This is a genomic window from Listeria rocourtiae subsp. hofi, from assembly GCF_963575615.1.
In the GTDB taxonomy this organism is placed as follows: Bacteria; Bacillota; Bacilli; order Lactobacillales; family Listeriaceae; genus Listeria_A; species Listeria_A hofi.
Map to the genome: position 1 here is coordinate 1 of NZ_CAUYTL010000005.1, position 57671 is coordinate 57671.

At 39.9% G+C, this 57671-nt stretch carries 53 protein-coding genes (1 of these 53 running past the window's edge); 8 read left to right on the forward strand and 45 right to left on the reverse strand.

Annotation, left to right across the window (positions count from 1 at the left end; all coding sequences use genetic code 11):
* Positions 1-52: 52 nt before the first annotated feature.
* The gene (locus R8925_RS03945; RefSeq protein WP_430534622.1) at positions 53-286 is read right to left on the reverse strand and encodes a helix-turn-helix domain-containing protein; all 234 of its coding nucleotides are present in this window, start codon (positions 284-286) and stop codon (positions 53-55) included.
* A gap of 12 nt (positions 287-298) precedes the next feature.
* Positions 299-775, reverse strand: a complete 477-nt coding sequence (locus R8925_RS03950; protein WP_036069096.1) for a DUF2975 domain-containing protein — start codon at positions 773-775, stop codon at positions 299-301.
* Between the two features lie 116 nt (positions 776-891).
* On the opposite strand from R8925_RS03950, the gene R8925_RS03955 reads away from it, so the two are divergent.
* Both R8925_RS03955 and R8925_RS03960 read left to right on the forward strand, forming a co-directional pair.
* Entirely contained in the window at positions 892-1755 is an 864-nt protein-coding gene (locus R8925_RS03955; protein ID WP_430534623.1) for a tyrosine-type recombinase/integrase, read from the forward strand.
* A 24-nt stretch (positions 1756-1779) separates the two neighbouring features.
* Positions 1780-2022, forward strand: a complete 243-nt coding sequence (locus R8925_RS03960; protein WP_430534624.1) for a DNA-binding protein — start codon at positions 1780-1782, stop codon at positions 2020-2022.
* 206 nt (positions 2023-2228) lie between these two features.
* Here R8925_RS03960 and R8925_RS03965 read toward each other — a convergent pair whose 3' ends face one another.
* The 22 genes from R8925_RS03965 to R8925_RS04070 form a co-directional block, all read right to left on the reverse strand.
* On the reverse strand, positions 2229-3116 hold the full coding sequence (locus R8925_RS03965; protein ID WP_430534625.1) for a polysaccharide deacetylase family protein: 888 nt from the start codon (positions 3114-3116) through the stop codon (positions 2229-2231).
* A gap of 160 nt (positions 3117-3276) precedes the next feature.
* Positions 3277-4023 carry a pyruvate formate-lyase-activating protein gene (gene pflA / locus R8925_RS03970; protein ID WP_430534626.1) on the reverse strand — a complete coding sequence of 249 codons (747 nt, stop codon included), beginning with the start codon at positions 4021-4023 and terminating at the stop codon, positions 3277-3279.
* Positions 4024-4123: 100 nt separating this feature from the next.
* Complete coding sequence (gene pflB, locus R8925_RS03975; protein ID WP_430534627.1) at positions 4124-6355, reverse strand: formate C-acetyltransferase; 2232 nt, start codon at positions 6353-6355, stop codon at positions 4124-4126.
* A 387-nt stretch (positions 6356-6742) separates the two neighbouring features.
* A complete protein-coding gene (locus R8925_RS03980; protein ID WP_430534628.1) occupies positions 6743-7603 on the reverse strand; it encodes a ribokinase in 861 nt (286 codons plus the stop codon).
* Between the two features lie 12 nt (positions 7604-7615).
* The gene (locus R8925_RS03985; RefSeq protein ID WP_430534629.1) at positions 7616-8161 is read right to left on the reverse strand and encodes a glycerol-3-phosphate responsive antiterminator; all 546 of its coding nucleotides are present in this window, start codon (positions 8159-8161) and stop codon (positions 7616-7618) included.
* 21 nt (positions 8162-8182) lie between these two features.
* On the reverse strand, positions 8183-10021 hold the full coding sequence (gene mutL, locus R8925_RS03990; protein WP_430534630.1) for a DNA mismatch repair endonuclease MutL: 1839 nt from the start codon (positions 10019-10021) through the stop codon (positions 8183-8185).
* A 20-nt stretch (positions 10022-10041) separates the two neighbouring features.
* Entirely contained in the window at positions 10042-12642 is a 2601-nt protein-coding gene (mutS, locus tag R8925_RS03995; RefSeq protein WP_430534631.1) for a DNA mismatch repair protein MutS, read from the reverse strand.
* 137 nt (positions 12643-12779) lie between these two features.
* Positions 12780-13136 (reverse strand): YlbF/YmcA family competence regulator, encoded by a 357-nt coding sequence (locus tag R8925_RS04000; protein WP_430534632.1) that lies wholly within the window; start codon positions 13134-13136, stop codon positions 12780-12782.
* 18 nt (positions 13137-13154) lie between these two features.
* Positions 13155-13955, reverse strand: coding sequence for a TIGR00282 family metallophosphoesterase (locus tag R8925_RS04005; protein ID WP_430534633.1), 801 nt, complete (start codon positions 13953-13955; stop codon positions 13155-13157).
* Between the two features lie 63 nt (positions 13956-14018).
* Complete coding sequence (locus R8925_RS04010; protein WP_430534634.1) at positions 14019-14516, reverse strand: GNAT family N-acetyltransferase; 498 nt, start codon at positions 14514-14516, stop codon at positions 14019-14021.
* Between the two features lie 126 nt (positions 14517-14642).
* Positions 14643-16205, reverse strand: coding sequence for a ribonuclease Y (gene rny, locus R8925_RS04015; RefSeq protein WP_430534635.1), 1563 nt, complete (start codon positions 16203-16205; stop codon positions 14643-14645).
* A gap of 242 nt (positions 16206-16447) precedes the next feature.
* Positions 16448-17494, reverse strand: a complete 1047-nt coding sequence (recA, locus tag R8925_RS04020; RefSeq protein WP_430534636.1) for a recombinase RecA — start codon at positions 17492-17494, stop codon at positions 16448-16450.
* Between the two features lie 277 nt (positions 17495-17771).
* Positions 17772-19034, reverse strand: coding sequence for a competence/damage-inducible protein A (locus R8925_RS04025; protein ID WP_430534637.1), 1263 nt, complete (start codon positions 19032-19034; stop codon positions 17772-17774).
* Positions 19035-19131: 97 nt separating this feature from the next.
* Positions 19132-19710 carry a CDP-diacylglycerol--glycerol-3-phosphate 3-phosphatidyltransferase gene (pgsA, locus tag R8925_RS04030; protein ID WP_036069080.1) on the reverse strand — a complete coding sequence of 193 codons (579 nt, stop codon included), beginning with the start codon at positions 19708-19710 and terminating at the stop codon, positions 19132-19134.
* Between the two features lie 103 nt (positions 19711-19813).
* Positions 19814-20770 (reverse strand): helix-turn-helix domain-containing protein, encoded by a 957-nt coding sequence (locus tag R8925_RS04035; RefSeq protein WP_430534638.1) that lies wholly within the window; start codon positions 20768-20770, stop codon positions 19814-19816.
* Between the two features lie 34 nt (positions 20771-20804).
* The gene (gene ymfI, locus R8925_RS04040) at positions 20805-21539 is read right to left on the reverse strand and encodes an elongation factor P 5-aminopentanone reductase (RefSeq protein ID WP_430534639.1); all 735 of its coding nucleotides are present in this window, start codon (positions 21537-21539) and stop codon (positions 20805-20807) included.
* Between the two features lie 146 nt (positions 21540-21685).
* Positions 21686-22969, reverse strand: a complete 1284-nt coding sequence (gene yfmH / locus R8925_RS04045) for an EF-P 5-aminopentanol modification-associated protein YfmH (protein ID WP_430534640.1) — start codon at positions 22967-22969, stop codon at positions 21686-21688.
* Positions 22962-24245 (reverse strand): EF-P 5-aminopentanol modification-associated protein YfmF, encoded by a 1284-nt coding sequence (yfmF, locus tag R8925_RS04050; RefSeq protein ID WP_430534641.1) that lies wholly within the window; start codon positions 24243-24245, stop codon positions 22962-22964. The genes yfmH and yfmF overlap by 8 nt, the downstream gene beginning before the upstream one ends.
* A gap of 122 nt (positions 24246-24367) precedes the next feature.
* A complete protein-coding gene (locus R8925_RS04055) occupies positions 24368-25318 on the reverse strand; it encodes an ABC transporter permease (protein ID WP_036069074.1) in 951 nt (316 codons plus the stop codon).
* A complete protein-coding gene (locus R8925_RS04060) occupies positions 25315-26367 on the reverse strand; it encodes an ABC transporter permease (RefSeq protein WP_430534642.1) in 1053 nt (350 codons plus the stop codon). The genes R8925_RS04055 and R8925_RS04060 overlap by 4 nt, the downstream gene beginning before the upstream one ends.
* Positions 26360-27895 carry an ABC transporter ATP-binding protein gene (locus R8925_RS04065; RefSeq protein WP_430534643.1) on the reverse strand — a complete coding sequence of 512 codons (1536 nt, stop codon included), beginning with the start codon at positions 27893-27895 and terminating at the stop codon, positions 26360-26362. Before R8925_RS04065 ends, R8925_RS04060 begins: the two co-directional genes overlap by 8 nt.
* 383 nt (positions 27896-28278) lie before the next feature.
* A complete protein-coding gene (locus R8925_RS04070) occupies positions 28279-29346 on the reverse strand; it encodes a BMP family lipoprotein (RefSeq protein ID WP_430534644.1) in 1068 nt (355 codons plus the stop codon).
* Positions 29347-29662: 316 nt separating this feature from the next.
* Here R8925_RS04070 and proG point away from each other — a divergent pair, with 316 nt between their 5' ends.
* Positions 29663-30496 (forward strand): pyrroline-5-carboxylate reductase ProG, encoded by an 834-nt coding sequence (gene proG / locus R8925_RS04075; protein WP_430534645.1) that lies wholly within the window; start codon positions 29663-29665, stop codon positions 30494-30496.
* 52 nt (positions 30497-30548) lie between these two features.
* Here proG and R8925_RS04080 read toward each other — a convergent pair whose 3' ends face one another.
* Both R8925_RS04080 and R8925_RS04085 read right to left on the reverse strand, forming a co-directional pair.
* Positions 30549-32825 carry a DNA translocase FtsK gene (locus R8925_RS04080; protein WP_430534646.1) on the reverse strand — a complete coding sequence of 759 codons (2277 nt, stop codon included), beginning with the start codon at positions 32823-32825 and terminating at the stop codon, positions 30549-30551.
* A 151-nt stretch (positions 32826-32976) separates the two neighbouring features.
* The gene (locus R8925_RS04085; RefSeq protein WP_430539403.1) at positions 32977-33861 is read right to left on the reverse strand and encodes a YitT family protein; all 885 of its coding nucleotides are present in this window, start codon (positions 33859-33861) and stop codon (positions 32977-32979) included.
* 253 nt (positions 33862-34114) lie between these two features.
* Between R8925_RS04085 and trhO the strand changes: the two genes are divergently transcribed.
* Positions 34115-35074: an oxygen-dependent tRNA uridine(34) hydroxylase TrhO gene (gene trhO / locus R8925_RS04090; protein WP_430534648.1), complete on the forward strand. Its 960-nt coding sequence runs from the start codon at positions 34115-34117 to the stop codon at positions 35072-35074.
* A gap of 39 nt (positions 35075-35113) precedes the next feature.
* Here trhO and fni read toward each other — a convergent pair whose 3' ends face one another.
* Both fni and R8925_RS04100 read right to left on the reverse strand, forming a co-directional pair.
* Positions 35114-36169, reverse strand: a complete 1056-nt coding sequence (gene fni, locus R8925_RS04095; RefSeq protein ID WP_430534649.1) for a type 2 isopentenyl-diphosphate Delta-isomerase — start codon at positions 36167-36169, stop codon at positions 35114-35116.
* Between the two features lie 37 nt (positions 36170-36206).
* Positions 36207-36569, reverse strand: coding sequence for a DUF1033 family protein (locus R8925_RS04100; RefSeq protein WP_430534650.1), 363 nt, complete (start codon positions 36567-36569; stop codon positions 36207-36209).
* Between the two features lie 163 nt (positions 36570-36732).
* Here R8925_RS04100 and R8925_RS04105 point away from each other — a divergent pair, with 163 nt between their 5' ends.
* From R8925_RS04105 to yidC, 3 genes are all read left to right on the forward strand, one after another.
* The gene (locus tag R8925_RS04105; protein ID WP_187131417.1) at positions 36733-37014 is read left to right on the forward strand and encodes an acylphosphatase; all 282 of its coding nucleotides are present in this window, start codon (positions 36733-36735) and stop codon (positions 37012-37014) included.
* A gap of 65 nt (positions 37015-37079) precedes the next feature.
* Positions 37080-37361: a hypothetical protein gene (locus R8925_RS04110; protein WP_430534651.1), complete on the forward strand. Its 282-nt coding sequence runs from the start codon at positions 37080-37082 to the stop codon at positions 37359-37361.
* Between the two features lie 39 nt (positions 37362-37400).
* The gene (gene yidC / locus R8925_RS04115; protein WP_430534652.1) at positions 37401-38225 is read left to right on the forward strand and encodes a membrane protein insertase YidC; all 825 of its coding nucleotides are present in this window, start codon (positions 37401-37403) and stop codon (positions 38223-38225) included.
* Positions 38226-38277: 52 nt separating this feature from the next.
* Here the strand turns inward: yidC and R8925_RS04120 are convergent, their stop codons facing one another.
* From R8925_RS04120 to R8925_RS04135, 4 genes are all read right to left on the reverse strand, one after another.
* Entirely contained in the window at positions 38278-39771 is a 1494-nt protein-coding gene (locus tag R8925_RS04120) for a HAMP domain-containing sensor histidine kinase (RefSeq protein WP_430534653.1), read from the reverse strand.
* The gene (locus R8925_RS04125; protein WP_036069623.1) at positions 39768-40451 is read right to left on the reverse strand and encodes a response regulator transcription factor; all 684 of its coding nucleotides are present in this window, start codon (positions 40449-40451) and stop codon (positions 39768-39770) included. The genes R8925_RS04120 and R8925_RS04125 overlap by 4 nt, the downstream gene beginning before the upstream one ends.
* A 233-nt stretch (positions 40452-40684) precedes the next feature.
* Complete coding sequence (gndA, locus tag R8925_RS04130; RefSeq protein ID WP_133620247.1) at positions 40685-42103, reverse strand: NADP-dependent phosphogluconate dehydrogenase; 1419 nt, start codon at positions 42101-42103, stop codon at positions 40685-40687.
* Between the two features lie 130 nt (positions 42104-42233).
* Positions 42234-43319: a M20/M25/M40 family metallo-hydrolase gene (locus R8925_RS04135; protein ID WP_430534654.1), complete on the reverse strand. Its 1086-nt coding sequence runs from the start codon at positions 43317-43319 to the stop codon at positions 42234-42236.
* A gap of 127 nt (positions 43320-43446) precedes the next feature.
* On the opposite strand from R8925_RS04135, the gene prli42 reads away from it, so the two are divergent.
* Positions 43447-43542, forward strand: coding sequence for a stressosome-associated protein Prli42 (gene prli42 / locus R8925_RS04140; RefSeq protein WP_430534655.1), 96 nt, complete (start codon positions 43447-43449; stop codon positions 43540-43542).
* A 316-nt stretch (positions 43543-43858) separates the two neighbouring features.
* Here prli42 and R8925_RS04145 read toward each other — a convergent pair whose 3' ends face one another.
* The 13 genes from R8925_RS04145 to xseA all read right to left on the reverse strand — a co-directional run.
* On the reverse strand, positions 43859-45124 hold the full coding sequence (locus R8925_RS04145; protein WP_430534656.1) for a dihydrolipoamide acetyltransferase family protein: 1266 nt from the start codon (positions 45122-45124) through the stop codon (positions 43859-43861).
* Between the two features lie 14 nt (positions 45125-45138).
* Entirely contained in the window at positions 45139-46122 is a 984-nt protein-coding gene (locus R8925_RS04150) for an alpha-ketoacid dehydrogenase subunit beta (protein ID WP_430534657.1), read from the reverse strand.
* A 55-nt stretch (positions 46123-46177) separates the two neighbouring features.
* Entirely contained in the window at positions 46178-47164 is a 987-nt protein-coding gene (locus R8925_RS04155) for a thiamine pyrophosphate-dependent dehydrogenase E1 component subunit alpha (RefSeq protein ID WP_430534658.1), read from the reverse strand.
* Between the two features lie 22 nt (positions 47165-47186).
* On the reverse strand, positions 47187-48611 hold the full coding sequence (lpdA, locus tag R8925_RS04160; protein ID WP_430534659.1) for a dihydrolipoyl dehydrogenase: 1425 nt from the start codon (positions 48609-48611) through the stop codon (positions 47187-47189).
* 2 nt (positions 48612-48613) lie between these two features.
* A complete protein-coding gene (gene buk / locus R8925_RS04165; protein WP_430534660.1) occupies positions 48614-49687 on the reverse strand; it encodes a butyrate kinase in 1074 nt (357 codons plus the stop codon).
* A gap of 118 nt (positions 49688-49805) precedes the next feature.
* Positions 49806-50681: a phosphate acyltransferase gene (locus tag R8925_RS04170; protein ID WP_430534661.1), complete on the reverse strand. Its 876-nt coding sequence runs from the start codon at positions 50679-50681 to the stop codon at positions 49806-49808.
* 148 nt (positions 50682-50829) lie between these two features.
* Entirely contained in the window at positions 50830-52527 is a 1698-nt protein-coding gene (gene recN / locus R8925_RS04175) for a DNA repair protein RecN (protein ID WP_430534662.1), read from the reverse strand.
* A 16-nt stretch (positions 52528-52543) separates the two neighbouring features.
* Positions 52544-52993, reverse strand: coding sequence for a transcriptional regulator AhrC/ArgR (gene ahrC / locus R8925_RS04180; protein ID WP_036069612.1), 450 nt, complete (start codon positions 52991-52993; stop codon positions 52544-52546).
* 196 nt (positions 52994-53189) lie between these two features.
* The gene (locus R8925_RS04185; protein ID WP_430534663.1) at positions 53190-54005 is read right to left on the reverse strand and encodes a TlyA family RNA methyltransferase; all 816 of its coding nucleotides are present in this window, start codon (positions 54003-54005) and stop codon (positions 53190-53192) included.
* Between the two features lie 2 nt (positions 54006-54007).
* A complete protein-coding gene (gene dxs, locus R8925_RS04190; RefSeq protein WP_430534664.1) occupies positions 54008-55954 on the reverse strand; it encodes a 1-deoxy-D-xylulose-5-phosphate synthase in 1947 nt (648 codons plus the stop codon).
* 129 nt (positions 55955-56083) lie between these two features.
* Entirely contained in the window at positions 56084-56962 is an 879-nt protein-coding gene (locus tag R8925_RS04195; protein WP_430534665.1) for a polyprenyl synthetase family protein, read from the reverse strand.
* On the reverse strand, positions 56962-57195 hold the full coding sequence (gene xseB / locus R8925_RS04200; protein ID WP_430534666.1) for an exodeoxyribonuclease VII small subunit: 234 nt from the start codon (positions 57193-57195) through the stop codon (positions 56962-56964). The genes R8925_RS04195 and xseB overlap by 1 nt, the downstream gene beginning before the upstream one ends.
* A 2-nt stretch (positions 57196-57197) precedes the next feature.
* A protein-coding gene (gene xseA, locus R8925_RS04205) for an exodeoxyribonuclease VII large subunit (RefSeq protein ID WP_430534667.1) crosses the window boundary here: on the reverse strand, positions 57198-57671 show its 3' portion. 867 nt of this gene lie beyond the right edge of the window; only the last 474 of its 1341 coding nucleotides appear in the window; its start codon lies off the right edge, out of view; its stop codon occupies positions 57198-57200.

The window sequence follows — 57671 nt, forward strand, 5'->3', positions numbered from 1 at the left end:
ATTGAACCGCCGTATACCGAACGGTACGTACGGTGGTGTGAGAGGTCGGAGCCTAACGGCTCCTCCTACTCGATTGCGGTTCATCATGCTGATAAGCTAGAATATCGCCAGGCTGACAATCTAACGCCAAGCAAATTGCTTCTAGAGTAGAGAATCGAATTGCCTTTGCTTTTCCATTTTTTAGTATTGAAATATTAGCCATCGTGATCCCGACTTTTTCCGACAGCTCAGTGACGCTCATTTTCTTTTTGGCAAGTTGCACATCAATATTAATTATAATCGCCATATATCAATCACCTCAGACCGTCAAGTCATTTTCAGATTTAATAGCTACTGCTTCTTGCAAAAGTTTCTGTAGAACCGCTGCAAAAGTAGCAACAACAATGGAGCCAAACGTAAGAACAAGTCCTATAACCACAAGCCCAGGTGCATCGTCATGTTGTGCTAGAAGATAGAAAAAAGGTAAACTAAAGAAATAAAGCGTACTAATAATAAGCGCACAGTATTTTACATGCTTCAAAGCCCTTACAGAAAGCTCGGAAAATGCCGTCTTTTTATCAATATATGCTAAGACTTTCAACCCTTGATACAAGCCGATGAAAAATGGCACAGCTGCAATCCACATCGTAATTAAAATCGGATAAAGTCGTCGAGTAAATTCCGGATTACTTTTATCCATAGCAAGCGAAGGTAATCCTAAGACACATAAAACCAGTATGACAAGTCCGATAAATAGAATAATAAGCCTTAGTAAAAAGGTCGATCCATGTTTCATAAAAAACACCTCATTTAATATTATTATATTGATTATAACTAAAAAAATTATCGTTTTGCAATAAAAATGTATTGTTAATTCGATTATGGTATGATGTTAATAAGGAGGTGAGAAATATGAAAGAATTAGAAAACTATTTACTATTTTTAAAGTTACAATCGCGATCCAAAACGACTATACAACAATCAAAAAATATTATTCAGAAGTATATAGATTATTTTGGAAAGCTCGAAATCTCTAAGAAAGAGATTTATCTATACTATAGAGAATTGGAAACAAGACTAGCAGCATCAACAGTGTACAGTTATATTAAAGTACTGCGTCATTTCTATCAGTTTGTTTGTATTGAAGATTCGAAAGTTAATAATCCTTTTTCGCAATTTAAAGCACATATTCCTAAGCGTAAAGCAATTCCTGTGTTATATGAAAAAGAAATCAATCAGTTGTATGCTAAGTTATTACAAAGCAACCGAATATCTAACTATCAACGTTTCTTATTTGAGTTTATCTATAATACTGGTGTTAAGCCATCTGAAATGAGCAGACTAACGTTGACTGACATTGATTTTGTGACTAGGAGTATTGTAGTGACAGCAAATAACGGGAAACAGCGTTATGTTTTTTATAGCAAAAGTATGGGATTTTTGCTACTGAATCATTTAGAATTGCGTCAAAAAACGTTGGAAAATAAAAGCTTATATCATTCTTATTTTTTTATTGAATGGAAAACGGGTTTTATGGTTAATAAAAATACTATTTATCGGGAAATTGTAACCATTGGCAATGAACTTGATTATAGATTAACTCCAGCTATCCTCCGACATTCTTTTGCGATTGTACTGCTAGAAAACGGCTGTGATATAAGGCATATTCAAGTACTCTTAGGGCATGCATCTGTATTGACAACTCAAATGTACGAAAAAGTAGCTATTAGGTCAAAGCAACAGGCTATTCAGAAATATCATCCACGTGGTGGATAAAAACTTTAGAAAGGCGTGAAAATAATGTTTTATGAGAATGATGCTGTAAGGAAGCAAAAAATCGTTGGTGACTTGAATAAATATATTATGTCACAAAAACAAGTAGCCGAACACTTAAAAATGGCGCGATCTAATCTATCTATTGCGATTAGCAAAGGTAAATTGAAACCATTGTACGTATTTGATCATAACAGCTCTAGAAAGTTGGCGTTATTCTATAGAAAAGATGTAGAAGCATTTTTACAGAATAGAGATATGCACAAATAATTAGACATAACAATGTTATCTAATTTGTTGCGAAAACTAGAAAAGATGAGGCTGAAAAAGTAAGAAAGGAGAACAATTTACTTGCTTATTTATCATCATCTTTTTTAGTTTACATAATATATATTATAGGAAGTTGTAAGTTGATAATAAAAACAATAAAAAGCATCACTTATCTCTTTTTTAAAAGAAAAATGATGCTTTTTTACTTATAAATTAGGATCTTTTTTAAAATTTTGATGAAGTGTTTCGTTTTCATGATAAGCTTGGAATACATAACCCTTATCGCGCAACATCTTAATCACTTTTGGCAAGGCGTCCAGTGTGTTTTTATGCTCATGGAACAAGATGACTAATGATTCATTGCTACCTTCGTAGGCATTTACTTGTGATAGAACATTTTGGTATATCGGTTCGGGATTTCCAGAACTGTATCTCCAATCATTACTATCAATATTCCAATCAACTAAGCGGAAACCATTTTGCTTTGTTTCTTTTATTTGTTTATCAGTTAGATATGTGCTGCCATATGGTGCACGAATCAAGTTGGTACGAATGCCACTAAGTTTTTCGAAATCATCACGTTCGAGGCTCATTTCATGAATAAAGGTAGGATCTTTTTTGCGATATAACTTTTTTGCATCGTGTGTGTAGCTATGTAAACCAATAACAAAACCACTGTTAATCATGCGTTGATACGTTTCTTTATCTGCGTTTTTCAACTCATTCCCAATGAAGAAAAAAGATGCAGGAGCATTCTCTTTTTCGAGGACTTCTAAAAATTGTTTTAAGTGTATGCTAGGTCCATCATCAAAAGTTAAATAGACAACTTTTTTCCCGGATGCTGGTCCTGGTGGTGTTTCGGGAACAGAACTGATACTTTGCTGTTTGGGTGCAACTTTCCAATGCTGTATAGAAACGGCTTCTGCTTTTAACACAAGCAACTCTTTAGACGAAGCGTTATTTGTGAATAAATTACTTGTTAAAGCTAATCCTCCGACTGTTAATACAAGGGTCGCCAAAACAATCGCAATAAGCCATTTAAATTTTGACGACTTAGCACTTTTTGCTGTATGCGCTTTTCTGCTTTTTCTCATTATTATTAAGGCCTCCTTTTCTTTCTTAGTATAATTTAAACATACTTTTCTACATAATTCAAGGATTATATACATCAAAATGATTTTTTTGACACATAAAAAGCTTTTTTGTAACATAAAAGCAACAAAAAAGCGCAAAATGTTATTTGCGCTCAAGATACTAATTATATTTTTGTGTTTCTAAAATAGTGTTGGCCATTTTTACAACCTTGTCTTCGGGCGCCTTGATACCTTCTAATGGATATCGAATGCCAAGATTCTCCCACTTGTATACACCCATCGTATGATAAGGCAATACTTCCACGCGTTGAACATTCGGTAGCGTCGTAATAAATTCATGCAACTTAGTTAAATCATCAGGATCATCCGTTTTTGTAGGAATGAGTACATGACGGACCCAAATCGGCTGTTCCTTATCAGCAAGGTACTGCGCGAAATCAAGAATTGGCGCATTTGAACGTGTAGTTAGTTTTAAGTGTTTCTCTGGATTAATCTGTTTAATGTCGAGTAAAATTAAATCTGTCACTTCCATTAAGCGATCTAGTTTTTCAATAAATTCAGGATCTCTTGTAAAGCAACCACCACAAGAATCAATCGTTGTATGGATTCCAGCTTTTTTGCAAAGGGTGAATAGTTCAATCAGAAAATCTACTTGTAGCAAGGGTTCTCCCCCACTAACTGTAATCCCGCCATCTGAAGCATCCATGAAAGCTTTATATTTAGAAGCTTCCTCAAAAACATCCTGAGCAGTTCTTTCCTCCCCAATTCCAATCTTCCACGTATCCGGATTATGACAAAACTGGCAACGCAATAAGCAGCCTTGCATAAAAACAATAAAACGAATACCAGGACCATCCACAGTCCCCATTGTTTCTACGGAATGAACACGACCAATAACTTCAGACATCTGACTCTCTTCCTTTCAGGTGATAAATTTACAACAGATAGGGATTGCTTATCACAATCCCTAAAGTCTCATGTTTTTTCTTTCTCGGCTTGAGAAATTACTACATGGATTCGTGCATTGTACGGTGTATAACATCCAACTGCTGCTCGCGTGTTAATTTGATAAAGTTAACGGCATAACCAGATACACGGATAGTTAATTGTGGATATTCTTCTGGATGATCCATTGCATCAAGTAATGTGTCGCGGTTAAAGATGTTAATATTTAAATGGTGCCCCATCTTTGTGGAGTAACCATCGAGCATTGCTACAAGGTTACTAATTTGAGAATCATCTTCACGTCCTAATGCTTTTGGGACGATGGAGAATGTATTTGATATACCGTCTTGTCCATATTCGTATGGAAGTTTGGCAACGGATGATAGAGATGCTAGCGCGCCTTTTGTATCACGACCATGCATTGGGTTTGCTCCTGGTGCGAATGGTTCGCCAGCGCGACGTCCGTCTGGTGTGTTACCAGTTTTCTTACCGTAAACTACATTAGATGTGATAGTAAGAACAGATGTTGTATGAACAGAATCACGATATGTTTTATGTTTTCTCACTTTCGTCATAAATGATTTCAAAAGATCTACTGCGATTTCATCTACACGATCATCGTTGTTTCCGTATTTAGGATAGTCGCCAATGATTTCGAAATCAACAGCGATTCCATTTTCATCACGGATTGGTTTAACTTGGGCATGTTTGATAGCACTTAGCGAGTCGGCAGCAACAGAAAGCCCAGCAATACCAGTTGCCATTGTGCGTAACACATGTGTATCATGAAGTGCCATTTCTAGACGTTCATATGAATATTTATCGTGCATGTAGTGGATAACGTTTAAAGTATTTAGATACAATTCTGCAATCCACTCCATCATTTCATCAAATTTAACCATTACTTCTTCGTAATCTAATACTTCGGAAGTGATTGGTTGGAAAGCTGGGCCAACTTGTACTTTTGATTTCTCATCTACCCCACCATTAATCGCGTAAAGTAACGTTTTAGCAAGGTTGGCACGTGCACCGAAAAATTGCATTTGTTTACCGATACGCATTGCGGATACACAGCATGCAATCCCATAGTCATCTCCCCATTTAGGGCGCATCACATCATCATTTTCATATTGAATAGCACTTGTTTTGATCGACATTTTAGCACAGAATTTCTTGAATCCTGTTGGTAGTTGTGTTGACCAGAGCACAGTTAGATTTGGTTCAGGAGCTGGTCCAAGATTATTTAATGTATGCAAGAAACGGAAGGAATTCTTCGTTACCAGTGGCAAGCCATCTTCTGAAATACCACCGATTGATTCTGTAACCCAAGTTGGATCTCCAGAGAACAATTCATTGTAATCAGGTGTACGAGCAAATTTTACAAGGCGTAGTTTCATAATGAAATGATCCACGATTTCTTGTGCTTCGACTTCTGTGATTGTGCCGTTGCGAAGGTCGCGTTCTACAAAAATATCAAGGAATGTAGATGTACGGCCTAAACTCATTGCTGCCCCATTTTGTTCTTTGATTGCTGCAAGGTAACCGAAATATAACCATTGGAAAGCTTCCTGCGCTGTTGTAGCCGGTTGTGAAATATCAAAACCATGTGAGGCACCTAGTTGTTTTAATTCAGCAAGTGCACGAATCTGTTCGTTCAATTCTTCACGCAAACGGATAATATCATCGCTCATTGTACGGAGGCCTGTATTTTTTAAATCAGCTTTTTTGTCTTCAATTAAGCGATCTACACCATATAAAGCAACACGACGGTAATCACCAATGATGCGACCGCGTCCGTATGCATCTGGAAGACCTGTAATAACACCTGATTTACGTGCAGCACGCATTTCGTCGTTATAAGCATCAAAAACGCCTTGGTTATGTGTTTTGCGCCAATCTCTGAAAATGTTCGAAATTTCTTTGTCTACTTCATAACCATAAGCTTCACATGCAAGCTCTGCCATGCGGATTCCGCCAAATGGTTGTAATGCGCGCTTGAATGGTACGTCTGTTTGTACCCCTACCACTGTTTCTAAATCTTTGTTTAAGTATCCAGGATTATGTGATGTGATAGTCGATACTATTTTTGTATCCATATCCAGCACGCCACCATTTTCCCGCTCTTGCTTCGTTAAATCCATTACTTGATCCCATAATTGTGATGTTGCATCTGTAGGACCTACTAGGAAAGTGTCATCCCCTTCATACAATCTGTAGTTCTTCATAATAAAGTCTCTTACGTCAATTTCATTTTCCCAGTTACCACCTGTAAATTCAAACCATTGTTCTTTCATCACGGAAACCTCCTACGTTTCATTGTTCATTTATGAGCGTTAAGAATTGAGCAAAGTTACCACGAGTAACTTCCATACTGTTATCATACCACAAAATAAAAATAATGCTACAGTTTTCACATAGATTTTTTTTAACTATCTACTTGATTTAAAGTGCTTTCATTGCCTTACCCGCTGCAAGTGATTGGTATCACATAATTTGTTGAATTGTTACGATTAGTAAATAAGTATAAAAATAATTTAGTTGAAACATTGTAATATTCCTGTACCATTCAAAAACAGTATTGCTGTTATGGTACAGATATTTTCTTGTTCTACTGTATTAAAATTAAAAGCATTGCTATATCTAGTTTTCTATATATCTGTTTCAAATAAAAAAACTAACCTCTATTTTTCGAGATCAGCTTCTATATCTTCTAAATGCGGCATTCCAATTTGAGCGCCAATTTTTGTAGTACTTTGTGCAGCAGCTTGGTTTGCAAAGTGGACAGCTTCATGTAATAGCGCTCCTTTTGATAGAGCAAAAGCAAAGGCGCCATTAAATGTGTCCCCTGCTCCGGTAGAATCTTTAACATCTACATCGATTGCAGGCACATCCTTAGATTCGTTATACTCATAAATACGAACACCATCTTTTCCTCGCGTCATAAGAACGGCTTTCGTATGCCCGCCTAAAATATCATTTGGGAGCTGTTTAAACTCCGTCTCATTTGGCGTCAAATACGTAATCTTTCGCAAAAAGGAAACCGGGAAATAATCTACAGGTGCAGGATCAAATACAGTTGGTATACCCAATCTTAACGCAATGTCTACAGCCTTTTCAATAATAGAAAACGGAATCTCATTTTGTAGCAACACAATCGCTGCATCAGTAATAACCTCCTCTAACTGCAAATCATCTGGCCATGCGTTATTCGCCCCGGGAGCAACAATAATCCGATTATCCCCGTGCTCCCGCAAAATCACTGCCAAGCCCGTCGTCAAATCTATACTCCGAACGTGCGTCACGTCAATAAAGAATGAATTGAGATTAGCTAAAGCATCCGCGCCAAATGCATCATTTCCAATCATACCAACCATCACGACATCGCCACCAAGTTTCGCAGCAGCCACCGCTTGATTGGCGCCCTTACCACCAGGCGAAATCAATGCATCCTGCCCTTTCACTGTTTCACCAATATTTGGCATCTCGGCTAATTCTGTCGCAATATCCATATTAATACTTCCAATAACAACAATCTTTCCCATCTTGCGAATCCCTCATTTCCAAAGTGATTTTTGAGATGTCGTGATAGCCGTTGCTTTCGCTGATAGAATTTCATCGACTTGTTCTTGTGTCGTAATCAAACCACCCGCGATGACCGGGATATGAAGTAGTTCCGTCATCTGTTCTACCATTGTAGGCAAAATTCCGGGTAATAATTCAATATAATCCGGTTTTATTTTTTGAACAAGCGCCGTTCCTTTCGTAAATGCACTCGAATCTAACATAAACAACCGCTGAATGGCGAGTACTTTTTGCTGTTTCGCTTTTAAAATAACGTTCCCTCTTGTTGAAATAATCCCAGCTGGGCGAACATCTTGACATAAGAAGTCCACTGCATATTCATCATTTTTTAAACCGTGGATTAAATCAGCATGTAAGAGTACTTTTTTACCGCCAGAAGCAGCCAAATTTACGAGTGATTTTAGTTGCCCCACCTGTGTTTCCAACATGACCATGTATTCCGCATCCAAGCTGAGAATTTTCTCAACATCCCGATGATTATGCGCGGCAGGTATGACAGTTTGACCATTAAACGACATTTCATTCTCTCCCTTAAAATTTTACATAATACGCTTAAACATTTTTTCGAGTTCATAGGTTGAATACGAAATGATTACGGGGCGTCCGTGCGGGCATGTGAAAGGATCGTTTGCATCACGTAACGTATCGAGTAATTTTTCCATATCAGCCTGCGTCAAATAATGATTCGCTTTAATCGATTTCTTACAACTCATCATGATTGCCGCATCCTCACGCAATTTATGAATACTCACTTGTGGTTTCGTGAGCGCTTCATCTAGAATATCGCGCAATGTGCTCTCTTCTTCGCCTTTAGGAAGCCATGTCGGATGTTCCCGAATAATAAAGCTATTTTGTCCAAAGTTCTCAAGAAAAACGCCAACCTCTTCTAATTTCGCTTTCTGATCGCGAAGTTTAATAAATTCATCTGTTGAAAAATCTAGAACAATCGGAACGAGTAACTGTTGCAACTCCCGATCGACTTCCCCGATCTTTTCTCGATAAAACTCGTATTTAATCCGTTCTTGCGCTGCATGTTGATCAATCAAATACATCCCGGTCTCATTTTGCGCAACGATATACGTTGCATGAACTTGACCAACAGGATACATTTTTGGCATCCGTTCTTTTGGCTCGATTTCTTCTGTAGTTTGAGCTGCATCATATTCCACTAAATCTTCATTAATAAAAAGTGGCGGTTCATCCGGTAATGCATCACTTGTTGGTAATTCAGCAGGTGTTTTTGGTGCTGTTGATTGGCTAGGTTGATACGTGTAGGTAGGAGGTGCAAGCGGCTTTGGCGTATCCGCTTTTTCTTCTTCCTTATCAAAATTTATTGCCAACTGTTCCGAAGCTAATTTTTGCTTTTTTGAAGGTGTAGCATCTGGGATTAGTTGCTCTTTGTGAAAGGCTGATTTAAGCGTGCTAGCAATAAACTGTCCCAACTCCGCTTCCTTGCTAAGCCGGACTTCCAATTTGGCAGGATGCACGTTTACATCAACAATAAGTGGATCCATCTCAATTTGCAAAACTAAAATCGGAAAGCGTCCAATTGGAAGTAGCGTATGGTAACCATCTTGAATCGCACGAACAAGTGCATAATTTTTAATGAACCGCCCGTTCACGATTGTTGAAATATAGTTGCGATTAGAGCGGTTAACCTCAGGTAATGCAGCATAACCTGATAATTTGAAATCTAGGGACTCAGCTTGAATTGGAATCATTTTTTTTGCGACTGCCAATCCATAAATCGAAGCCATCACTTGTTGTAAATCGCCATTCCCATTCGTTTTTAGTAGGTTTTTCCCATTATGGGAGAAACGAAAGCTAATCTCTGGATGTGACAAAGCTAAACGGTTCATAATATCTGTAATATTACCGAGCTCCGTATGCAAGCTTTTTAAATATTTTAGCCGTGCAGGCGTGTTGAAAAATAAATTGGAAACTTGTATTTCCGTTCCTTTTCTAGCCTGAGCACTATGTTTTTCGACCTCTTTGCCACCTTCCACAACAATCTTTGTCCCTGCACCATCACCAGTCGCTGTAGTCATCTCCAAAAATGAGACCGAAGCAATACTCGGTAAAGCCTCCCCGCGGAAACCTAGCGTATGCACACGAAATAAGTCATGTTCATTCTTAATTTTACTTGTAGCATGGCGTTTAAAAGCGACCGAAACTTCTTCTGCGCGAATTCCGACCCCATTATCGATAATTGTAATCTTATTCAATCCACCTTCTTCCACAAGCACATCAATCACCGTACTTTTAGCGTCAATGGCATTTTCAACAAGCTCTTTCACGACCGAAGCAGGGCGTTCTACCACTTCACCAGCCGCGATTTTATTCGATAAAGCATCGGTCAATTCGATAATGTGAGCCATTTAATTTTCACCTTACTTTCTTATTGTTTCGCTTTTTTCTGTAATTCATAGAGTGTTGACATCGCGTCCATTGGCGTCATATGCATCAAATCGATATTTTTAATTAGTTTAATCAAGGACTGCTCTTGCTTTGTGCGCACTGTTTTTTCCTCAATTGGAAACATCGATAGTTGGACTTCTTCGTGCGTTTCGGGCACATCGACAGCCACAGCAGCTTCATCAGGCACGATAATTTTCTCTTCCGAACTCTCCAACTGCTCTAAAATATGGCGCGCTCGTCCAATCAGTTTTTGTGGAAGGTTGGCAAGTTCTGCGACATGAATCCCGTAGCTTTTATCCGCAGGTCCGTCCTCAATTTTATGAAGAAACACGACTTTTCCGTCCTCTTCTACCGCACTAACGTGAACATTGTGCATATGTGGCAACGTCTCATCTAAAATCGTTAATTCGTGATAATGCGTTGAAAACAAGGTTTTGGCGTGAACTTCCTCGTGAATGTATTCAATGATTGCTTGAGCTAATGCCATACCGTCATATGTCGCTGTTCCACGCCCAATTTCATCAAAAAGAATGAGGCTATCTGCCGTTGCATTCACAATCGCATTGCGCGCCTCCAGCATTTCAACCATAAATGTACTCTGACCAGCAATTAAATCATCCGCCGCACCAATCCTCGTAAAAATTTGATCGAAAACGGGTAATGTCGCCTGCTCTGCCGGAATATAACATCCAACCTGTGCCATAATCGCAGTAAGCGCAATTTGGCGCATATACGTGCTTTTACCGGACATATTCGGCCCAGTGATCAATAACATGCCACGCGATTCATTCATCACACAATCGTTCGCTACGTAGCTCTGGGTGCCCATCACTTTTTCCACAACAGGATGGCGCCCCTGAATAATCTCTAAATGCCCAGTCTTATTCATTATCGGTTTCACAAAATGATTGTTCTCACTAATATTGGCAAAGCTTTGCAAACAATCAATCTCACTAATAACCTTCGCTAAATGTTGCAAACGCTCAATGTATTCCTTTACTGTTTCACGGACCGCAATGAAAAGGGAGTATTCTAGTTCAATACTTTTTTCCTCTGCCTCCAAAATTAGGCGTTCTTTTTCCTTCAAATCAGGCGTGATGTAACGTTCTGCATTCGTTAATGTCTGTTTTCGCTCGTATCGATTTTCAGGTAACGCTGCGATGTTCGCCTTCGTGACTTCAATATAATAGCCAAACACACGGTTAAAGCCAACTTTTAACGATTTAATACCAGTAAGTTCGCGTTCTTGGCGCTCCAATTCTGCAATCCAAGTTTTTCCGTTGCGACTGGCATCACGATATGTATCCAACTCTGCGTTGTAGCCATCCTTAATAATTCCGCCTTCACGAATTGAAATTGGTGGTGACTCATTAATCGCACGCTCCAGCACATCGGAAAGTGTATCACATGGATCAATCTCCTCGATAATCCGCGACAAGTTCGGCTGATTCATCGCTTTTAGTGTTTCCTTCACAAGTGGTACTTGATACAATGAGTTCTTCAACTGAATCAAATCTCGCGCATTCACGTTCCCGTAAGCTACGCGTCCAGCCAAACGCTCCAAATCATACACCTGTTTCAGCAACTCCATCAGTTCCATACGCTCAAAATAATGATTAATAAAGCTATTAACATCTTGTTGCCGCGCCTCAATTTGATCCAAATGAATGAGCGGTCTGTCAATCCATTGCTTCAACAAACGCCCACCCATCGCAGTTTTCGTCTGATCCAGCAACCACAATAAAGTTCCTTGCTTGCCTTTTCCGCGAATGGATTCTGACAACTCTAAATTCCGCTTTGAATAATAATCCATTTTCATATACTGGCTTGTCTCATAATGCACCGTTTTTTGCAAATGCGATAAATCTCTTTTTTGCGTATCAATAAAGTAGTTCAATAATTTTGCAATTGCTTTTTTCTCAATCGGGTGAATCGTGTTTGTCACTAAGCTCTCATATCCATCTGGCAACTCATTGTTATTTTCATACGAAATAAAAAGTCCTAGCTGTTCACGAACGGCTTCTGGAAATGCTTCGCTGAACTCAATTCCCACAACCATTTCCTTTGCCGATAACGTGGTCAACTCGTTAATCAGACGATCCTCGCCCATCGCAAGTACGGTTGATTTTAGCTCACCTGTTGAAAGGTCACAATAAGCAAAGCCATACTCTTTCTCTTCATGTTGAAAAACCGCCGCAATAAAATTGTTCTCTTTCTCTTTCAAACCCTTCGCTTCCATCATCGTCCCAGGGGAAATCAGCTGTACAACTTCACGCTTTACCATTCCTTTTGCAAATTTGGCATCCTCGACCTGTTCACAAATTGCCACTTTATAACCTTTGTCAATCAACGTATCAATATAACCTGCTGCTGAATGGTAAGGTACACCACACATTGGAATTGGATTATCTGAATTACTCGCACGAGCTGTCAATGTTATTTCTAAAATCTGTGATGCTTGAATCGCATCTTCAAAAAACATCTCATAGAAATCTCCTAATCGGAAAAACAGAAATGCGTCTTTATAGTTTTCCTTAATTGCTAAATACTGCTTCATCATTGGCGTCGCTTCTACTGCCATTCCAATCAACCCTTTTTCTCTTTGTTTAAAAGTTATTTTGTCTCATTATTATATCATAAGGAAGTCAAATCATGAAGAAAAGCCCAATTTTGCATAAAAAACGATGCAGCCATTGAAGCATCTGCATCGTCTAAATCTTATTTCTGTATTTCCGAAGTCACCTTATAACTTATCTGCCTTGTAACACTTTGCAATAAATCATTGGCTTCTACTTGAGAACGTCTGAATTCCTGTACGATCGGCAAATAATCAATTTCAGCTGTTAACGCATCGATGCTGTCCTCGGTTTGCTTCACCGCGCCAAACTTTTGATAATGCTCTAGATTGACTGCTTCTTTCTGCAACTTTTTGATATCACGCACTTTTGTGGCAACTTTTTGGTTCGTATTGATTTTCGCTTCGGCTGCGCGATAAAATGTAACAGCCTCCGTTTCTTGAAGAGCTGCTTTCAATTCATGCGCTTTGGCGATTATTGCTTCTTTTTGATGGGTCAATGTATGACACCTCCTTCATTAAGACGTGAACGGATGATCCTCATTAATCAAAATCCGTTCAATTTTGCTAGCGCGTCCAGTCGTGTCGTTAATGCTGATCATACAACCTGATAAAACGGCGCGACCGGTTTTAGGCACTTCGAAACGAGAAGGCATAGCAGTCAAGAAACGTCGTAAACTCGCCTCTTTATCCATGCCAAGAATGCCATCATAAGGACCAGTCATTCCAACATCTGTTAAATAAGCGGTTCCTTGCGGCAAAATCCGATTATCTGATGTTTGTACATGTGTATGTGTCCCGACAATCGCTGTCACACGGCCATCTACATACCAGCCCATCGCTTGCTTTTCACTCGTTGTCTCTGCATGAAAATCGACAAAAATAATATTTGTTCGTTTCGAAGCTTCCTCGATTAACTCGTCCATTTTGCGGAACGGGTCATCTAAGTCGGACATGAACACACGACCTTGCATGTTTATCACCGCAACCTCCAACGTGTTGCTCTTAATAAATACAAGTCCGGTTCCTGGTGTCGTTTCTTCCGGAAAATTCGCAGGTCGTACCAAATATTTTGCATCATCGATAAATTCAAAAATATCTCGATTATCCCAAGCATGGTTACCAAGTGTTACCGCATTGGCTCCTTGCTCTAAAAACTGTTTGTAAATCTTCTCTGTGATCCCACGCCCAGCCGCTGCATTTTCACCATTAATAACGGTAACTGTGGGCCGGTAAGCTTTCTTTAGCTGTGGCAAATACTCGGTAATCATATCGCGACCGATAGATCCCACAACATCCCCGATAAATAATAATTCCATAACCTAATTCCTCACTCTCTATATGTACACTATTATAACGTGAAACGAGCCAAAAAGCCCGTCCTATTTTCCGACAATAGCACTACGTCTTTCTAAAAGAGCTACATCTCGAAAAATGCCGTCCATTTCCCCTAGTTTTTCATGAACACAAAGCGTCTTAAATCCGAATTTATTGTGTAATGCAATGCTTGCCATATTTTCAGGGAAAATTAGTGATTGCAATGTCCAAAAACCAGCTTTTTCACTTTCTTCCACAATGTGAGCCATAAGCGCCGTCCCGATTCCTTTGCCAGTCGCCTCTGGATCAATATAAATGCTGAGTTCTGCAACTCCGCGATAAGAAGGCATTTTTGAAAAGGCTAATAATGCAGCCCAGCCAATTGTCACACCATCTTCAACGACCACAAAACGACAGTCCTGTAAATATTTCTGATCCCATTCTTCAAATGTTGGCACAATTTTTTGAAACGTCGCATTGCGCCCATCAATTCCCGTCTGATAAATACGAGCAACATCAACATAATTCTCTTTTTTAAAATTTCTGATTTCCCAGTTTTGCATACTATCGAACTCCCATCTTAGATTACAGCATATTATAGCTCTGTTTTTCAGGGTTACGCAAGGAAATTGCTTTTTATAGGAAACAAAAACGCAGCTCCAAATCGGAACTGCGTTTTTGTTGTGTGATTACTTTGCGTACTCAACAGCACGCGTCTCGCGGATAACAGTCACTTTGATGTGACCAGGGTATTCAAGTTCTTCTTCAATCCGCTTTCTAATGTCTCGAGCCAGGCGGTAGGAAGCTAAGTCATCGATAGAATCAGGTTCTACAATGATTCGAACTTCGCGTCCGGCTTGAATAGCGTAAGATTTTTCTACACCATCATAAGACTCGGAAATCTCTTCTAATTTTTCTAGGCGACGAATGTAATTCTCTAATGTTTCACTACGAGCGCCAGGTCTAGCGGCTGATAGGGCATCTGCTGCTGCAACTAGGACAGCAATAACAGATGTTGCCTCTGTGTCACCATGGTGGGACGCAATACTGTTAATAACGATATCGTTTTCCTTGTATTTCGTAGCAAGCTCAACACCAATCTCGACATGGCTTCCTTCAATCTCATGATCGATTGCTTTACCGATATCATGAAGTAGTCCAGCGCGCTTGGCCATCGTTACATCTTCCCCAAGCTCACTAGCCAAAATTCCAGCTAATTTCGCAACTTCTAGGGAATGATTCAAGACATTCTGTCCATAGCTTGTACGGTAGCGCAAACGACCAAGAATCTTGATTAAATCCGGGTGTATGGAGTGAATGCCCACTTCGAATGTTGCTTGTTCTCCAACCTCGCGAATATGTTCGTCAACCTCTTTGCGAGCTTTATCGACCATTTCTTCAATCCGCGCTGGGTGAATTCGTCCATCTTGTACGAGTTTTTCCAAAGCGATTCGCGCGATTTCGCGACGAACAGGATCGAATCCGGAAAGGATAACTGCTTCTGGTGTATCATCAATAATTAAATCAATACCAGTGAGTGTTTCTAGAGTTCGAATATTGCGGCCTTCACGACCAATAATTCGACCTTTCATCTCATCATTCGGTAAAGTTACAACGCTTACTGTCGTTTCAGCAACATGATCTGCAGCTGAACGCTGTATAGCTAGAGAAAGAATATTTTTAGCTTTCTTATCTGCTTCTTCCTTCGCACGAGTTTCAGATTCTTTTACCATCACTGCTGTGTCGTGTGTCAGTTCCTCTTCTACTTGGCTTAAAATAACATTCTTAGCCTCATCTTTGGTAAGGGCAGATATTCTTTCTAACTCTACTTGTTGTTTCTGTGTCATCTCTTCAACTTTGCTTTCTTTTTCTTCAATTTGTTGTTGACGTTTACTGATACTCTCCTCTTTTCTTTCAAGAGTTGCTTCCCTTTTACTTAAAGAAGTATCTTTTCTGTCGAGGTTTTCCTCCCTTTGTAATAAGCGATTTTCTGACTTTTGTAATTCCCCTCTTCGCCCACGAAGTTCATTTTCGATTTCAGTACGTAACTTATGATTCTCTTCTTTTCCTTCAAGTAATGCTTCTTTCTTCAAGGTTTCTGCTTCTTTTTTAGCATCTTCCGTGATTAATTCAGCTGTTCCTCTAACAGCGGCAAGTTTCCGCTCAGAGCTTGATTTATAAATCAGAGAACCAACAACCAGACCGACGATCAAGAAAAGCAAGCTGGAGATGATTGTGATTACGATTTCCATCCTTACACCTCCTTTGCTATTCAATTCTTTTTAATGGTTATGTCGGTTGTCAGAAATGTTCCTGACACGCGTGTATTTTTTCATTTTTAAATGTAAAATATACAATCTAATTCTATCTGTCAATCTGCGTATTGTCAAGAAAAGCGAAAGGTGTAAGCGGGAACATGTTATTGAAATTGTCCGCAATGAATCGAGATACAATCTCCATAAAGAAAAGCCGCCCAGTTGGACGGCTTATAACATTAATCTTCATCAAGTAAGTTGATTTCTTCTGGCAATGTATCCTCTGATATGTTTGGGTTCACATCGATCTCATATTCTTGGCGAACTCGTTTTGAAATTTCATCACGGATTTCTGGATGTTCTTTCAGATATTGCTTCGCGTTCTCACGACCTTGCCCAATACGCTCCTCGTTATAAGAATACCATGAACCGCTCTTATTGATTACATCAATCTCGGATGCCATATCGACAAGTTCACCTTCACGTGAGATACCTTGGCCGTACATCACATCGACCTCAGCTACACGGAACGGTGGAGCTACTTTGTTTTTGACAACTTTGATTTTTGTTTTGTTACCAATAACATCCGTACCCTGTTTTAGTTGCTCTGCACGTCTTACTTCTAAACGAACGGTAGAGTAGAACTTAAGTGCTCGCCCGCCAGGTGTTATTTCGGGATTACCGAACATAACACCAACTTTTTCACGGATTTGGTTAATGAAAATCGCGATTGTTTTTGATTTATTAATGGCACCTGATAATTTACGTAATGCTTGGGACATCAGACGTGCTTGTAAACCAACATGGGAATCGCCCATTTCACCTTCAATTTCAGCACGTGGTACAAGTGCTGCTACGGAGTCGACAACTAGAATATCAACGGCGCCGCTTCGAACTAAAGCTTCTGCGATTTCTAATGCTTGCTCCCCTGTATCTGGTTGTGATAGTAGCAATTCATCAATGTTTACACCAAGGTTTTTTGCATACGCTGGGTCTAGTGCGTGCTCGGCATCGATAAATGCTGCGGTACCACCTTGCGCCTGCACTTCTGCGATGGCATGTAAAGCAACGGTTGTTTTACCAGAGCTTTCTGGTCCATAAACCTCGATGATTCTTCCACGTGGATACCCACCAACTCCAAGTGCAATATCGAGGGCTAATGAGCCACTTGATATCGTGGAAATATTATGGTCGGATTGCTCTCCTAACTTCATAATGGAACCTTTACCGAATTGTTTCTCAATTTGTTTTAACGCCTGATCTAAGGCCGCTTGACGATCACTCACATTATTGCCTCCTAGTCTTTATATACTATCTAATTTTTCATGTAAAAACAGTATTTCCCGTACATCTATTTCCGGCTGTTTTTACTGCCTATAGATACTATACCTTATTTTTTTTAGATATACAAGTAAAAAGCGAATATTTGTTCGTATTTTTTTAGTGTGCGCTATTATGTTCTAGACATCGCTACTATCAATTCCTAACTATGCCTTTATTATAGCCGTTTTACAGGTATTCGTCTAACCTTTTTTTAGTGCTAGATTTGTTATTTTTAATCCCTTATTTTGCTTTTTTGTCGCTTTTCTCATCTAAAAAAGCTTTAATCAGTGCAAAACCTTCTTTTACCGCTCGGCGACGATTATAATTACGGTCACGATTGAAGGTATAACGATAAGCGAGTGTAGGACTACCAACAACACTGAGACCAATCCAAACAGTCCCAACAGGATTTCCTTCGAGTTCACTTGGCCCCGCAGCACCAGTGAAACTAATGCCAATATCTGTTTTGCATAATTTGCGAATATTATCAGCCATTTCAATCGCGCAAGCTTGGCTAACAACACCTTCTTGTTCTATAGTTTCTTTAGATACGTGTAACAATTCGTGCTTCATTTCTGAACTGTAAGTTACCATACCACCTTTAAAAATTTTAGAGATGCCGGTTGTTCCACCTAACTCTGCTTGAAATAAGCCAGCTGTGAGGCTTTCTGCGGCTGATACAGTCATATTAGCATCCATGAGCTGCTGAATTACTAAATCGACAAGTGTGACGTCTCCAGAGCCGTATATGTAAGCTCCATCTCGCTTGATAATCTCTTCTTCCGTATTGGCAATTAGGTGCAATGCTTCTTCTCGTGTTTTGGCAGATGCTGTAAGCCGGATGATAACTTCATTTTCACCTGCATACGTTGCGATGGTTGGATTCGTTTGAGCTGCAATCAGGTCTTTTAAATCGTCCGCTAATTTCGATTCACCAATACCAAAAAAACGTATTATTTTGGATTCTAGTATAATTTCGCGGTCACTATTTTTCAGTAGAAGTGGCTTGGCATATTTTGTGAACATTGGTTGCATTTCGGATGGTGGCCCAGGAAGTAAAAGGTAACTGTGTTTCTTAGATTCAAGTAACATTCCTGCTGCAAAGCCAAAATCATTGGATAGAACATGAGAACCTTCAATAATTTCTGCTTGACGCTTGTTATTTTCAGACATTTTATCTTTTCTTGCTGCAAAAAATTGTTCTATTTTTGCTAGATGATCGTTATCGTAAAGAATGCCTTTTTTCAAGTGACTAGCAAGAATTTGCTTAGTTATATCATCCTCTGTTGGGCCTAAACCGCCTGTGAAAATTAAGATGTCACTCCGATTCTCAGCGATTTCAATAACTTTCTTCAAGCGTTCGGGATTGTCGCCGACGACGGTATGATGATACACATAGATACCACATTCGGCCAGTTCTTTGGATATAAAAGCAGCGTTGGAATTCACGATTTGTCCAAGTAATAGTTCGGTTCCAACTGCAATAATTTCTGCACTACGCATAAAAAACACGCCCTTTCTATTTCTATATATTACAACAACTCATTCCAAAAACAAGAAAAACGACCTGCCACACGATGTGAGAAGTCGTTTTTTGATATTACATGGAACCTTTGAAAATATTTCTGTTCTTGTAGAAATAATCCCAGCCAGACCAAACCGTGAAAAAGGCGCAAACGTATAGGAATACAAGATCCACACGAATACCAGTCCATTCAAACGGCCAATTGTGAAGCAGTAACAAAGGAATTGCAATCATTTGAGTGAAGGTCTTTATTTTCCCTAATTGCCCGGCTGCCATGACTTCACCACCTTCTACAAGAAGTAGACGCAAGCCAGTTACAGCAAACTCGCGGCTAATGATGATGATAATCACCCAAGATGGCGCAATATGCTGTTCAACTAATATGATGAAAGCTGCAGCAACTAATAATTTGTCAGCCAGTGGATCGGCAAATTTGCCAAAGTTGGTAATCAGGTTATACTTGCGGGCTAAATGACCATCGAACCAGTCTGTTAATGCGGCTACAATGAAAATAATTGCAGCGATGATATTGGCAACTGGAATATTAGAATCAAGCCATGTAACCGTTCCAAGTCCTAGCGGAGCCACACATAATATCACGAAAATCGGTATCAAAATGACGCGTGCCACTGTTATTTTATTAGGTAAATTCATTTCTTCATCCCCTTTTCATTTAAAAATATGTAATAAGTCAGCGTGGCAATAAATGCTTGATGCACAATAAGCATTTATCGCCACGCTGTCATTAAAAAATTAGTTATTCTGCATTACTGTCTGAACTTGTGCTAGAATCTGAAGTTGTTCCAGTATTTGTACTGTCAGCGAGCTTAATCGTCAATTTCTGTGTAATAGAATCTTTAGCTAATTCCGCAGCTTGATCATTGATTTTCATCGTTACTGGCGTTGCATTTCCGACAGTTATATTAGCGGATTTACTGCTTGCAAGGTCAAATGTTTTCGTTTCACCATCTGCGATAATCCCGCCAAAGAGACTTGAACCAGCGTCATCAGTTACTTGAATCCAACTTTCGCCACCAGATAAAGTGAATGTGACAGAAAGCTTGTCTGCGTTGGAAACAGTATATGTTGTTGCATTTCCAGATGTTTCAGATTTGATTTCTGTTTTCTTTGGTTCGTCTTTTTTCTCTGGTTTTTTATCTTCTTTAGGCTTTTCTTTATCCGTTGTAGTGTCTTTCTTGGTGTCAGAATCACTCTTTGTTCCATCATCTACTTTGATCGTGGAATCGCCATTGCTTGTCGTATTTACCTCATTACCAGATCCGCCAGCATTGTAGAAAGCGAAATACCAAATAACGAAGCCAATCACAACAATAAACAGTGCGATTAGAATTTTCGGAACGAGACCAAATACGGAATGTGTTGTGTGTGGATTGTCGTTTCCTGGTTGACTCGCGGCCAGTGGGGCACGACGTTGCTGTGCACGCGTTATTTGCTCATTTACAACGGCTTCTTGACTTGTAGCAGGGACTTCATTTTCAAATTCTTGAAAGAGTTCCTCACTGTTCAAATCAACGGCCTCTGCGTATTGCTTAATAAAAGCACGCGCATAGAATTTACCAGGCATTACAGCATAGTTGCCTTCTTCAATCGCGACAAGATAGCGCTTTTGAATCTTTGTTATTTGTTGTAGATCGTCAAGACTGAGACCTTTCGTTCGCCTTGCATTTTTGAGTTTCTCACCTAGTTCGGTCAATTTTAAACACCTACCATTACATAAAATCTTTTTCTTACCTCATAAACCAGCCACCGTCAAGACGCATCGTTTGTCCAGTTATATAACTTGCGCGATCACTTGCTAAAAAAGTGACCAGCTCTCCAACTTCTGTCGGCTTTGCAAACCGGTGCATTGGGATTTCCGCTAATAATGCTGTCCTCTCATCCTCGTCAAAAAGGTGATTCATTTTTGTATCTACCATTCCTGGAGATACTACATTGACAGTTGTACCTGATGCAGCTATTTCTTGAGCCAGCGCCTTGCAAAAAGAAATCTGTGCTCCCTTTACAGCTGAATAGGCCACTTCCATCGCAGCACCAACTTCTCCCCAGATAGAACTAATAAAAATAATTCGTCCAGCATCGCTTCGTTGCAACTTTGGAATCCATTTCTGCAATAATTGCATCGGAAAATGAACATGGATATCCCATAGATTCTTTATTTCCAAGTCCGGCATGTCTTGAAATAAGCCATAATAGCTATTTCCAGCAGCGTGAACAAATACGTCTAATTGAAAAATGGAGTCTTGCAATCGTGATATAGCATCAGAATTAGTAAAATCAGCTTGAATCGGAATAACATCTACATCGAAATAAACTAGTTCTTCTCGTAGTTGTGCAATCGCCTTCTTGTTACGATAATAGTGTAAATATAGGTGAAATCCCTGTTTTGCAAGTGCAATTGCGATTTCTTTGCCTATGTCTCCACTTGCCCCAGTAATTAGCGCATATTTCGTATTATGTCCCAAAGCCGATTATTCCCTTCTATCCATTTCTTTCATCATAGCACGACTCGCGTCTAATTGCCATTTTTTTTATTAAGTTAAAGAAATCTTAAAGATTCTAAGCGCTGAGGTGTGGATGAAAGTAGCCTATCAAAGTTTCTTCTGTAGTATCACTCCGGAACAATTTGGAATGTCGTAACTCGATCTTCCAAGTAAATTCGTTTTAGAAATGCCTCTACATCAGCTACTGTAACAGCTTTAATGGCTGGTAAAATATCAAATAAAGACGCTTCTTCAAAAATATACTGCGAAAACTGGTTTGCAATAAACTCAGGTGAATTCAACGAGCGTAAAAATTGCCCCATCTTTTTTCGTTTTAAAAGCTCTAAATCATCTTCGTTAAAACCGTTTTGTAGCGCTTTTTCGAACGTTTCTTTAATTTTCTTTTCTTGTAAATCTGGATCTTTTGCGTCACCACCAACGAGAACAAAAGAGAAGCTGTCTTGTAAACTATAATCAAATCCGAACGTATCGTCAATAATACCTTGGTCGTATAATTCAAGGTAAGCATCAGATGTAGTACCAAACATTAGTTCCAATAGAATATCTGCTGTCATTTCATGCTGCACGGCTTCTTTGCCACGTAATGTGCCGATGTCTTCTTTAACAGCTACTAGATTTTTGGCGATTTGAACGGGAAATTTCAATTTTTTCTTAGCAACGGCAACCGATTTTGGCTCATCTGGAAAGTGTCGCTTCACTGGTTTTGCAGGAGCAAATGTCTTTTTCGCTTGATTGTTGCGGACTTGCTCAATGGCTTGTTCAGGATCTATGTTTCCAACGATAAAAAGAATCATGTTACTCGGATGGTAAAATGTATTGTAGCAAAGATACAAAAGGTCTTTGTCGATATCAGCAATAGATTCAATAGTACCTGCGATGTCAATTTTCACTGGGTGGTGGTGATACATGTTTTCGATTGCGCCAAAATAAACGCGGAAATCAGCATCGTCATCGTACATTTGAATTTCTTGCCCGATAATCCCTTTTTCTTTTTCAACGGTTTCTGCTGTAAAGTAAGGTTCCTGCACAAAATCAACTAATGTTTCGAGGTTTTCTTCGACATTTGATGTGCTTGAGAATAGGTAAGCCGTACGTGTAAAAGATGTGAAAGCGTTAGTGAAGGCTCCTTTTTCACCAAATTTGAAGAAGACATCACCATCTTCTTTTTCGAATAGTTTATGCTCTAAGAAATGTGCGATACCATCTGGAACGCGCGTAAATGATTCTTGACCAAGTGGCACGAATGCATTATCAATTGAGCCATAATTGGTTGTGAAAATCGCGAAAGTTTTGCTAAAACCATGTTTTGGTAAGACATATACTTGTAGGCCGTTATCCAATGTTTCATAGTAAACGGCTTCTTTTAACTGATCGTAACTTTTTTTATTCATTAGAATCGGCTCCTTTGCTCAGGAAGTAGATTGTGTCTAGCTCAAACGATTTTGCGGCGGTTACTACTTCTTGTTTTGTAACCTCAGAAATGCGTTTTAACCAGTTTGATAAATCCAGATTTGCTTTTTTCAATGTGTTGTTGTAAGCAAGTTCAATAAGGCCCTGCGCTTGATCATTGGCTTCTAGGAGCTGGTTTGAGAGCATCGCCTTTGTTTGGGCTAGTTCTTCCTCTGTGAAATCACCAGCTTGCATCGCGGCGACTTGCTCTTTAATAATTGTAAGCGCCTGTTCATAATTTTTCTCATCAATCCCTGCTGAAATAAGCATGAAACCGTGGAATGAATCGATTCGGCTGCTTGCATAATATGCTAAACTCGCTTTTTCACGGACATTAATAAAAATCTTTGAATTTGCAAAACCACCAAGTAAGCCATTAGCGAGCTGTAGCGGAACATAGGAATCTTCACCGAATAAAATATTCGTACGGTAACCAAGAACGAGTTTCCCTTGATTTATTGGTTGGTTTTCTTTGACTGTATGGACTTCCTTAGGATGAACAGGCGCGATAACGTCTAATTCACGATATTTACGATCTGCAAATGGTAGCTTTTTTAGAAGCGGAATAACATCCTCTTTTTTCACATCACCGCAAATGAATAAATCGATAGTATCTTCAGCTAAAAACTGTTGGTAGTAACCATATAAATCGGTACCAGTAATGTTTGGAATATCTTCCAATACACCAGCTGCTCCATATTTATAGTTCTCATTAGCAAACATAATCTCTGTCAAACGCTTATTGGCATAGCGAATTTTATCATCGTATACACTCTCTAAACGTTGCACCAAATTCTCTTTTTCACGAGCAACTGTTGCTTCATGGAAACTACCGTCTGTTACATTTGGATTAAAAATAATCTCTTGAATGAGCATGAAGGCTTTTTCTAGCAATGTATCACCACCCGGTACAAACTGGCCATCTACCATATCAAGAATAGCGGTAATAACATGCTCGTTCCCTTTCTTATCCACCGATGCATAAAAATTAGCCCCATATAGGCTTGCTAATTCTTTGCGAAAAGCAGTTTGTGTTGGATATTTTTTCGTATTAGTCTCCATTAATGCGGCAATTAAGGCACGTTTTGTAGTCGTTTTACGGTCGAGTGGTGCTCTGAATTTAAATACAATTTTATTTGATTTATATTTGTCAGAAGGAATAAGTGTTAGTTGAATCGCGCCAATTTGTTCTTTATATTCCTGTTTATGAGTTGTCATTAAAAATCCCTCCTTATTTGGCTAAGCACTGTTTATTGTACCTTATTATCCCTCGCTAAACAAATGCTACAGATTGAAAAACACCCAATTTCGCAAATCTAGACGAAATTGGGTGTTGCTTGTTATTTTCCTTTAATATAATTTACACCATCTGCTTTAGGAGCTTCGGATTTTCCGATTAGACCAACGAGAGCAAGAATGGTTAATACGTAAGGAGCAACTTGGAGATAAACGTCTGGAATACCACTAAAGAATGGTAATTGACCACTGATAATACTCAGGCACTGCGCAAATCCGAAGAAAATTGCAGCTCCCATCGCACCAAGCGGATTCCACTTACCAAAGATCATCGCAGCTAAGGCCATATAACCCTGCCCAGAAATTGTTGCGTGGCCGAAATCAAGTGTAAAGGATTGGGCATAAACCGCACCACCTAAGCCGCCGAGAATACCAGAAATGATAACGCCTTGATATCTCATCCAACGCACTTTGATTCCCATTGTGTCTGCTGCTAATGGATGTTCCCCAACAGAGCGAAGACGCAAGCCAAATCTTGTTTTATAGATGATGAACCAAGAAAGAATCGCTACTAGAATCGCGACGTAACTCATGACTGGAACATTTTTGAAGAAAATATCGCCAATCACGGGAATATCTTTTAGAAGCGGAATATCTGGTTTTCCGAAGTAATGTTTAATTTGATCGGTTTGTCCTTTGTCATAAATAACTTTGACAAGGAACAAGGAAATACCGAGTGCTAAAAAGTTAATTGCTACACCACTAATAACGTGATCGGCGCGGAAATTAATCGTCGCAACCGCGTGTACGAGTGAGAATACCCCACCAACAAACATACCAGCTAAAAGCGCAACCCATGGTGTCCAGTTGCCGAAAACATCCGCGAAAGTTAAGTTAAAAACAATCGATGAGAAGGCGCCCATAATCATCATACCTTCAAGCCCGATGTTAACAACGCCCCCTCGTTCTGAGAAAACGCCCCCGAGCGCTGTGAAAATGAGTGGTCCAGCCATTAATAATGTACTAGAGACAATAATCGCTAAAGTCGAAATCATTTTGTTTTCGCCCCCTTCGCAAATTTATCCATTGCCCAGCGGATAATATAACTGGATGCAACGAAGAAGATAATAAGCGCGATAACCACGTTTACTAGCTCATTTGGAACTCCAGCGACAGCAGGCATGTTTAGTGATCCTACTTTTAGCGCTCCGAATAGGATAGCGGAGAAGATGATACCGATTGGTGAATTACCACCAAGTAAAGCAACGGCAATACCGTCAAAACCAGTACCAGGAGATGTCGGAAGTACATAAGCTGTGCCGTAGTTTCCAAGACCTTCCATCGCGCCTGCCAACCCAGCAAGGCCACCTGCGATAATCATTGAAATGACAATCGTTTTCGCGACACTCATACCAGCGTACTTGGAAGCATTTTGGTTGAAGCCGACTGATTTCAACTCATAACCAAATGTCGTTTTATTGATAACAAGCCACATAATAAGTGCGCAACCGACAGCAATCAAGATTCCCCAGTGAAGCGATGAATATTGCGTCATTTCTTGCAGGAATGGCGATTGTAGCGATGCAGATGCAGGAACTTCTTTTGTTTTGTCCATTTGTTTCGTTAGAACGTTTTGCACGATATAGTTGAAAATATAAAGAGCCGTGTAGTTTAACATGATTGTTACGATAACTTCATTGACTTTTAGTGTGGCTTTCAGAATCCCTGGAATGAAGGCCCAGAAAGCACCACAGATGATTCCCGCCAAGAGTGCAAGTGGCAAGTGTATCCATTTATCCAACCCTTCAAAAGTCAGACCAACTGCTACAGCTCCAATCCACCCCATAAGAAGCTGTCCTTCTGCACCGATATTGAAAAGGCCAGCTTTAAAAGCAATTGCAATGGATAGACCGACTAAAATATAAGGTGTTGCTTGGCGAATTGTTTCCCCAAGATAGAAGGAATCGCCGAATGCGCCTTGGAAAAGTGCAATGTATGCGTCTATCGGATTATATCCAAATAGCAACATGATCAAAGCGCCAAATAGTAAACCGAGAATAACGGCTGTAACTGGGATAACAAGGGCTTGTACTTTTTTAGACATGTGTTTTCTCCCCCGTTTCCACTTTTGCTGATCCAGCCATTAGAAGACCTAGTTCTTGTTCCGTTGTTTCCTCAGGTTTTACAATGGCTACGATTTTACCTTCATAGATGACAGCAATACGATCACTTACATTCATAATTTCATCGAGCTCAAAAGACATCAATAAGACGGCTTTTCCTTCGTCGCGTTGCTCGATAAGACGTCTATGAATGAATTCAATAGCGCCAACATCAAGTCCACGTGTTGGTTGAGCTGCAATGAGAAAATCAGGATCTCGGCTAATTTCACGGGCAATAATTGCTTTTTGCTGATTCCCACCAGAAAGAGCTTTAGCCGCTACGTATTCACTACTTGTACGAACATCATATTCTTCAATGAGTCTTCTAGCAAAGTCATACATTTCTTTATGGTTTAGAAAACCTTTATTGGAAATGGGCTTTTTGTAATAGGTTTGTAAGGCAATATTCTCACCTAATGACATTTCAAGAACAAGTCCGTGTTTATGGCGATCTTCTGGAATATGACCGAGGCCTGATTCCGTGATACGACGTGGCTTCTTGTTTTCGATATGTTCTCCTTTTAGTAAAATGGAGCCGCTAGTCGTTTTTGTTAGTCCTGAAATTGCTTGAATGAGCTCGCTTTGACCGTTTCCATCAACACCTGCGATACCAACAATTTCGCCAGCACGAACGGTGAGATTAAGACCTCGAACGCTTTCGACACCACGACTTTCTTTGACAACTAAATCTTTGACTTCAAGCACGTCTCGACCCGGATTTGCAGGTGTTTTTTCGGTTGTAAAGACGACTTCACGACCAACCATGAGATTTGCCAAGGCTTGTGGGCTAGTTTCTGGAACATTGACAGTTCCCATGCCCTTTCCGCGACGAATAACGGTTACTCGATCACAAACGTCCATGATTTCTTTTAATTTATGCGTGATTAGAATAATCGATTTGCCTTCTTTAATGAGCGTACGCATTATCGAGATAAGTTCTTTAATTTCTTGTGGCGTCAGAACAGCAGTGGGTTCATCAAAAATAAGAATATCAGCGCCACGATACAATGTTTTGAGGATTTCTACTCGTTGTTGCATCCCAATTGAAATATCGCTTATTTTGGCATGTGGATCTACTTTTAGACCGTAGCGGTCGGAAATAGTCTTAATTTCTTCAATAGCTTTCTTTTTCTCAATGACGCCAAATTTACTAGGCTCTTTTCCTAAGATAATATTTTCGGCTACTGTAAATTTATCGACAAGCATAAAGTGTTGATGCACCATACCGATTCCGAGGTCATTGGCTTTGTTTGGGCTATTAATCGCTTCTGCATTGCCGTTGACACGAATTTCGCCACCATCTGGTTCATAAAGTCCGAACAAAACATTCATTAGTGTTGATTTCCCAGCACCATTCTCACCTAGCAGCGCGTGAATTTCGCCACGCTTAAGCTGTAAGGTAATGTTATCGTTTGCTACAAACCCAGAAAACTCTTTTCTGATCCCTAACATTTCAATAACATAATCCACTGTCTCACTCCCCTTATAATAGCTAATATCCACCTTTTGTGAATGAATTCGATTTCCTTTTTGATGTAAACCGTTTTACAAGATTTAAAATCACCTGTCAAAAAGTTCTTTTTTATTTGTGCATAAAACGAGAATATGTAGTATTCCAAAAAAGTCATCACCTTATTCTATTTCTAAATGAGTTACATTGCAATTCCTTTTTTGAAAAAAAGCGTAAAAATAGACGATATTTTTAAAAAATATGCATTTTGACCTAGGATTAGAGAATATAATCCAACACTTTATAGGTTAAAACGCTTACAATACGAACGAAAAATAAAAAGTGGATTGGAACATTAATAAAAGCCGGTTCAAAAAACCGACTTTTATCCATCAAGCAATCATCAAGGCTTTTCTGGAACTTTAATGTCGCCATCAATGATTTTTTGTTTGTATTCGTCTACTTTAGCTAGAACTTCTTTAGATAGGTTATCTTGACTTGGAGAAAGACCTACAGCATTTTTATCAAGGCCGTATTCAATTTTTTCCCCACCTGGGAAGTCTCCTGCTTTTGTTCGTGTTGCTAAATCATCAACCGCGATATCTACACGTTTGATTTCAGATGTTAGCGTTACGTTATACTCCTTGCCATCGTTAGCAGTGACAGCACCTTCATCCCATTGGTCACGGTCAACACCGATTACCCATACAGCACGGGCTGGATCTTTTTTCTTCAGGTTTTTAGCTTCTGCAAATACACCGTTACCAGTTGCACCAGCCGCATGGAAAATAATATCTACGCCACCATTGTACATACCAGCCGCAATTTGTTGTCCTTTATCTGCTTTTGCGAAATCATTCGCATATTGTACTTTTACTTCTGCTTTCGGATTTACAGCTTTAACGCCTTCCGTGAATCCAGCTTCAAAACGATCGATAACTGCGCCTTTAACGCCACCAACAAATCCAACTTTGTTGGTTTTCGTTGTTAAACCAGCAACAACCCCCACAAGGAATGAACCATCTTGGTCTGCAAAGCCGATACTTACAACATTGTCGCGATCTGTAATGGTATCATCCACAAGCGCGAATTTGTTTTTTGGTTTTTGCTTGGAAACATCTTCAATGGCATCTTTTAATTTGTAACCGATGCCGTAGATAAGACTGTAATTACTACGAACAGCTGTGTTTAAGTTTGTTTTGAAATCAGCTTCTGATGCAGATTGTAAATAGTTATAGCCATCCGTTCCTTTTTCAAGACCGTTAGCTTTACCGAATTTTTGTAAACCTTCCCACGCTGATTGGTTAAATGAACGGTCATCTACCCCACCAGTATCTGTTACCATTGCTACTGTAAAATTGTCCTTGTCGCCGCCGCTCTTCTTGCTGTCATCTGATGATCCACATGCACCAAGCACAACGCCTGTTGCCATAATCATGGATAGTGCTAAAGCAAATGTACGCTTTTTCACCTTAAAACCCCTCCCGAGAGATAAAATTGTAGTTATTAGTATCGCAAATACGAACGATTAGAAAGTATGTATGATTTAAGTTCCCCTTTTGCTATATCTAATAGCGTTCCTTGAAAACGGATACTCTAACTCTTTTTAATATACCATGGAATTTCAAATAAATAAATATCGAAGCTCAAAGTAAGTGTTTCAAATATATTCGGAAAATTAACTCTTTTTAATGAGTAAATGGCTTGCATGTGATGCTGAAGATTTGCATAATAGAGATATGTGCTGGAAAAATAGCATAATTTTTATTAGAGACGAGATGATTAGCATGAAAATTGGTTTTATTGGTTATGGAAGTATGGCGGATTTATTGACACGTCAGTTTTTAGCGCATGCAGATGTGGCACCTAAGGATTTTATTATCTATACACGTTCAGAAAATGAAAAATTACAGGAAATTCATGAGTTATTCCCTGAAATTACGATTGCCAAGACGAGTTTAGAAGTTTTTGAGCAGGCGGAGCATATCTTTGTTTGTGTTTTACCGCTTGCTGTCTTGCCTGTTTTGCTAGAAAATAAGGCAGCATTTTCGAGTGAAAAACACATTATTTCCATTGCAGCAGGTGTTTCTGTCGATGATTTAAAAAAAGTGGCAACGAATGTGCAGTTTAGTAAACTAATTCCTTCACTGACAACATCTGTTGGTATTGGAACAAGCCTAGTGAATCACGATACGGCTGTTTCTACTCAGAATCAAGCTTGGTTAAGTACGGCACTTGGGACGTTCAGCTCAGTTCAAGAAGTCGCTGAGGAAAACATTGATTTGGCAAGTGACTTGACGAGTTCTTCTCCAGGATTTATTGCTGCGATTTTTGAACAGTTTGTACAAGCAGCAGTTCGCAAGTCAAATTTAACAGAAGCAGAAGTTTTTCAAATGATTAGTAATTCTTTAGCTGGGACGTCTATGTTGCTGGCAGAGAAAGGCTACACGTTTGAGTCACTGATTAAACGCGTGGCGACAAAAGGTGGGATTACAGCAGAGGGCGTTTCACTTAGTGAGGCCAAATTACCTGCCTTTTTCGATGAATTATTACAACGAACCGAAGCGAAATATGATGACCATCATGCAGAAATAAAGGATCAAATAGAGGAACTTTTATAGAAAAAAGAGACGCAGGATGCGAAAAATGGTCCTGCGTCTTTTTATAGGAATCTTAATCTTCATATTCTGGCATATCGCCAATGTTTACACGTCGCGGTTTGCTGCCCTCATGCGGGCCAACAACGCCTCGCTGCTCCATCTCATCAATAATACGAGCTGCACGGTTGTAGCCTATTCTGAATTTCCTTTGTAGCATGGAAACCGAAGCCGTCTGCATTTCACGTACTAGTTCAACCGCCTCGTTATAAAGTTCATCCTCAGCTTCTACCGCAATATCTGGTACTTCATCAGGAATCATATCTTCGTTGTATTGCGCTTTTTGTTGGGCAACGACGAACGATACGATGTCCTCTACTTCTTGATCGGAAAGAAATGCACCTTGAATACGCACAGGTTTGCTGGCTCCTACTGGAAGGAATAGCATATCGCCCCGTCCAAGCAATTTCTCAGCGCCTCCCATGTCTAAAATCGTGCGGGAATCAATGGAACTCGATACAGCAAACGCGATTCGAGATGGGATATTAGCTTTAATAACGCCGGTAATAACATCAACAGAAGGACGCTGTGTCGCGATAATGAGGTGAATACCAGCTGCACGTGCCATTTGCGCTAAACGTGTAATAGCATCTTCTACGTCATTAGAAGCGACCATCATAAGGTCGGCTAACTCATCGACAATAACGACGATAAAAGGCAGTTCGGCTTGCTTTGCTTCGTTTTGCTCGTTATGTTGGCGAACATGTGCATTGTATCCAGCCATGTTTCGCGTTCCGGTGTGGGAAAATAAATCGTAACGCCGCTCCATTTCTGAAACTACTTTTTGCAACGCTTGTGCAGCTTTTTTGGGATTTGTTACTACTGGTGCGAGCAAATGAGGAATCCCGTTATACACATTAAGTTCGACCATCTTTGGATCAATCATCATCATTTTGACTTCATGTGGTTTCGCACGTAGCAAAATACTTGTAATGATCCCGTTAATGCAAACCGATTTTCCGCTCCCCGTTGCTCCTGCGACAAGTAAATGTGGCATTTTATCAAGATTTGCAACGATGGCATCTCCTGAAATATCACGGCCTAGGGCAATTTGTAGTTTCTCATCTGGACGGTCACTAGGATTATTTTCTAAAACTTCACGAAGCGCAACCATCGCAACATTCTGATTGGCAACTTCAATTCCAATGGCTGATTTTCCAGGAATTGGTGCCTCAATTCGGATATCTTTAGCGGCAAGAGCAAGGGCAATATCATCGCTTAGTCCTACAATTTTGCTTACTTTTACACCTACGGATGGCTGGACTTCATACTTTGTAACTGCAGGGCCTAAGTGAACTTGTGTTATTTTTGCCTTCACACCAAAGCTCTCGAAGGTGGACTCTAATTTCTGTGCATTAGCTTTAATTTGATCATATTCTGCACTTTGATCAGTCGGTTCTGCAGGCGTCAGTAAATCTATTGGTGGCAGTTGATAAATTTCGTTTTCAAATGATTCCTGCTGAAAAGTGATTGGTGGCGCTTCTTCATCTTGCTCCGGCTGTATTTCAGAAGCCTTATTGATGGTCTCTTGTTTTTTCTGGAAATTGGAGATAATTGGTGGTAGCTTTGGTTCTGCATTCTCCTCCACGACCTCAAGAACCGGTTTTGCTTCTATTACTGGTTTAGGTTTCGTCACCTTTTTAGATTTTGGCTTACGGTTTTTATGTTGTTCAAAAAACTGATTTAACCAGTCGAATATGCCACGAAGTACATTGGAAATTTTTGTGAAAGCGGTTTTTAAAGGGATGCCAGTTAGTAACGACAAACCGTACAAGAATAGAATCGTAGCGATAATGTTTGTACCGATTCGGTCTATTAAAAAATATGTAACAGCGACAATGCTTGAGCCGACAATTCCACCGCCAACTTGGTCAATTTGACTTGGATGCCAAATATTTTGGCTGAGTAGTTTCAACATAGAACTGAAAATGGACGCACCATCTGCGAGCACATGCGTGACATACCACATTTCAAAGAAAGTTAACAATCCAATAAAAATCAAATATATACCATTCAAACGTTTTGTAAATAGATTTGGAACGCTTCCTTTAAAAATGAAATAAATGCCTAATATGGTTAAACCAGTAAGCAAGACAATCGCTAATTCACCGGCAATAAATTCGCCTAGCGCGTAAATGAGCCGCCCCATGAAGCCCAGTTGAAATAGACCTATTAAACTAAGTCCGGCTAGTATAACTCCGCTGATTTCAAAGGAGTAAGATTTTGCTGTTTGTTTCTTCTTACGTGTCGTCTTCTTTGCACGAGACGTTTTTTTCTTTGTTTGATTTGCCAAATTTCCCACCCTATCCTCTTTTCGTATTCTAGCATTATAGCACAGAACGAGAAGATAATCTTCCAACTTTAGTACGAAATACGAAAATACGTTCTTATTTTTTCGCTAAAAAGATGCCCCCAAAGAATTGGAGGACATCTGTAACAAAGTATTATAGATGCGGTGTTTTTTTATTCATCAGCTTTCCACCACGAATCTCGGACATATTGTTCCCGACCGCCAGAAATGCGCCAGGATCGATATCGTCTAAAATAGAGATTAATTTAGGTTCCTCAAAGCGAGAGATAATAACGAAAACTACTTTTTTTATGTCACCAGAATATCCACCGGTAGCATCGATGTAAGTAACACCTTTGCCCAACTGGTCGATGATTTCTGCACCAATTTTTTCGTAATGATGGCTTATAATAAAAGCACTTTTCGATTCGTCTAGACCGCTAATGACAATATCGATAACTTTATAAGCTAAAAAATATGTGATCAAGGAATACATAGCCCGATCCCAGTTAAAAACAAGACCAGCGACCAAGAAAATAACGATATTGATGGCCATAATAATTTGTCCTGTTGAAAATGGCGATTTTCCATTAATAATAATCGAGACAATCTCTGTTCCATCAAGCGCCCCACCATTCCGAATCACGATACCAACACCTAAACCTAACGTTACACCGCCAAATACAGTTGCAAGTAGCAGGTCATCTGTTACTGGTTCTAAATCGTGTAGAATAAGTGTTACTACAGACATTACAGCGATTCCATATAGCGTGAAGAGTGCGAAGCTCTTTCCAATTTTGCGATATCCAATAATGAAGAATGGAAGATTTAGGACGAAAATAAGGACTCCAAGTGGTGCTGGTGTTAGCTGTGAAATAATGATGGAAACGCCTACGATACCTCCATCTAGAATACGATTGTTTACTAGGAATAATTCTAGCCCAACCCCCATTAGGATAGCACCTAGTGTGATGAATAATATTTTATAAATAAACCATTTTGTTTTATTGCGCTTCTTAACGAATACATCTTGTACAATTGCCTCATCTAAAGTTGTTTCTCCTGATTGCAATACGAACCACTCCCATACGTTAATGTTCTCTTTTTTTCACTAATATAAATTATATCATACAATGTTAATCGATGACATAATTATTTCATATTTTGAACTATTTTCATGGCGAATTACCGCGTTTCCTCTTGCATCCATAGCCCTAAATATAGTATCATAGACAATGCGCAAACTAGGAAATACACTTTTCCAATAAAATTTGATTAAGGGTGGTTAGAACATGAGCAGCTATCAAGTGTTGTTATATTACAAATACACAACGATTGATAATCCTGAACAATTCGCAGCCGAACATCTCGCTATGTGCAAGGAAATCGGTCTTAAGGGACGGATTTTAGTGGCAGAGGAAGGTATTAATGGCACGGTTTCAGGAACAATAGAGGAAACAGAAAAATATATCGAGGCGATGCATGCAGATGCCCGTTTTGCTGATATGGTATTCAAAATTGATGCGGCAGACAAACATGCATTCCAAAAAATGCACGTACGTCCACGCCCAGAAATTGTTTCCCTTTCACTAGAAAATGATGTGAATCCTTTAGAGATTACAGGAAATTATATGGAGCCAGAAGAATTTCGTGAGGCTTTAAAAGATGAAGATACTGTGATTCTGGATGCTAGAAATGACTATGAATTTGATCTCGGCCATTTTCGTGGTGCGGTTCGTCCGGATATTGAAACATTCCGTGATTTGCCTGCTTGGGTAGAAGAAAACCGAGATATGTTTGAAGATAAAAAAGTCGTTACGTATTGTACGGGCGGTATTCGTTGCGAGAAGTTCTCTGGTTGGTTAAAGACAGCTGGTTTTGAAGATGTTTCTCAATTGCATGGTGGTATTGCGACATACGGTAAGGATGAAACGGTAAAAGGTGATCTTTGGGATGGTATGATGTATGTTTTTGATGAGCGTATTGCTGTTCCGATTAACCGCGTGGATCATACGATTGTTGGGAAGGATTACTTCGATGGGACGCCTTGTGAACGTTATATTAATTGTGCGAACCCATATTGTAACAAACAAATTCTCGCTTCTGTGGAGAATGAAGAGAAATATTTACGCAGCTGCTCTCACGAATGCCGGACACATCCTGCGAACTTATATGTAAAAAAACATGCGCTTAGTCCAGAAGATTTGGAAGCGCGTTTAGCTGTACTTGAAACAGCAATAACTTCAAAATAATATAAAAAGGAGCTGTCACCGAGTGGTCGCAGCTCCTTTTTATATGCGGTTGGCCAGCTGGTCTATATTGATATGTCTAGTAGTAGCAAAATCGCGTAGCTTGTCTTCGATGATTAATGACTTTCGTGTTAATTCAGGGATGGATTTTGCATTAAGTAGCGTCATGATGCCTTTTAGCTCACTTTTCCAATCGAGTAGCAGTTGGATGGTTTGGTCTGTATTTGTTTTTTTCAGTTGGTGGAGTACAATGCCTGCAATGCCAACCGACTTTGCACCAAGCGCTAGGCATTTTAAAATATCTAGTGGTGTTTTAATGCCACCAGATGCTAGTATTTCCGAAGCATGATTTTGACAATCAAGCAAAGATTCAACTGTTGATAACCCCCAATCTTCTAAAAATTGATATGCTCCGTCTCGTCTTCGATCTGTTTCGATTTTTGCAAAATTGGTACCGCCTCTTCCACCGATATCGATAGTTTTTGCTCCAATATTTTGTAACTGTTCCAGCAATTCTCGGCTCATTCCGAAACCGACCTCTTTCACAATGACTGGGAATTCTTCGATGGCAATAAGTTTTTCGATAGCAGTTAGCCAATTGGAAAAATCACGATCGCCCTCTTTCATAACAATCTCCTGAGCCACATTGATATGTATTTGTAAAGCGTTCGCACCAATCATATCGACGGCTTTTCTGGCATTATCCACCGAATTGTCCGCACTTAAATTCGCAAAGATGGGCCCATCAGGGTTTTCTGCTCGAACGATGTGGTATGAATCAGTAAGGCTTTTATCTCGCAATGCCGCTGATTGTGATCCGACAGCCATTGCAAGGCCTGCCTCGCGTGCGATAATGGCTAATTGCTGATTGATGAGCTTTGTCTTCGCGCTACCGCCAGTCATTGCATTGATATAGAACGGTGCGTCAAATGTTTGTCCCGCGAAATAAGTTTGTAGAGAAACCTCTTTTTTATGAAAATTGGGCAATCCTTGCGGCACAAACCGGATATGCTGAAATGCCGTCTGATTTGCATCAAATTGACCGTAAGCTAGTGTAACGTGTTCATCTTTACGACGCGATCGTTGTTGCTCATCCATTTTTGTATCCCCCTTTCATCAAAAAAACACCTAAAAATCAGGCGTCCTTTGACAAATCTAGTCTTTTGTTAAAAGAAAAATAAGTTGCCAGCTCGTCCGGTGTTGGTTCATAAACGCTTTCATCGACAAGTAATATCAGCCCATGAAATGTTTGAATGTCGTCGTCGCACTCCTCGCAATACTGTGTCTCATCCTCTGACCAAGTCGCCAATAATACGTTTTTTTTCACTGCACTATTCGGATAGTTCTCCATTAATTCTGTAGCTAAAACTTGATATTGTGATATCGCATCGCTTTTTTCTGTATACGCAAATGACGATTCAATATCTTTTTCCCAGTCCTCAAAAAACCACCAAGGCTCATACTCGCCCTTCGTCACAATAACTTGAAATTTTGCCATCTTCCAACACCTTACTTTCATTCACTTCATAATATGTAAAGCTATTATAGCACAGGGCATCAGAATCTCACTGTAACTTGCTTTGCCCATGTTATTTTTTGAAATACACACCGAAAAAAGGTACACTAAGAGTATTAATAAAAAAGGATAGGTGATTAGACTTATGGCTCGTAAAACCGTTATTATGCGTGTAACTGGAATGGTACAAGGCGTTGGTTTTCGTTATACTACAAAGCATTTGGCTTACAAAATGAACATCAGTGGCATCGTTAAAAATTTACAAGATGGCTCCGTTGAAATTCAAGCAATTGCAGAAGAAGCCGATTTAGAAAAATTTATCGAAGCCGTCAAAAAAGGCCCCTCTCCTTCAGCTCGAATTGGCGAAGTATATATTTATAAAGATGCTCCTGTTGAAGAACGCAAGACATTTGATATCGAATATTGATTAATATGTGCTTTTCGGATATAGTTAAGGCTGTACTTAATTTTAATTGGAAGGAGTGACTGCGTATGTTTGAAACTTTCATTCAAATGGCGTTTGGACCAGAGTATATTTCGCTATACGTTACCTTTTTCATGACGATGGCTGTGCTCAGATATTGGCCAGTTTTAGCGATGGTAAAGCCCACGATGATTTTGCATATGAAGCACCTGTGCATCACGCCACTTCCTGTTATTCCTTGGAAACCCGCAGAGATGTATCGAGCTAGTTTCATTATTGTATGGCTCGTCCAAGCAATCACCCGTTTTTCAAATACAGACGATGAATTTTCACTGCTTTTTTCCTGGTAATTGATTGATACTAACTTACTTTTAGGAGGAAATAAGACATTGAAAAAGAAAAATATATTATTGCTCATTATGATTGCGGCGCTATTCTTTGCACTAGCAGGCTGTAGCATGGATCCTTCTCAAAATACGGATGGATTCTTCTATGTATATCTTATTAAGCCATTTACCGCGGTTATTGAATGGATTGCTTCAATATTCGGTGGAAATTATGGCATCGCGATTATCGTTACAACGCTAGCTATTCGCGCCCTTATCATGCCGCTTAATTTACGAACTGCAAAAGCACAGATGGGCATGCAGTCTAAAATGGCTGTTGCAAAACCAGAAATTGATGAGATTCAAGCGCGGCTAAAACGAGCAACATCGAAAGAGGAACAGCAAAAAATTCAGCAAGAAATGGCGGCTGTCTATTCCAAATACAACATTAATCCGTTACAAATGGGTTGCTTGCCGCTTCTGATTCAAATGCCTATTTTGATGGCGTTCTATTATGCTATTCGTGGTTCATCTGATATTGCGCATCATGAGTTTCTTTGGTTTAGCTTAGGTAGCCCAGATATGATAATGGCAGTGATTGCAGGTGCTGTTTATCTATTACAATATTTTGTATCCTTAATCGGTTACACTCCTGAGCAAAAAAAACAAATGAGGGTTATGGGACTTATCTCACCAATCATGATTCTCTTCGTCTCCTTCTCTGCACCAGCAGCCCTCGCACTTTATTGGGCGGTCGGCGGATTATTCCTAGCGGGTCAGACACTCTTAACCAAGAAACTGTACATGAAAAAACATCCAGAAGTTGAGATGATGGAAAAAGAGGAAAGAGAAATTGAGCAAATAGAGCACGAACAAAATAAAAAATAACATAAAAAGACATTCCCTGATTCATCTTGTAATCATTAGGGAACGTCTTTTTCTACTCATCTTTTTCTGGTTCTTCTTTTTGCTCGATTAGCGGCAGAGAAATTGTGATGGTTGTACTAATGCTATCCTCACTTTCCGCTTGGATCGTACCTAGATAACCGCTGACAAGTTCTTTAGCAATTGCAAGGCCAAGTCCATTTCCGCCAACTTCACGACTACGTGCTTTATCGACACGATAGAAACGGTTGAAAATCTTGTCAATCTCATCTGGAGAAATCCCAACACCATAATCTTTTATGGACACTTTAATTTGATCCGCTTCTTTATAGATGTGTATATCGACTTGTTTACCATCGCCAGAGTACTTCACAGCATTATCTGCAATGATAATTAAAATCTGCTCTAAATGATTGTGCTGAATCATCGCGTGGAGATTCTTATTATCCTCTGTCAATGTAAATGCGAAGTCTTCATACATGACTTCAAAATTGCGTCTTACCTGCTCTACAACATCATTCACACAAACAAGCTGAAGTTCTTTTGTCTGTGAAATCTGCTCAGCTCTCGATAAATCTAGCATTTCTTGCACTAATTTTTTCATGCGTTCTAATTCTGTCAGCGAGGCATTGAGCGATTCATCTAAGACATCTGGATCACTTTTGCCCCAACGGTTTAGTAGCTTGAGGTGTCCTTCCATAATCTGCACTGGTGTTCTTAGCTCATGAGAAGCATCCTCCACAAACTGTTTCTGTTGTTCAAAACTACGTTCGATTTGCGTCATCATATCATTGAAAACGAGCGTTAATTCGCCGATTTCATCTTTTGTGATAACAGTGGGCTCGATTCGTTTTTGGAAGCCATTGTTTCGAATGTCATTCATTGTTTTGGCCATTTTTGTTAGTGGATTTAAAAAGTTCTGAGCTAGTAAGTAGCCAAGCATACCGCTAATGAACAAAGCTACAGCGCCGAGTAAGAACATCGTTGCTAGTAATTTACCCATCATGCTGTTGTACGATGTCATTGGATTTACAACTTGGATATAACCGATTATTGTCGCATTATCCTGGCTGCTCGTAATTGGCATCTCATACATGACCATTTGCTGACCTTTCACGGTGGGTTTAGATATCGTACCAGTTGGTTGTTTCACCAAATAGCTACTATAATCATATTTGGCATACGCATTATCGTTATATCGCCCAGCTGTGTATTGCTCAATCAATTTTCCATCTTTATCGTAAAACACCAGAACTTGATCTTCTAGGCGCGATCGTAGCTCTAAATTTTGAGTTACAACAGGTCCGATATTTGTGCTCGTAATATTACTTGCTGAGTTAGTTAAACCAGCGTTACTAATCGCAACTGATGCTGCTAATGCTGCTGATTTCACTGTCGAGTCTTTTTCATCTAAAAGCATACTACCAATACCTTGATAAATGGCAAAAGAAAAGAGAAAGAAAGTTAAAAAGATAGCAGCACTTGCTCCGAAAGTCCATTTAAATTTCAGAGAGCGGCTTTTTAAAGAAAATGTGTTTGGTGTTGTCATGTACGCATCACATATCCCGTGCCGCGCACTGTCTGGATATAGCTTTCATCGTCGTCCTTATTATCGATTTTATTGCGTAAATAGCGGACATACACGTCTACAACGTTTGTCTCTACTTCTGTTTCATAACCCCATACTTTGTTTAAAAGTACTTCACGCGTCAATACGATATTGATATTTTCCATTAAGGTTAGCAATAATTCGTATTCACGTTTGGTCAAATCGATAATATCTTCCCCGCGCTTCACGATGCGACTTTCTTTCTCAACTACGATATCACGGTATTCTAGTGTTGTTTGTTTTGTTTCATTTTCACTCGTTTCAATGCGGCGAAGTAAGGCACGAAGACGCGCCAATAGTTCTTCAATCGCGAACGGTTTTACGATATAATCATCCGCACCATGATCAAGGCCAGAAACACGGTCAATAACAGAATCACGAGCAGTAATCATAATAATCGGTGTTTCTTTAACTTGGCGAACGCGTCGACATACTTCTACACCATTTAGTTGTGGCAACATTAAATCAAGTAGGATTGCATCCCATTCTTCGGTAATCGCAAGTTCAAGTCCTGCACGCCCATCGTTAGCTACTGCTGTTTCATATCCTTCATGTTGCAATTCCAATTCTATAAAGCGAGCTAAATTTTTTTCATCTTCTACAATAAGTATTCTATTCATCAACTATCCCCACCTTCAAAAACCAGATATCTTCCTATTACTATTGTAACTAAAATCACGGCAAAAACAACTAATAACAGTCTATAAAGGGAATTTATATATGTAAATTCATAAAAGGATGCATTTTCCTATATTTTATTCTATAAAGAAGAAAAGAATGGTGACCCATCTCCATGATTAGAGATAAGTCATCATTCTTTTGGGAGCTGAACGGACCGTTTCAGCTTTTCGTTTTATTCATCAATCTCTGGCCACTCCGTGTGGTACGTTCCAGCTTTATCAACGCGTTCGTACGTATGTGCACCGAAGTAGTCGCGTTGGGCTTGGATTAGGTTCGCTGATAGTACTTCTGAACGGTAGCTATCATAATAACTAATTGCTGCAGTGAAGGTTGGTACTGGAATTCCGGCTTTGACAGATTCAGCAACAACTTCACGCAATGCGTCTTGGTAGTTATGTGCGATATCTTTAAAATACGGATCTAATAATAAATTATTTAAGTTCTTATCGTTATTGTATGCATCTGTGATTTTTTGTAGGAAACGAGCGCGAATAATACAACCAGCGCGGAAGATTTTAGCGATTTCGCCATATTGTAAATCCCATTCATATTCATCTGATGCAGCTTTCATTTGTGCAAAACCTTGTGCGTAGGATGCGATTTTACTGAAATATAGCGCACGGCGTACAGATTCTACAAAAGCTTTTTTATCACCATTGAAAGAATAATTGTTTGGACCACTTAAAACAGTGCTTGCATGAACGCGCTCGTCTTTCAATGCTGAAATGTAGCGTGCAAATACGGATTCTGTAATAAGAGAAAGCGGTACACCTAAGTCTAGTGCACTTTGGCTTGTCCACTTACCTGTCCCTTTTTGCCCTGCTTTGTCAAGAATCACATCAACAATTGGTTTCCCTGTTTCAGGATCTTTTGTTTTCACGATGTTTTTTGTGATTTGGATTAAGTAGCTGTCAAGTTCGCCGTCATTCCATTCTGTGAATACATCAGCGAGCTCATCATTTGTCAAGCCACCAATTTGTTTAAGAATTGTATAGGCTTCGGCAATCAATTGCATATCTCCATATTCAATCCCGTTATGCACCATTTTTACGTAGTGTCCAGCGCCATCAGGGCCGATATAAGTTACACAAGGCTCGCCATCCGCTACAGCTGCAATCTCTTGCAAAATTGGAGCGACTAAATCATAGGCTTTGCGTTGACCACCAGGCATAATTGAAGGACCTTTTAACGCACCTTCTTCCCCGCCAGAAACACCAGTTCCGATAAAATTAAAACCTTCTTCGCTAAGCGTTTTGTTGCGGCGAATCGTGTCTTTAAAGAACGTATTTCCACCATCGATCAAAATATCGCCTTCGCTTAGGAAAGGTTTGACTGCATCAATCATCATATCAGTCGCCGCGCCTGCTTGTACCATTAAAAGAATACGACGAGGTACTTCGATGGAGTTAACAAACTCCTCTAAATTATACGTAGGAACCAATTTTTTGTCGCTATGTGCTTCTGCGACTGTTTTCGTTTTCTCGCTAGAGCGATTAAAAATCGATACGCTATAACCGCGACTTTCAATATTTAAGGCCAAGTTGCGACCCATTACGCCCATTCCGATAACGCCAATTTCTTGTTTTGCCATTTTTCACATTCGTCCCTTCTGATTCGAGTCATTCGTTATAATGAATGCTGTCATTTTCTCAACACTCATAACTATATCAAAACTTTGGCGCTACGGCAACGAAACAAACCCGAATTTAGCGAATTTATTGTTAGTTTGCCGTAATTTTTATAATTTCTAGAATAAGTTCGGTAAGCTTATCAAGCTCTGTACTAGCTATTCGCTCGCTAGTCGTGTGCGGGTTTTCAAAACCAGCCGAAAGGACAAGGAAGGGAATCCCGCGATCATTAAACACATTGGCATCTGTTCCTCCCTCTAGTTGAAGCATTTTTGGCGTGATTTCGAGAATTTGCATAGCTTCGGAAGCTATTTTGTAAGCATGGTTTTTTTCGGGAAGGCTGAAATAATGATAGCTCATATGCGTCACATCTTGCACATCGGCCTTATATGTAACGCCAGTTTCAATGAATATTTGTTTGATTTGATCGACATATAGCAAACAGTTTTTAAGTGGATAATCCGCGGAAAATTCAGAGAGAATCGTTACTTTCTCATTTCCATTTTCTAAGATTTCACCACCAAAATGATAAACTTGCCATGCTATTCCATCTTTAAATGCCAAGTTTTTGTGGATTTTTTTCATCGCATCACGTGCAATTTGAATGGCTGATTTTTCGTGGGTCATTGCGACTTCAATCCAAAAATCGAGTTGCAAATGGGTTTTACTCGTACGAATTATGCCCCCGACCGGTCCTGGGGCATCGAGACAGTAGCCGAATGTGGCATCGACAAGGTCGAGATCGAATAATTTAGCACCAATTAATCCCTCTTCTTCTTTGGTAGTGAAAATAAATTCCACTTGACCATGTGGTTCAGCATTTTTTGAGAGATACTTAGCAGCTGCTAGCATAGCGGCAACCCCGGCTTTGTCATCTGCTCCTAAAAGAGCGCGGTTCGCTGTTTCGATATAGCCGTTTGTAATGATTACTTCTGGTGAATCGACTGATGTAGCTGTATCTAAGTGAGCTGAGAAGGCAATGACCGGAGCTTTTTCTAACTCTTGGTTTGTTGCTGGTAAGGTTGCAACGAGTCCAGCTTGCTGCTTGCTTATCTTCACTTCTACGCCGATTTCTTTGAAAAAGGTTTGGATATGTGCCATGATTTCCTGTTCTTGGCCGGATTTTGACGGAATCGCAACCAACTCTAGAAAAAGGTCTTGTACATGAGCTTGCGTCATTCTATTCACCTCCGTCAGTTTCCTTGAAAAATATTAGCTAAATCCTACTAATTTCACTTGAAATTCTCACATAAAGTAAGTATGATAAAGATAACATGATTTTATTTGGAAGGAGTCATCTTATTTTATGTCTAACAAAAAAGTTGCTAGAGTTATCGTTATTCTGATGCTTATTGCAATCGTAGCCTCTTCTGTTTTAACTGGGGTTTTGATGTTCCTATAATATATGATTGAATATGTGTTTGGAAACCACATTTAGATGTGGTTTTTTTATTTTTCTCGACGGCTATGCTCTGGGCGATGAAGAAGCTTTTAAGGATTAACCGTTCGCTTTGCTCTCGCTTATATTGGGGTTGTAATTCATTTTGTTCATAGCGACCCCAACAACAAAAAAGAGCGATAGCGTATTTAAACGTACCACTCAAGACATCTAGGGAGTTTAGGGGTATGGATCTAGATGTATTATCTTATACCCGCTGGAAATTTTGTTAAACATTGGGTATTTTAGTTTGTTTCCCCCTATTCTCACCTATTTATTTTCAGTAGATTGGTGTATTGGCTTTTGTTATGGTTTCAATATTTTCTTTCACTTTGCTAAGGAATCTACCAGCTACTAGGCCATCCAAAATGCGATGGTCGATTGATAAACAGAGATTTACCATGTTACGAATCGCAATCATATCGTCAATGACAACTGGACGCTTGACGATGGATTCTACTTGTAAAATAGCAGCTTGTGGATGATTGATAATTCCCATGGATTGCACGGAACCAAATGATCCAGTACTATTGACAGTAAATGTACCGCCTGACATGTCATCTTGTGTCAGTTTTCCAGTGCGTGCTTTTGCTGCTAGTTCAGTGATTTCGCGAGCTATCCCTTTAATTGATTTCTCATCAGCGTTTTTGATAACTGGTACAAAAAGGTGATTATCGGTTGCAACGGCGATGGAAATATTGATATCTGCACGTTCAATGATTGTATCACCAGCCCATGTGCTGTTTAAAATTGGATATTCTTTCAAAGCCTGTGCGACTGCTTTCACGAAAAATGCGAAATAAGTCAGTGAGTAGCCTTCTTCAGCTTTAAATTTATTTTTAAGTGCATCCCGGTGGCGTACTAAACCTGTGGCATCTGCTTCTACCATCATCCAAGCATGCGGAATTTCGTGTTTGCTCGATACCATATGTTTGGCAATGGCTTTTCTGATACCATCTACTGGAATTTCACGATCACCGTTTCTACTTGTTGGCATTGGCGTAATAGATTGTTGTTTAGGGGCAACTTTCGGCTCTGTTGGCAGTGATTTAGGCTCGATTGGTGCTCCATTTTCTACGTAAGCAAGAACGTCTTTTCGTGTAATTCGTCCATCTCTTCCTGTACCACTAACATTGCTTAAATCAATACTATGTTCTGCTGCTAGTGTTAAAACAGCTGGTGAAAATCGACCTGTCGCCGGGCTTTGTTTAGTAGTAACTTTTTTCGGTGCATTTAGGGTTGGCTCTGATTTGGTTGTTTCAACTGTTGCTGTAGCTTCTTGGGGCTCTGCATCGCCTGCTCCTGCTTCTGTCTCTAAAATACAAATAACGGCGCCCACATCAAGCGTTTCATCTTCTTGTGCAATCAATTCTTTAATTGTTCCAGTAAAGGATGACGGAATTTCGGCAGTCACTTTATCAGTCAGTACCTCTGCTAAGGCATCATATTTATTTACGTGATCTCCAGGCGCGACTAACCATTGGCTAATTGTCCCCTCTGTTACGCTTTCACCAAGCTGTGGCATTGTAATTTTTTCAAGTGCCATGTTTTTTCACTCCTTTAAAATTCCGCTAAATCACGCATCGCTTTTTCTACTTTATCAGGGTTAATCATGAAATATTTCTCCATTGTTGGAGCAAAAGGCATTGCAGGTGTGTCTGGCCCAGCTAAGCGCTTGATTGGTGCATCTAAATCGAATAAGCAGTGCTCTGCAATCGTTGCTGCGACTTCACCGATAATGCTTCCTTCTTTATTATCTTCTGTAACGAGGAGTACTTTACCGGTTTTCTTGGCTGCTTCGATAATCGCCTCTTTATCTAAAGGATAAATTGTTCTTAAATCTAAAATTTCAGCTTCAATGCCGTCGCTCGCCAATTTTTCAGCGGCTTGTTGGGCAAAGTGAACAGCTAGTCCGTACGTGATAACTGTCAAATCATCACCTTCGCGAACTATGTTTGCCTTTCCAATCGGTACAGTGTAATCTGTTTCAGGCACTTCCCCTTTAATAAGACGGTATGCGCGTTTATGCTCTAAAAATAAAACGGGGTCATTATCGCGAATTGCCGCTTTTAAAAGTCCTTTTGCATCATAAGGGCTTGATGGCATCACAATTTTTAGACCGGGTTGTCCTGAGAAAACTTTTTCGATTGACTGTGAGTGGTAAAGGGCACCATGTACGCCACCACCATAAGGCGCACGAAAAACGATCGGACAACTCCAATCATTATTGGAACGGTAGCGAATTCGTGATGCTTCGGAAATAATTTGATTTACAGCGGGCATAATAAAATCAGCGAATTGCATTTCTGCAACTGGACGCATACCGTACATCGCCGCACCAATTCCGACACCAGCAATTGCGGATTCAGCTAATGGTGTATCTAAAACACGGCTCTCGCCAAATTGGTCATAAAGTCCAGCAGTAGCTTTAAATACACCGCCTTTTTTTCCGACATCTTCTCCTAAAATAAATACATTCTCGTCGCGCTCCAGCTCTTCACGAAGCGCAGCCGTAATGGCATCAATATATGAAATGACAGGCATTTTTATTCCTCCTAATTCGAAAGGGCCAATCGTTGCCCTAACGTAAATAAACCTCTTATTGTTCTTCGTAAACGTGTAGTAGCGCGGATTCAGGATCTGCATAACTTGCAGCTTCTGCATAGTCGGTGGCTTCATTGACTTGTGCCATTACTTCTTTTTCGAAAGCCTCTTTTTTTGCATCATCCAGTAATCCGAGCTCTTCTAATTCTTTCATGTAGATAAGGAGCGGATCACGTTCTTTCGCTTTGTTTACTTCTTCTAGTGTCCGGTAACTTCTGTCATCATCGTCTGAGGAATGAGGTGTAAAGCGGTATGTCATCGTTTCAATCAACGTAGGACCTTCTCCGCGCCGTGCACGATCAGCAGCTTCCTTAAAGGCTAAATAAACTTCTGTCATATTTGTTCCATCAACACGAACCCCAGGAATTCCATAACCAAGTGCGCGATCAGAAAGTTTTTCAGCTGCATATTGTTTCTCTACTGGAACAGAAATCGCATATTGGTTATTATGAATCACGAAAACAACGGGTAATTTATGGACACTTGCAAAGTTGATACCTTCGTGGAAATCACCTTGGTTGGAAGAGCCTTCACCGGTTGATGCGTAAGCCACGATTGGATCTTTTTTCATTTTAGCTGCGAGTCCGATTCCCGCTGCATGGGGAAATTGAGTTGTTACTGGCGAACTTTGTGTTACGATTCGGTTCGATTTTTGACCGAAATGGGCGGGCATTTGACGTCCACCAGAGTTTGGGTCTTCTGCTTTTGCAAAGGCGCTGAGCATGATATCGCGCGCCGTCATGCCGAATGATAGGACAACAGCCAAGTCGCGATAATAAGGCAAACAATAATCTTTCTCTAAATCAAATGCAAAAGCAGCACCAATTTGAGCGATTTCCTGTCCTTGTCCTGATATTGTGAACGGTATTTTCCCAGAGCGATTGAGTAGCCATAAACGCTCATCAATCCGTCTAGTTAACAGTAATTTTTGGTACATTTCTAATAAGGTTTCATCTGATAAACCTGTTTCTTTTAATCCCATTTTCAAATTTCCTCCTTATTTGTTATCCATGAATTGCTAGGCCGTCCACTGCTAGCGCGGCCTCGCCAAATGCTTCTGCAAGTGTTGGATGTGGGTGAATCGTACTGCCAATTTCAAATGGTGTCGCATCTAATACGTGTGCTAGTGCGGCTTCGGAAATCATATCTGTAACGTGTGGTCCAATCATGAAAACGCCTAGCAAGTCGTTTGTTTTCTTATCCGCTACTACTTTGATAAAGCCTTCTGACTCACCATATACAAGCGCTTTTCCAATGCCTCGGAAGAAAAATTTTCCGGTTTTCACTTCAAAACCTTGTTCTTTTGCTTGTTCTTCTGTAATACCAACGCTTGCAATTTCTGGTGATGTATACGTACAGCGAGGCACATGGTTGTAATTAATTGCAGATTGCGGATGGCCACTAATATCTTCTGCTGCAATAATTCCCTCTTCCATCGCAACATGAGCTAGTTGCATGCCACCAATACAATCTCCAACCGCATAGATATGACTTTCTTTCGTTTGGAAATTACTTGCGACTTGGATAACGCCGTTTTCGATAATGATATCCGTGTTCTCTAAACCGATATTATTGATGTTTGCATTCCTACCTACAGAAACAAATATTTTAGAAGCTGTGAAAGTTTGTTGGGTTCCTTTGACAAGCGCAGATATCTCTACGCCATTCGCTGTTTTTTTGTACGTATCTGCTTGGACCTCAGCGCTCGTTATGATATTTATCTTTTTCTTTTTGTATAGTCGGTGTAATTCTTTTGAGATATCTTTATCTTCGGTTGGCAAAATACGATCACTATATTCGATAACGGTAACTTCTACACCAAAATCATGTAACATCGAAGCCCATTCCATTCCTATAACACCGCCACCAACGATGATAATAGACTCTGGTAGTGATTCTAATTGCAAAGCTCCATCAGAGGATAGCACGAACTCTTCATCAAATGCTAAACCTTTAAGCGCTCGAGGCTTTGATCCAGTCGCGATAATCAAGTTTTTCGGGATAAGCATCTCATTTTCACTGCCATCTGCAAATTCTACAGAAATTGTTCCTGCGGTCGGTGAGAAAATGGATGGGCCAAGAATCGTGCCCTTACCTTCAAATAAATCAATCTTGCCTTTTTTGAAAAGCTGCTGAATACCGCTTTCCAACTGGTCAACGATACTTTGCTTGCGTTCTTGTGCTTTTATAAAGCTAAAAGTTGGTTCAGGAGTTTCGATGCCAAATTCCGCTGCTTTTCTTACCGTCTGTAATACCTCAGCCGAACGTAGTAGCGCTTTGCTTGGGATGCAACCACGATGCAAACAAGTGCCACCAAGTTTATCTTGTTCGACAACGGCTACTGTTAATCCTTTTTGTGCGGAGCGAATCGCGGCAACGTAACCACCCGTCCCACCTCCCAATACTACTACATCATACTCTTTTGCCATTTCTATTCCTCCCCTTGGTAAATTTTTGCTTTTTCTACTCCTTGTAAAATTCGTTGTGCTCCTTTGTTAAGAGCGGCCATTTCGTCCTCGCCAGGCTCCGTCATAACCGGTGCTATCCAGTGAATATATTGGCTGATTTCTTTGATAAACGTGCTACTTCTTGCTAAACCACCAGTTAACACAATCGCGTCTATCTGACCTTTTAGAACGGCAGCATGTGAACCGATTTCTTTTGCCACTTGATAGGCCATCGCTCTAAATAGTTCTAGTGCCTCTTTGTCACCATCTTGTATTTGTCTTTCGATGTCGCGCAAATCATTTGTTCCTTTATAAGAAACGAGACCACCACGACCGACAATTTCGTTATGTAAGCTTGCTTTTGTGATTTCTCCCGAAAATGCCCAATCAAGAAAACTAGCCATTGGGAGTGAACCTGATCGTTCGGGGCTCATTGGGCCGTCACCATCTAGCGCATTGTTGACATCGATGACACGTCCCAGTTGATGAGAACCTACTGAGATGCCACCACCAAGATGTGCCACGATAAAGTTCGATTCTTCATACAGCTTGTTGAGCTTATTCGCGACATTTCGAGCCACTGCTTTATGATTCAACGCATGAAAAATACTTTGCCGCTCGATATGGGCGTTTCCAGAAATTCGTGCAACAGGCTCTAATTCATCGACAACAACTGGATCTACGATATACGCAGCAATACCATAGTCATCCGCGATTTTTCGAGCGAGCAATCCACCTAAATTTGAAGCGTGCTGGCCAGAGATACCAATCTCTAAATCCCGTTCCATTGCTTCATTCACACTATATGTTCCACCAGCCATTGGTCGTAAAAGCCCACCACGGCCAACAACCGCCGCTAGTTCTGTAACGCCTATTTTTGCAATTGTTTCTTTGATGAGTGTATAGCGAAACTCAAATTGTGCCATCACACTTTCAAATTGCGCAATTATCTCCCTCGGATGTGATATTTCTTCTGCTAAAATCGCAGTCTCATCTCGAAATAAAGCGACCTTTGTCGATGTTGAGCCTGGATTAATTGCTAAAACCAGAAATGCCATGTTTTTACCCCCATGTGAATCATGATATCCTTCTCTGATCTATTGTAACATGGCCTTATCACAAACTTAAAAAGCTTTGCACCCCAGTGCTTGAAATCGTTTTATTCAAAGTTTTGTATCATTTTCCGATCATTCCAACAGTTAGCATTAATGAAGCAAGTTTATTATCAGCTGAATCGCTTCTAGATGCTATTATAATGGGGACTTTTACACCCGCAATAATACCGCCAACTCTAGCCTCTGCAAAGTAAACGAGCGATTTATATAAAATATTGCCCGCTTCAATTGATGGTACAATCAAAATATCTGCATCTCCAGCTACATCATTGACGATGTTTTTGTGTAACGCAGCTGTTTTGGAAATAGCATTGTCAAACGCGAGCGGTCCTTCAACGGATGCACCGCTGTCAGGAAATGCTTTGAAATAAGCTGTAACTTGGGCTGCTTGCACAGAAGATTGCATTTTAGGGTTTTCTTTTTCCACAGCGCTCAATATCGCAACTTTTGGTTTTTCGATGCCAAGTTTGCGTGCTACTTCAATGGCATTATGTGTAATTTGAATTTGTTCTTTTTCGGTTGGAGCAATGTTCATCGCCACATCTGAAACGATTAATGGTTTGCCATATGCAGGAATTTCAAATACAGAAACGTGTGATAATAAGTCCTTCTCTCGCAACTGATATTCGCGCTTTAATACCGTTTTTAAAATAAGTGCTGTTGGCAAGTTTCCCTTCATGAGCACATCAGCTTCTTTATTTACTACAGCCTCAGCCGCTTTTTCAGCTGCTTCTTGTTCAGTTTTTGTCGCGATAATTCGAATGTTCGGCGACTGTAAGGGGATTAATTCCGCGCGGCCAAATAATAAGAAATCAGCAATGCCAAGTGCTAGTGCTTGTTCTACTACGTCTAAAATAACCGAATCATCGGCACCAGCGATTGCAACGGTAAACTTTTCCCGAGGTTTTGCCGGATTGAATATAGATTTTTTTGTCATAAAAAGCCTCCTAATTTGCGATTTTTCACAGAAAAAAACCTACATCTCAAATTAGTAGTTGTTTTTATGACCAGGTAATAAAAAATACTACTTCATCATTGTAAGCAAATTTCTTTTGAGATGCAAGCTATTTAATTCATTTTTTAGATTATACCTGCTTTTGCGATTTGATTTTCATTGCTTGTGTCAGCATTTCATTGGCATGTTGTTTTGTCACATCGGTTACTTCAATACCAGCAATCATGCGACTAATTTCCTCGATTTTTTCATCACCAGAAAGCGGTGTAACGGATGTGACCGTTCGTTTTCCGGTTGTTGCTTTGGAAATGTAGAAATGGTTATCAGCCATTGCGGCAACTTGCGGTAAGTGAGAAATACAGAGTACTTGTGAACCAATCGCCACAGCATATATTTTCTCAGCAATTGCTTGGGCTACACGTCCACTAACTCCTGTATCAACCTCATCGAAAATAATCGAAGTAATGCCTTGATGGCGTGAAAAAATGGTTTTAAGTGCCAGCATCATACGCGAAAGCTCCCCGCCAGATGCCACCTTTGAGAGTGCTTTTAGCGGTTCGCCTGGGTTAGTACTCATATAAAATGCGACTTTGTCAACACCGTTTTCTGTGAATTCGCTTGTTTGTGTCGTGAAATTGACTTGGAAAATCGCCTTTTCCATATATAGTTGGTTTAGTTCACTTTTGATTTGTTTTCCTAGTCGAATGGCTGCTTTTTGACGAATTGCAGTCAATTTGGAAGCAAGTATGCCAAGCTTATCTTTCGCACTTTTCAAATCTTGCTCGAGTTGACCTAAATGAGTTTCTCGATCCGATAACTCCAGAATTTCCTGATCAATTTCCTCATTGTACTGAATAATCGCTTCAACCGTCTTGCCATATTTTCGTTTTAATTGGCTTAATTCATTAAGTCGCGTCTCGATTGTATCTAATTCATCTGGCTGAAATTCTAGATTGTCTAACTCTTGCCTAATTTGCATTGCGCTTTCTTCAAGTAAATAAAAACTAGATGCCACGGATTCACTAAGCGATTTATATTCTGGTAAAATATCGCTTGCCGTTGCCACGTAGCGCATTGCTTCTGAGATGAATTCTAGGCCACGCTCTTCACCTTGAAGCGCCGCATAAGCACTCTGCAGATTCTCGTTAATCTTCTCAAAATTTGCAAGTACATGCTTCTGCTCCATCAAGCCCTCTTCTTCGCCTAGACGCAGATTAGCACTTGTTATTTCATCTTGCTGAAAACGAAGCATATCGAGTCGCTGCGCTAGTTCCTGTTCATTTTTAGTCCAGTTCTGCCATTTTGATTTCATTTCTGTATAAGCAATGTATTCCGTTTGATAACGCGCTAAAGTTGGCTCAATATCCTTCCAAGCAAATCGATCTAGCAACTGTAAATGAAACTCATCATTCATTAATTCCTGATGCTCGTGTTGGCTGTGGATATCAATAAGTCGCGAACCAATTTCACGCAAAACGACCGTCGTCGCCAGTTTTCCGTTAATTCGGCACGTATTTTTTCCACTTTGAAAAAGAATGCGTTCCAGAACAACCATGCCGTCACTTGCATCGATACCATTATGTTCAAGCGCTTCAAGACAGCCTTTATTTTGTGAATTAACCGTAAATAGGCCTTGAATTTCCAGCTTGTCTTCTCCGTGTCTAATAAAATCAACGGAACCTCTGCCACCAACAAGAAGACCGAGCGCATCAATAATAATCGATTTCCCCGCGCCGGTCTCCCCAGTTAGAACAGTCATACCTTCTTGAAAAGATAGATTTAAAGATTCGATGATAGCAAAATTTCTAATTGTTAGTTCTTGTAACAAATCTGTTCACCTCAATTTAGAGCATCTCAATCAAGCGCTCGGATAATACTTTCGCGTCGGATTCACTTCGGCAAATAATTAAGCAGGTATCATCTCCGCACAAAGAGCCAACTTTTTCTTCCCAGTTCAAATTATCAATCAATGCTCCGATAGCATTGGCATTGCCCGGCATTACTTTTAAAATAAGCATGAACTGCACAGTTTCAACACTAATAAAAGCATCTACAAGTGATCGTTTCAACTTCTGATGCGGATTGAAGCGATTATCGGCAGGAAGGCTGTACTTATAGTTGCCAGTTTGCGTTGGGACCTTCACGAGATGTAACTCTTTAATATCGCGGGAAATAGTGGCTTGGGTGACTTTGACATCTCTTTTTAGTAATAACTCAACAAGATCTTCTTGCGTCTCAATTTCATTTGACGTTACGAGTTCTCTAATAATAATATGACGATGACCTTTATTCATAATCTCTCACCTCACGAACTTTTTTCTCTCTTACATCTTAGCCCAAAACGAGCGTAAAGTCACGGATTTAACTTGAAAAATGTTTCTAAAAAGTCGTATGCATGTGAAAAAGGCCAAATAAGGGGATAAAAATACATAAAAGTGGCTTGAAATATAAAAACCGAGCTATCTTAACAAGACAGTTCGGCATGTATAATTATTCTAATTTCGTATGTGCTTTTGTCACAATCTCCGCTAAACCAGTCGCAGATAAATGATTTTCCGCTTTGTTATCCCATTTAAGATGTGCGATAAACTCAATGTTTCCTTCGCCACCAGTAATTGGAGAAAAATCTACCGCTAATACAGAATAACCTTCTGTTACCGCAAAATTCGTGATTTTCTCCAATACTTCCAAATGTATTTTCGGGTCACGGATAATTCCTTTTTTACCGACTTGTTCTTTACCTGCTTCAAATTGTGGCTTTATCAAAGTCATCACTTCGCCATCACTGACTAACACTGTTTTCAAGACCGGTAAAATTAACTGTAACGAAATGAACGAAACGTCAATTGTTGCGAAATCCGCTAAACCTTGCTCAAAATCAGCTGGGGTTACATATCTAAAATTCGTGCGTTCCATCACGGTAACACGAGCATCGTTGCGCAATTTCCAAGCGAGCTGGTTGTAACCGACATCAAGTGCATAGGAATGTTTAGCACCGTTTTGTAATGCACAATCCGTAAATCCGCCTGTTGAAGAGCCGATATCGAGCAGCAATTTATCTTTCACATCTAAATCAAATACTTCGAGCGCCTTCTCAAGCTTCAGGCCACCACGGCTTACATATGGCATCACTTTTCCCTTCACTTGAAATACCGATTCTAGAGGGAATTTCTCACCAGGTTTATCCACGCGTTCTTCTTTTAAATAGACCAAGCCAGCCATCACGGACCGCTTCGCTTTTTCGCGTGTTTCAAATAAACCTTGCTCTACTAATAATACATCTACACGTTCTTTTTTTATCGCCATCTCTACGCCCTTATCTGCTTTTCTGGTAATATTTTTTGAATCGTATTTAAAATGCCAAGCGTTGAAATTCCATGCTCTGCCAAAATCATCTCCACAGAGCCATGACTAATAAAAGTATCCGGAAGCCCGATTCGGCGAATAATTGCCTGATCATAGCCATGTTCCTCTGCAAACTCAAGCACCGCTGTACCAAACCCGCCTTTTAAAAGTGACTCCTCAACAGTAATAATTGGAATTTCTCGTTTCATCAAATCGTGAAGCATCGCCTTGTCTAGCGGCTTAATGAAGCGTGCATTGATAACACCAGCTTGGATTCCTTGACGCTTTAATTCCATTACTGCTTCTACGGCCATTGGAATTGTTGTTCCAAACGTGACAATTGCCACATCAACCGGAGTACTAAGCGTTTCCCACGAACCAATTGGCACAGCTTTCATTTCGGCATCAATATTAACGCCAAGCCCATTTCCGCGAGGATAACGAATTGCAATTGGTCCAGCATCGTAGTCGTACGCCGTCTTTACAAGATGTCTTGCCTCATTCTCATCTTTTGGCATCATAATTGTCATATTCGGAATACCACGCAAGAAGCCAAGATCAAAAATTCCCTGATGCGTCTCACCATCAGCACCAACCAAACCGGCACGATCAATGCCAATCATTACATTCAGTTCTTGTCTACAAATATCATGAACGACTTGATCATAAGCGCGTTGCAAAAACGTCGAATAAATGGCTAAAAAAGGTTTCATATGAAGTGCAGCAAGTCCAGCTGCCATTGTTGTTGCGTGCTGCTCAGCAATCCCAACATCAAAAAAGCGATCTGGAAAAGCTGTAGCGAATTTTTCTAATTTTGAGCCTACAGGCATCGCTGGCGTTATAGCGACCACACGTTCATCTGTTTGTGCAAGTTCCAGTACTGCTTCGCTAATCACAGCGCTCCAAGCAGGAGGGCCACCAACAGGCTTGATGAAATCACCTGTCTCAATCTTGTAAGGGCCAGTTCCGTGCCAATTGCCGATACGATCAGATTCCGCAGGTTGATACCCTTTTCCTTTCGTCGTTACAACATGCATCAAAACAGGGCCTTTAACCTTTTTAGCAAATTCCATATTTGTAATTAAATCATTGTAATCGTGACCATTCACGGGACCGAGATACGTATAGCCCATTTCTTCAAAAAAAGTACCTTGAACGAGTAGATATTTAATACTATCTTTAATCCGCTCTGCAGCACCAGCAATTTTATCACCAGCTGTTGGGATTTTTTTCATTGCGGCTTCAATATCTTTTTTAGCTCGTTTAAATTTGCCAGATGTGCGCAGTTTTCCTAAAACATTATGCATCGCTCCAACATTAGGTGCAATCGACATATTGTTGTCATTTAAAACCACGATTACGTTCTTTCTCATATCGCCAATATGATTTAAAGCTTCAAGTGCCATACCGCCAGTTAGCGCTCCATCGCCAATAATCGGCAAAACGTGGTATTTCTCTTTGCGAATATCTCGTGCAATCGCCATTCCAGCAGCTGCAGATAACGAAGTAGAACTATGACCAGTCTCCCAAACATCATGTTCGGATTCTTTACGTTTTGGAAAACCATCTAATCCATCATGTTGCCGTAATGTATCGAATCTATTTGCTCTACCAGTTAAAATCTTGTGTACGTAGGTTTGGTGCCCGACATCCCATAAAAACTTATCTTCTGGGCTATTAAAACAATGGTGTAGTGCTATTGTAAGCTCCACAACACCAAGGTTCGGTCCAATATGTCCGCCCGTTTTGGAAGTCGATTGAATTAGGAACTCGCGAATATCCGCACTGAGCGCTTCCATCTGCGCCACGTCCAGGTCTTTTACGAACGCAGGATCCTTAATTTCCAATAAATCCAAACAAAACAACTCACTTTCTAGGATTTCTCCATCAATATCAGTTGGTTCACGCATGCTCACGCTACCATAAATGTTGCCATTGGTCTCATTATAAACCAGTTTCGCGGATTTTACTATAGAAATGAAAAAAGCACACCTTAGAAAAGGACGCACTCTCTCAAAAACGCATTTAAATCTTTATTATTAAAAATCACGAACAGCTATTAAATCGGCTAAACCAAGTAATAAACTAGCATCAATGTTCATGGTATGGAGCGCTTTTTTTGCTAAATTTGTGTGATCAGCTAAGGCTTGTTTCGCCCCTTCTAGTGATAGTAGTGCAGGATACGTACTTTTTTGTAAATCAGCATCTGCACCAGTTTTTTTTCCCATTTTTTCAGCATCACCAATGACATCTAGAATATCGTCGCAGATTTGAAAAGCGATGCCGATATGATATGCAAATTTTTCCAATGCTAATTGTTCGGCATCAGAAGCCTCTGCAATAATTGCTCCGCTAAGTACGGAAGCACTGAGAAGCGCCCCGGTTTTTCGTCGATGAATAGACTCTAAATCAGTGAGCGATAACGTTTGGTTTTCACCGAGAATATCGGCCTGTTGGCCACCTACCATGCCACTTGCACCAGCACTTTTGGCAAAAAGTTGGATAAGATTTATTCGCACAGGCGTGGATAATTTTGTGTCACTCACAATCAGTTCAAAAGCTTTTGTAAGTAGCGCATCACCAGCCAAAATAGCAGTAGCCTCGCCATAAACCTTATGATTAGTCAGTTTACCACGTCTGAAATCATCATTATCCATCGCAGGTAAATCATCATGAATCAGACTATATGTATGAATCATTTCCATCGCAGCTGCCGTTTGGTATCCCAACTTTGGCTCGCAATCAAAAGCAATAAGTGTTGCTAAAACTAATAACGGACGAATTCGCTTACCACCTGCTTCTAAAGAATACATCATGGACTGCTCCAATTTTTGATCAGACTCAGTTGCAATAATGGCTTGCTTCATACAATTTTCGATTTCTTGCTTATAATGTTGCATAAATTGATCAAATGTCATTATTTTTTACCTTCTTCTGCCTGAAATGGTTCTTCCTCATCTGATTCTGTAACTACTTTTGCTAGCTTATCTTCTGCTGCTGCCAATTTTTCTTGGCATAATTTAGTTAATTCAATACCGCGTTGGTACATATCCAGTGAATCCTCTAAGGAAACATTACCTTCTTCTAACATTTGGACGATGCCTTCTAACTCTTTCATCGCGTCTTCGTAACTAATTTTTTTCGTTGCCATACTCATGTGCCCTCCTTTTCTGTTATTTTTGCCCGAATTTTCCCGTCTGCCATTGTGATTCCAATTTCATCACCAATAGTTATACTTGCGCTCGATGCTAAAATTTCATCATCTTTGTAAACTACGCTATAACCACGTTTTAGTAACCCAAGCGGGCTCAAAAGCTCCAATGCCTCAACTTTTTGCGAAAAATCACGTCTTTTTGTGATGATAAGTTGCTTCATTTGCTGTGTCAAATCTTTACTAACATTCGCTAAAAGTTGTTGCTGTTGCATTATTTCACGATCTAGACCAGTGTGCGTTAAGCGAAAGGTCAACCGTTCGAAAGCATGCTGATTCAAAATAAGATGCTGTTTTAAACCACGTTCTAAGCGCTCAATAAAATAATCCGTACGTTCTTGATATTGCTCGATTTGTCGCTTCGGTCCATGCATTAATAAGCGCTCTTGTTGACGTGAAATGCTTTGATTGGAAAC

Excerpts from the sequence above, each read along its gene's own strand:
- R8925_RS03945 (WP_430534622.1), bottom strand. The coding sequence starts at position 286 with ATGGCGATTATAATTAATATTGATGTGCAACTTGCCAAAAAGAAAATG.
- R8925_RS03950 (WP_036069096.1), bottom strand. The coding sequence starts at position 775 with ATGAAACATGGATCGACCTTTTTACTAAGGCTTATTATTCTATTTATC.
- R8925_RS03955 (WP_430534623.1), top strand. The coding sequence starts at position 892 with ATGAAAGAATTAGAAAACTATTTACTATTTTTAAAGTTACAATCGCGA.
- R8925_RS03960 (WP_430534624.1), top strand. The coding sequence starts at position 1,780 with ATGTTTTATGAGAATGATGCTGTAAGGAAGCAAAAAATCGTTGGTGAC.
- R8925_RS03965 (WP_430534625.1), bottom strand. The coding sequence starts at position 3,116 with ATGAGAAAAAGCAGAAAAGCGCATACAGCAAAAAGTGCTAAGTCGTCA.
- pflA (WP_430534626.1), bottom strand. The coding sequence starts at position 4,023 with ATGTCTGAAGTTATTGGTCGTGTTCATTCCGTAGAAACAATGGGGACT.
- pflB (WP_430534627.1), bottom strand. The coding sequence starts at position 6,355 with ATGAAAGAACAATGGTTTGAATTTACAGGTGGTAACTGGGAAAATGAA.
- R8925_RS03980 (WP_430534628.1), bottom strand. The coding sequence starts at position 7,603 with ATGGGAAAGATTGTTGTTATTGGAAGTATTAATATGGATATTGCGACA.
- R8925_RS03985 (WP_430534629.1), bottom strand. The coding sequence starts at position 8,161 with ATGTCGTTTAATGGTCAAACTGTCATACCTGCCGCGCATAATCATCGG.
- mutL (WP_430534630.1), bottom strand. The coding sequence starts at position 10,021 with ATGGCTCACATTATCGAATTGACCGATGCTTTATCGAATAAAATCGCG.
- mutS (WP_430534631.1), bottom strand. The coding sequence starts at position 12,642 with ATGGCAGTAGAAGCGACGCCAATGATGAAGCAGTATTTAGCAATTAAG.
- R8925_RS04005 (WP_430534633.1), bottom strand. The coding sequence starts at position 13,955 with ATGGAATTATTATTTATCGGGGATGTTGTGGGATCTATCGGTCGCGAT.
- R8925_RS04010 (WP_430534634.1), bottom strand. The coding sequence starts at position 14,516 with ATGCAAAACTGGGAAATCAGAAATTTTAAAAAAGAGAATTATGTTGAT.
- rny (WP_430534635.1), bottom strand. The coding sequence starts at position 16,205 with ATGGAAATCGTAATCACAATCATCTCCAGCTTGCTTTTCTTGATCGTC.
- R8925_RS04025 (WP_430534637.1), bottom strand. The coding sequence starts at position 19,034 with ATGCGTAGTGCAGAAATTATTGCAGTTGGAACCGAACTATTACTTGGA.
- pgsA (WP_036069080.1), bottom strand. The coding sequence starts at position 19,710 with ATGAATTTACCTAATAAAATAACAGTGGCACGCGTCATTTTGATACCG.
- yfmH (WP_430534640.1), bottom strand. The coding sequence starts at position 22,969 with ATGAATAAAAAAAGTTACGATCAGTTAAAAGAAGCCGTTTACTATGAA.
- yfmF (WP_430534641.1), bottom strand. The coding sequence starts at position 24,245 with ATGACAACTCATAAACAGGAATATAAAGAACAAATTGGCGCGATTCAA.
- R8925_RS04055 (WP_036069074.1), bottom strand. The coding sequence starts at position 25,318 with ATGATTTCGACTTTAGCGATTATTGTCTCTAGTACATTATTAATGGCT.
- R8925_RS04060 (WP_430534642.1), bottom strand. The coding sequence starts at position 26,367 with ATGTCTAAAAAAGTACAAGCCCTTGTTATCCCAGTTACAGCCGTTATT.
- proG (WP_430534645.1), top strand. The coding sequence starts at position 29,663 with ATGAAAATTGGTTTTATTGGTTATGGAAGTATGGCGGATTTATTGACA.
- trhO (WP_430534648.1), top strand. The coding sequence starts at position 34,115 with ATGAGCAGCTATCAAGTGTTGTTATATTACAAATACACAACGATTGAT.
- fni (WP_430534649.1), bottom strand. The coding sequence starts at position 36,169 with ATGGATGAGCAACAACGATCGCGTCGTAAAGATGAACACGTTACACTA.
- R8925_RS04100 (WP_430534650.1), bottom strand. The coding sequence starts at position 36,569 with ATGGCAAAATTTCAAGTTATTGTGACGAAGGGCGAGTATGAGCCTTGG.
- R8925_RS04105 (WP_187131417.1), top strand. The coding sequence starts at position 36,733 with ATGGCTCGTAAAACCGTTATTATGCGTGTAACTGGAATGGTACAAGGC.
- R8925_RS04110 (WP_430534651.1), top strand. The coding sequence starts at position 37,080 with ATGTTTGAAACTTTCATTCAAATGGCGTTTGGACCAGAGTATATTTCG.
- R8925_RS04120 (WP_430534653.1), bottom strand. The coding sequence starts at position 39,771 with ATGACAACACCAAACACATTTTCTTTAAAAAGCCGCTCTCTGAAATTT.
- R8925_RS04125 (WP_036069623.1), bottom strand. The coding sequence starts at position 40,451 with ATGAATAGAATACTTATTGTAGAAGATGAAAAAAATTTAGCTCGCTTT.
- gndA (WP_133620247.1), bottom strand. The coding sequence starts at position 42,103 with ATGGCAAAACAAGAAATTGGCGTTATCGGAATGGGCGTAATGGGTCGC.
- R8925_RS04135 (WP_430534654.1), bottom strand. The coding sequence starts at position 43,319 with ATGACGCAAGCTCATGTACAAGACCTTTTTCTAGAGTTGGTTGCGATT.
- prli42 (WP_430534655.1), top strand. The coding sequence starts at position 43,447 with ATGTCTAACAAAAAAGTTGCTAGAGTTATCGTTATTCTGATGCTTATT.
- R8925_RS04145 (WP_430534656.1), bottom strand. The coding sequence starts at position 45,124 with ATGGCACTTGAAAAAATTACAATGCCACAGCTTGGTGAAAGCGTAACA.
- R8925_RS04150 (WP_430534657.1), bottom strand. The coding sequence starts at position 46,122 with ATGCCTGTCATTTCATATATTGATGCCATTACGGCTGCGCTTCGTGAA.
- R8925_RS04155 (WP_430534658.1), bottom strand. The coding sequence starts at position 47,164 with ATGGGATTAAAAGAAACAGGTTTATCAGATGAAACCTTATTAGAAATG.
- lpdA (WP_430534659.1), bottom strand. The coding sequence starts at position 48,611 with ATGGCAAAAGAGTATGATGTAGTAGTATTGGGAGGTGGGACGGGTGGT.
- buk (WP_430534660.1), bottom strand. The coding sequence starts at position 49,687 with ATGGCATTTCTGGTTTTAGCAATTAATCCAGGCTCAACATCGACAAAG.
- R8925_RS04170 (WP_430534661.1), bottom strand. The coding sequence starts at position 50,681 with ATGACAAAAAAATCTATATTCAATCCGGCAAAACCTCGGGAAAAGTTT.
- ahrC (WP_036069612.1), bottom strand. The coding sequence starts at position 52,993 with ATGAATAAAGGTCATCGTCATATTATTATTAGAGAACTCGTAACGTCA.
- R8925_RS04185 (WP_430534663.1), bottom strand. The coding sequence starts at position 54,005 with ATGGCGATAAAAAAAGAACGTGTAGATGTATTATTAGTAGAGCAAGGT.
- dxs (WP_430534664.1), bottom strand. The coding sequence starts at position 55,954 with ATGCGTGAACCAACTGATATTGATGGAGAAATCCTAGAAAGTGAGTTG.
- R8925_RS04195 (WP_430534665.1), bottom strand. The coding sequence starts at position 56,962 with ATGACATTTGATCAATTTATGCAACATTATAAGCAAGAAATCGAAAAT.
- xseB (WP_430534666.1), bottom strand. The coding sequence starts at position 57,195 with ATGGCAACGAAAAAAATTAGTTACGAAGACGCGATGAAAGAGTTAGAA.